Below are 56,840 nucleotides of genomic sequence, written 5' to 3'. Positions count from 1 at the left end.
CCATTGGTGAGTTGATAAACCTCGGCAAAATTGTCTGCCTCGATGGTTGATGACCCTTCCATATCGCCCCCAGCCTGTCGTCCTCAGTTGTATGTTTTTGTTACGCTCTTTTTTGTGGAGCCGGTAGATGCTACTTGGCCGTTTTGTTCACTTTGAATAAAGGGGGTGTCGCCGGCGCCGATGAGCCCGGTTCAGGTTTCTTGTCAGTAACTGGATTGGAGGTCGGCTCATCCCGTAGCTCTTGGGGCGACTTGGCCGGCAGCGGCGTTTCAGCTTCGAGCATATCCTTGGCGCCCAGATCGAGCGCGGCTTCAATCAAGGACGTGTAGCTAGCTTCAGTTAGCCCCGGTGTCTTAGCCTTGTAGTGCTGGCGGATGACGAAGTGCGGGTTGAATATAATGGCCGAGCTCATCGGACCGGATTTTCCCGCCATGATCCCGATAAAGCCCAGTTCTTCCAGCTTTTTCATTCTGCCGGCCCAGGTGTGTTCGCCGCGTTGTCCACCAAACCCCGAGGCGTTTGACAGTTCGGCGGGCTTGTTGATTGAGACGAAGGAATTGTCCCAAGTGGAGCACCATAGCGCCAAGTACGTCGCGCCAACCGGCGCGCCCTTAGTCATCTCGTCCATGATCTTCAAGATCAAAGGCATGGTTTTTGGGATGGTGGTGAAGCCCTTGTTGAGCTTGCGGTTCCACAGCCAGGGTTCAACATTCGGCCACAGATGGTCGCGGAGCGCCAGTTGCTTCTTGGTGATTGCGCTGACTTCTCGTACACTTGCCATGCTCTTCTCCTCAGTTGGGTTGAGCCGGGGTATGGACCCCCGGCTCGTTTCGCAATTGTGATCAACCTGTCCCTGGTGGAGGAGGAAGGTCTGCCGACCACGAAAATCAATATGAGCCGTTTATGCTTATAAATCAAAGCATTAGGCACTTACTTAAAACGGCGAAGTTTGCAGCTACGTCAAACTCCACTATTTTATTTGTAATATCAGATGGCATCTCCGACTCTCACCTGCAATGTCTGTTGCAAGAGAATCGTGAATTTGCGAGTTAATTCAACCTATTGTTTGGGCGCATGCTGTGCTGCATGTGCTCAATGTGCTGAATCCGTGCTGCATGTGCTGCACGTGCTCCCGGATGGTCCGGAAGGGTTGTGGGTAAGGGGGACGTTAGGCGTTTCGTCATGCCGACGAGGCATCAGGCCCCTTCATTTCGGACTCGTCTGCGTCCGATTCTTCTGGAAGCGCGTAAAACTCGGCCCACGGCATTGCCAGGTCTTCTAACGAAATCTCAATAGGCGGTCGGCGCCGTAAGATCCGGGCGGGATTGGTTTTCAGGATATTCTTGGGGCCATTCATGCATTTTCTCCATAGGTCAGCGCGCGGAGAATTCCGCGTGTGAGTTTATGGAGGGCCGTGACCACGAGACTAAGCTATCGTCTCCGCCCGGCGCCGTCAAAGCCCGAATCCGCTCAACTCCAGACTTGGTTGATAATCTGGGCCGCCAGTGAGGACTTATCCTGCGGTACAAACCGTCCGTAATGCCGGGCAACCGTTTCGGCGGTGTCCTGGATGGCATAGGCGGCGTGCTCGTAAGAACCGGTGGCCTTGAGTACATGCGTGGCAAGAACATCTCGAACCGCATGGGGCCCATGGGGCAGCAGGTCTTTAAGCGCGCCCCTCTGCGTATAGGGATTATAAACGCCATAACGGGCGATCGCCTGTCGCCAGAGGTCGTAGAAGGCCGTTTTACTCAGCGTCAGATCGCTTCGAGGACCGCAAGCGGTGGCCACAAAGACGGTGTTAGGATCTGCCGCTCGCCCTACCAGAATAGGCCTATGGCGGCGGACCCACTCAGCGATCAGGGAATAAAGGCCACCAATGTCCGGGAGGGTAACCCGATAAGGCCGACCGGCAAAAAAAGATGAGTTTGAATTCTTAAATGCCACCGCAGGGATCAGCACCTCCCACACATCACCGCTCCAGCGCATCTCGCCGCAACGTAACGCCTCCAGCTTCCGCTCGGATGAGGGCAGTTTCCCTTTGGGGCACAGACGCAGTTCGCGGAGGTTCCGTTGGCGAAGTCCAAGGTGAAGACCTAAGCGCAGCATCAGCAGCGCCCGGACGGCTTCGGCAGCCTCGACCGGATAAACCCTCCAGTCCGGGATACGGCGTTCAATCTCATCACAGATTTTGCGGTATTCACCGACGGGGCTCGGTGCCTCGAGAACGCTGAGAATCGGCTCGAAAGGGTCTCGATGGATGCGGGTAACGCGCCGGATGTCGGTAGTGCGCCCCTGCGTGTAAGTCAGGAAACGGTCACAGGCCGCGGTCCAGTCTGCTCGTATCTCGGCGATATCTTGCCGGCTGACCAGACCTTTGACGACGCGCAGGCGCTGAGCAAGATCAGGAGACTGTCGAAGCCAGCCGGTGCCGGGCCTTACCAACGACAGGGCGAAACGGAGGGCGTCGGCTTCACCCGCCACATAAAATCCGCGCGTCTCTTCACGCCAGCGCAGCCACTGGTCCCAGACCTTTGGCAAAACCAAAAGGCCGAGGGTTAGGGCGTGGGGCTTAATACCGACCGCCTTTAGCACCCCAAACATCTGCGCAAGCTGTGTCCGTTTCTGTTGGGCCGTCTCGGCATTCCACACGCCGGAGCGCTGGAAGCCGATCGGCACAAAGGCCGCTGTTTTGAAGGCGATAAGCGCCTCTATCTCCGCCTGAAGGGAGGTCGGCATATCAAGAGAGCCGCCGTCCGGCCGCAAGGCATAGGGCGTCTCAGAACGTTTCGTGACGTATCGACGATAGGCGGTGCCGCCGGTACCGAAAGTGCTATGCACCCATTCTAGGATCTGTGCCTGCTCCGCGGCTGGGCGTAGGCTAAAATCGCCGGGCAGATGCCAGGCCAACTCACCTCTCAGATGGCGAGAGACTGAACCGAGTGAACCGGTCTCCAACCGGCTCTGGGACGAAAGGCGTTCGACGAGGACATCTGCGGGATAGCCGTATCGCACGGCGATGGCCCGCAGGTGCGGCCAGTGCGCTTGCCCTTTTGGACGCGTGGTTCCTTCGGCCCAATCGCGTAAGGTTTTCCGGTGAAGCGTGAGCCCTTGCTCGCGCAAGGCAGACGAAACCCGCCACGCGCTGTCCCCGTGATCGGCCAGAAGACGCGAGAGCGCCTGATCGAACCGTGGCGGAAGCGGCGGTACGTCATGTTCAGGCGGACGGACCGTCGTCGATTTTGGCGATCGAACCGGTCACGGTACGCGGATGGCAACCGGCTTCATTCGTTGGCGCGCCATGGCGGCCAGTATGGGGACCAAAGCCTTGTTCAATGGGCGGAGATTTTCAACAGCAATGCCGGACCGAAGGCTCAGCTCGGAGAAAGCTATGCGGCCTTTCCTGTAGGGGAGCGGTATGTTTATATTGCGCAAACTCAAAAGGGCCTGCGTGAGTAGGTTGAAGCTGCCGGTGGGGAGGAGCGGTGCGAGCCTTAAATCACAATAGTTACGCACCTGAGTTGGGTTCAATGAGTGGGACATGGGACGCTCCGTCAAGTTATTCGACCCTATCACCTCGTCTGACCTGCGAGGGTGCGACTGTGCCCGCGTTCTGCGCCTTCAACGACCGGCGTCTCACGCTCGCACGGATAACGAGGTGAGATATGTCTTATTGGTTGGCACCCTTTTTTCGTCGTTGGCTTTTTCTTGAGCGCCTCACCGGTTTTTAGTTACAACGAGCCTTGGCAATTAGGGGGCACATTGCTGGGCATTGTTGCGGCCATCTGCTTTCAATCCTGGCGCCTGCTAGGAGTCGTCCTCGCTGCCAGCGCCATTTACGGCATGTGGGTGGGTGACCCGAGCGCAGTCTCCATAGCGGTCTTAAACGCCATCGGATGGGCGTGTATGTCGGTTGTGATGGGGGCACGGTGTCCGCGATGCGAATACACCCTTGCACCTTCGCGCAATCCTTTTGCCGAAGGGCCCGGCCGAAACTGGTGCCCGATGTGCGGTCGCGCCCGAACCCGGGTCTGGCCTTTTCAGTATTTGTTTAAGCCCGAACCCTGGGATGGCTCTTACCACGACGAGGGTGGCGGCCTCGGACCTCAAGATGCTATCCTGCTGTCAAGGGCGGATTCTTCAAAGGCCGCCCCCCCCCCGCAGATCGGGCCGTTCACATTGACGCCCGTCGAATTCTTCGGTGATCCTTCCCGGGTCTAGCTAAGAGCAAGAACGAAGGCTCACGTCCCGCGTGTCCCTATTCCTTTTGCGACACGTTGTGGGCAAATTTCGGACCCTCCTTTACGTTGATGTACAGACTGGACACCCGGCCGACAAAGGCGACTGACAATACCCAGTCCAAGGTATGGCCGCCAGCGCCTTGACGAGCATTAATGTGTTTAGGGTAGTGCATGGGGGAGATAATGAGCGAGTTCTTTCGTTCGGAAGCGGTTGAATTTGCTCGGCAACGCGTTGGGACACCATTTCAAAACTCCAGCGTAAAATACTGGATTGTATTAACTTTCATGGCGGCCGCTTTCGCGTCAGCTGTCGTGTTTGTGTGTTCGGCGCGCTATACGAAAAAGGAAACTGTTCTGGGCGCTGTATTCCCCGCAGAAGGAGTAACGAAAGTGGCGCCTTTGCGCGCTGGTGCTATCAAAGAGGTTTTAATTAGTAGCGGTGAGGTTGTAAAGAAGGGTCAGCCCCTATTCGCCGTTTCGTATGACTTGACACTCGAGACTGGTGAAACACTAGCGGGACGTATCAATGAATCCACCCAGACCCAAATCCAGTCTACAGAGCACCAGGGGCAATTGCGCAAAGCGCAGTTAGAATTCGAGAAAGCCGCTCTTGACGCTCGGGTGGACGGTCTGATGGCGGATGTTTCTCTCTATCAAAAGCAGGAAGCTATCCAGGCTGAACGCGTCACCCTCTTGGAAAACACGGTAGTTTCCTCGCGCGAGCTATACGAGAAAAAATTCATGTCTGCCGTCCAATTGCGACAGCGTGAAGACGCATTGCTTCAGGCCAAGCAAAACCTCGCCCAGATCACGCAGTCTATTCGCCAAGCTCAGAGCCAAATTCAACAGGTCAGCCGCCAAGCAAACGCCATGACGGCTCAAATTGCCGCATCCAGTGCAGAATTGGCGCTAGACCGCGCCCGGATGAAAGAGAAGCAGTTCAACGATCGTTCGACACAAGGGGGGGTCATAGTGGCTTCACGGTCGGGACGTATTGCTAGCCTTCAAGCGCGCGCAGGCGAGGTCATTGCCCCCAATCAAATGTTGGCACTGATTGTTCCGGATGAAAGCGGTTCGACGCAGGTAGTTCATTTATGGGCACCTTCCCGCGCTATCGGCTTTATAAAACAGGGGGCGAAAGTGCGTCTGATGTTCGACGCGTTTCCATATCAGACATTCGGAGTCGGTGGGGGTCGGGTGATGGAAGTGTCCTCGGCTCCCGTTATGCCAAATGAATTGCCACTGCCGATTGAGACAAGTGAGCAGATGTACAAGGTCGTCGTTGCCTTAGACAGAAATAATCTGACCGCATATGGGCGGTCCTGGCCACTTGTGCCTGGAATGCGTCTAACAGCGGATCTGATCCTGGATGAGCGTTCATTGATGGACTGGCTCTTAGACCCTCTCATCGCCATGAGGAAACGGAATAGCGACAAATAAAGTCATAACACTAACGATTGCGCTTTAAGTATGGAGATATATCCCGATGGGTGCTGGCGCGATACTTCCGAGCACTGGCTATTTGGTGCGGACGACAAAAAGGCACGGCCATGGTTCAGTTTCTTCAAACTGAAGCCGCAGAATGTGGACTCGTTTGTATCGCCCACGCGTCTGCGCGGCTTGGCGCGTTTCATGACGTGGCTGAGTTGCGCCGCAGATTTCCGGTTTCCAATCGGGGGCTTAACTTACGCCAAATATCCGAGATTGCGGCGGAACTGGACATTCATGCGCGTGGTGTCAAATGCGAAATCACTGAACTGGGAGACTTGAAGCTCCCGAGCATCCTCCATTGGGGCCTCAATCATTTTGTAGTCCTCGAGAAGGTCTCTAATACGAGTGTCCAAATTCATGATCCGGCTAAGGGCAAGTCCAAGGTTCCCCTTACCGAAGTCAGTAAAAAGTTTACAGGAATGGCTCTTGAATTGTCGGCGTCGCCCCAATTCAAAAAGCGGCGTGAGAAAAGCCCGCTAAGCATTAAATCGTGGATTCGCCTAACACCCGATTTGTTCGGAGGATTAGGTCAAATATTGCTTTTGTCGGCTATGCTGCAGGCCTATGTCGTAGCCTCCCCATTCTATATTCAGTTGGCGGTAGATCAGGCCGCACTTAAAGGCGACAAACAGCTTTTGGTTACGCTCGCCTTGGGGTTTGGTCTCTTCGGGTTATTCAACGTTGGCGCCGGGATTATACGTAGTTTTGCCATGCAGCACGTCTCCGCTCAATTAAGTTGGGACATGAGTCTGCGTTTGTTCCGACACATGGTGAGACTCCCGCTTGGCTGGTTCCAGCGTAGACATCTGGCGGATACAATCTCACGTTTCGAGTCCGTCAATCCTATTCGAGATCAAGTGTCGGGCGCACTCATCACATCAGTCATAGACGGCGTTCTTGCTGTAGTCACGCTAGGGATGATGTTCATTTTCTCATGGCCTCTCGCGATCTGCGTTATCGTGGGGGCAGCGACTTTTATTGCAATTCGACTCGCAACCCTACCCACATCCTTGCGTCTAAGTTCCGAAGGATTGGTGGCGCACATCAAAGAGAATGGAAAGCGCATCGAGACGATGAAAGCAATTCAGACGATTAAGACCATGTCAGCTGAAGCCGTTCAGGAAGGGCAATGGTCAAACAGTTATGCAGATCTACTGAAACGCAATATGGTCTCCGCGCGTTTCAACCTCTCTATTTCCGCATTACAGCAAACCTTCGATGTATTGGTGGGTACCTCGGTCGTCTTTTTAGGTGCTAAATCTATAATTGAAAACCAGATGACTGTGGGATTGCTTTACGCTTTCATGTCCTATCGGGGCCAGTTCACAGGCGCACTCAGCAAAATAGTGGAACAAACAATTCAATGGAAACTCAACGATGTGTACTCCCACAGGCTAGCAGACATTGTAATGACTCCCAAGGAGGAAGGTATTGACCGTGTAGAGACAAGTGAAATCCCGTTGAAGGGCGATATCGAACTTGCAAACATCGGCTTTCGTTATGCGCCGTTCGAGTCTTTTGTTTTCAAGGGACTTAACCTGTCGATTAAGGCCGGCGAGATGATAGCCATCGTCGGCCCCTCGGGTGCAGGCAAGTCGAGTTTACTAAAGGTGATGACGGGACTGTATCAACCAACCACAGGAGAGATACGCATAGATGGCCGCTCCCTGCAGGCCTGGGGTCCGAAGCCCGTTCGTCGCGCGATTTCGGTTGTCATGCAGGACGACGAATTGCTCTCAGGGTCCATCGCCGAAAATGTCGCCTTCTTTGATGACCTGATCGACATGGACAGAGTTTGGGAGGCTTTGGAAGCCGCTTGCCTAAAGGATGAAGTCATGGCCATGCCGATGAAGGCGGAAACCTTTGTGGGCGATATGGGAGGGTCCCTATCCGGTGGTCAGAAACAACGTTTGCTAATTGCGCGCGCCTTATACCGAAAGCCGAAAATCCTGTTTCTCGATGAAGCGACATCGCACTTGGATGTGCAGAACGAGGTTAGGGTTAACGAGAGCTTACGGCGGTTAAAGATAACGCGGGTAGTCATTGCCCATCGTCCTGAGACGATCCGAAGCGCCGATAGGATCTTCGACCTGAATTCGGGCTGCACTTTCGATCTGCCGGTGGCTATGAAGGAAATGGCCGAGGCATAGATAGCTGGCTGTCACTCGTGCCACCCCTTAGTAGCATACTCATGAAGAGGTACGGCCCTTCGTGAACTGAAGCGTACCGCGTCTTTGACACAAAAGCCCACCAATTTTGAACGCAGATACATAAGCGCCCTGAGCGCTTGCAAGAAGAATAATACCGCTTGACTTTTATCTTCCGGCAGGCAAACCTATGATTGCTATTCGAGTATTTATTTGGGCAGAACTTAAAAAACGAGGCAACAATGCAGCTTCAATTACACATAAAATATCGCGAATGTTGTGCGAATTCAAATATTTCGCGATAAATACAATTTATAATTTATTTACGTTTTTTTTAAATGCTTTTTACAAATCATAAATTTGCAATGAATAACTGGACAGAGCAAAATACTCGCAGCGGAGATTAACTTGAGCATTCCATTCGGGGGGACTCTTTCATGGGCACCGTAACATCGACTGTGGGTCACTGACAAATAGTTGCCGACTACAGTCGAGGTCAAAGAGACCCTCAAAACCGATCTGACGACGCCGAACATGAGTGTTCGATTAGCCGCCAGATACTCTCGTCGCCACTAAAAACGGGGGGGATGAGAGGCGCTTCCACACTATATTGGAGATCAAAATGAGAGTTCTATGCCTAGAAGAAATGGATTTTGTTGCTGGCGGAAAAGAAGACATCACCGAGGTGGTGATTACCGCACCTCGACGGGATTTTGAAGTAGCTGAGGAACTTTTCCGGTTCTGGGATATGCAAACACGGTTTAATAGTGACCCTATACAAGCGATTATAGAGCTGTTTAAACCATACAATCAAAATAATGCTGACGAACTGCGCGACGAACAACAAGAAATAGACAAAGCTGAAGATGCATGGAAGAATAAGGTCAATATGGGCGACCCAAATTTACACGAGACACGCGTCGTAGAAGATATCTACGGGTGGGAGCACACTGTAACAGGAAAAGTGTATATCGATCGGGACGGTGATGGCCGCATCGATGGCCAAGTCTTTTACGTGGGAGACCGGGTTACCATTGATACTGATGGTAACGGCACGGCGGACTTGTCCTGGAATTAACCGTAGAAGGGGGCCGCCTTGCGGCCCCCGGATTTAGAACGAGACATGAAAAAATATCTGGTCTTTTTCCTTCTGATTGCGTCCACAATTTGTGCAAACGCAAATGCTCGTCCGGACTCCGACGGCCAAGACTTATGTATGGCGTCAGAGATCAGATTGTCTCCAAGTACTAAATACTATTATTACATAAGAGGCGGCAACGATATATATATCGGAGAAACGGAATGTTTACTCAATGACTGGAAATCGTGCCCGGCAAAAAAAGTCCCAAATCTAAACATGTCAAACTTCTTTTTTGACAAAGAAGAGACCAATCTATTTGTAACCCACGGCCCGCTCAAAGAGCGGAACAGCAGCAGAATTATAGAGGGTGTGTACAAAATCGATTTAGAGAAATTGCTGAAGGGCACACCTTCTTCGGAACATTTAACAGTTTTCAATGGCGTAGGTCAGGCGACGACTGCCGATGCGTACTTTACGGTTGACCCTACCGGATTTGACCAAGCAGACGAAATTGAGTTTATAAAGCACATTAGAGCCATTTCGAGCTCTGCCAATTCCAATTCCAATAAAAACATTGGGATAAACTCTCGAGATATATACGGTGCCATATCTGGCGAAAAATATGTTTACCTATTTCGTGACAATGAATTTAAAATGTACATCGCTGACGACATGAGCCGTGAGCTAAGATTAATTTCAAATAATGGGAATTCTTTTTACAGCCAAAAAGAAAATCTATCATTCAAATTCGACGGCGAAAATTTTATATCGGTAATCTCTGGATCTGTCGTAAAATTCAGATCCGGTAAGATGGAATTCGTAAGTAAACCTGGCGGATCTCGATCAAGCCTTATTCACGGGCGCACACCATTAGAATATACTGGGTACTTTTCTTCGGATGGGTTGCATTTTCTGCGGCCAAACGGGGCCACTCAAGATAGAATCCGCGAGAATCGGAAATACTTTAAAAATGAATATGTGACTTCCATCACTCTAAACGAACAAGCTGACGCTTATGTCGTAAGCAGCTATGGATCGCTGGGTTACGACGGAAGGTATAGGCATCGAATATATGTTAAGAATCGACACGCCGACATTTTTTGCGGTGATAAAGGGATGGGTTATCGCTTTAGTATCACAAATTCTGGCGGAAGCGAAGGCGTCTGGGTAGAACGATACGAAGTATCAGAAAGCGCACCCTCAGTAGTTTATATCCACGGTGGTCCCGTTGAATATCAAGAGGAAATGGAAACCACACAAATAAAGTTTTTTCTGGAAATGGGATTAAACGTTGATGTAATAAATTACGGGGGATCAAATTACAATTACACCCTTTCAAATAAGTTAAAAACCAGAAATGAATTATCCATATTTAATGATTCAAAAAATATAGAAAAATATGTGTTTACAAAGTATAAAGATAGGAATGACTCAATATTATATGCGGAAAGCTTTGGGGGTTTGTTTTATAGACATTTTAGCCCGGTCTTTTTTAATAAATTCAATAAGACAATTTTGTATGCACCATTAGGGTCTGGAAACTTTGATGGTTTTTCATCTGTAAAGTTGGCTTTTGCAAAGTCGACTCTCGGTAAGAGAATATTTAAAAACGAATACGACCGTCCATTTTTCGCGAGCTTAACTGAATGTCATCTGAAAGGCGAAACCTTACTTATAGTTGGCGAGAATGACACAAACGTATCTCCACTGTATGACTTCAGAAACTGTGTCGGAGATAAGAAAATGAGGCTGCGCATGCACGCCGGCGATCATGATCAAAACGCAAATGAGAACTTCGAGTTCATCGCTAAGTATATAAAAGAGTAGATAGCGTTAGCGCAGTGATTGCTTCTGTGGTTGCCGCACATGATGCAAGAAGATTCTGACTAAATTTGCGAGGGATCGAGTGCGGTCTTCTGTAAGACCTTTTGGTGTTGCGCTACAAAGACCGCTGGCCGACATGGTGATCTGCGGGTCGGGTCCAAATCTCACATTCGAGCTGACAGCTCAGAGCAATTAACTGGTTTTCCCGATCCAGATCTGTTCGATCGTTTCGCCCATTCAGGTCGTCGCCTTCTCTCATTCCATTATCCGACTTCAGTTAAGTTCTGTATCATACCGCTTTTACATCAGCCACCTGTGCCGGAACTCGATAATCTTCGTTTTTCGTCAGCATGGCCCAGATAGTCCGAGCCATTTTATTCGCCAAAGCGATAGCGACAAGCATTCTGGGCTTTCTCTCCCTCATCTGTGCCAGCCATGTCCCTCTTGGGATTGCTTTGCAGCCCATCCAGTTCAGGCGAGACATCGCGCCAATGATGAGCAGTTGGCGAATGTCCGACTGCCCAGCCGACGTTGCCCCTCGGAATTGATCAAGTTTAGAGCTCGCTCTGGCCCATAAAAGAGGACCAGAGAATGAAGCGCAGTTGATTGAGCGTAGAGCAGATTACAGCGATCCTGAAGGAGCCCGGGGCCGCCGTTCCACTGATCTGATTTGTTGAAAGATAAATTTTATTCTTCTAACCTCGGTTGCAAAGCGGGAGGTGCGCAAATGAAGCTTGAAAAGGTATCGATTGCCAATCTGAAGGGGCTCAAGCAATCTGAGCTTGAACCAGGGGCCTTTGCCTGCCTGGTGGGGGAAAACAACGCCGGAAAATCCACCGCGCTCCAGGCGATCGTCTATGCCTTAAACAGGCCTGCAACGCTGCCTTTGTCTATGTATTATGACAAGACGTGGCCAGTCGTTATTGAGCTGACGTTTTCTGGAATAGCCGCAAGAGATTTACTTCGACTGAAGGAAGAGCATCGTTCAAGGATTCAGCCACTGATATCTGATGGCCGTCTAGAAATTCAGATTGTTTATAAGCCCGACGAAAGGTGTGAGGTTACAATATCTAAGCGACTGCCAAGGGAGGAAAAATACCTCCCTGATGTGATAACCGACCTCTTGAAAGGCAAGCAGGGAAAGGCCATCCGAAATACCTTGGCAGAGTCCTTTCCGGAGTTCGCGGAGGGACTGCCTGACGCATTGAACATCACTCAGGCGAAGGCATTTCTTGACGGGAAGATTACGCAGTTACCGGAGGATCAGTTTGAATCGAAGCCCGTGCCACTTCCTTCGGGTATTAGTTCATCGATTTCCGCATTGCTGCCAGAGCCGATTTACATTCCTGCGGTGAAGAATTTGGCCGATGACCTAAAGACGACGCAATCAACATCTTTTGGACGCCTACTGGGCCTGCTGCTTGATGATCTAACCCCCGAACTCGACGAGATTAACCAGTCGCTGCGAGAACTGAACGGGCTGCTGAATCGCGTCGTAAATGGTACCGATATCGTCGATGGACGACACACAAAGGTTCAGACGCTGGAACGCGTGATTGAAGGTTTCTTGAAGGAGAACTTTCCCGCCGTAAGAGTGGAGCTGGACATCCCACCTCCAGAGCTGAAAACTATACTGAACTCTGCCCAGATTTACGTCGACGACGGATCGAAAGACCTCGTGGATAACAAGGGCGATGGCATCAAGCGCTCGCTCACATTTGCACTGCTGCAGGCCTATGTTTCCCACATCGGTGGTTCCGATCCCGGAGAAGAAGATAAACCGCTTCCCCGGCCGCTTATATTCCTTTTTGAGGAACCGGAACTTTACCTTCATCCCAAGTCACAACGCGTACTTTTCAGGACATTAGCGCGGATATCTAGCGGGCATCAGGTCATCGTAACGACCCATTCGCCGCTTTTCTTCGAGCCGGGTGTCACCGCTTCTTTTGTACGTGTAGCAAAGCAGGATGCCGATCCGAAGCCAGTTGGAAAGCTGTATCCAGTTCGCTTTGAACTCGACCCAGAGAAGTCTGAATCGTTCAAGATGGCGCGTTTCGAAAATGCGGATGCCGCCTTCTTTAGCCGCCGGGTTGTACTCTTCGAGGGGGAGTCCGATGATGCCTTTTGTCGACATGTCGCGAAAAGTCTCCGTCCGGAATGGGACTTCGATACGAAGAACGTTGCTCTCGTTCGGGTCTCTGGAAAGGGAAACTTTGGCCGCTTCAGGAGGTTCTTCGAGGCGTTCGGAATCGATGTCAGGATCGTTGCCGACCTTGATGCCCTCTTTGACGGATTTCAGCATCTTGGGGCGAATCCTGATGCGACCGGCTTGAGAGAGGCCGCTTTCAGAACCATAGACGACCGAATAGCGGCTCTAGGGATAAAGGCAGAGCCGGCACCCAGGCAGATCAGAGATCGCGTCCATAAGCAGAGCTGGAAGGACCGATACGACGCCGCGAAAACCGCTCTCCGTAAGATGCAGCAGACGAAGGAGATTGATGAAGCTGCTCTGATGGAATTGGAAGAGCTTTTCGTCTGGGAGGAGGGCATAGCCAGATGCCGCGTGTGCCGCGAGGACGAAATCGCGCGAGATGCACTTGTCCCACTTCTCGACAACCTTCGAGCCAGCGGGATCTGCGTTCTTTCGAAGGGGGCTATCGAGGATTACTACCCTCCCCAGACTCCGACATCTGGCGCTAAGCCGGAGAGGGCACTCGAGGCCTGCCGGCTCATCTTGAACCAAGCTTCTGCCGAAGCCCTCTCAGGGCCTATCGCTCAAGATCGGCCACCTGAGTTGGTCCAGATTTTTGATGCCCTTTTGTCGGATTAGGAACCACTGCGAAAGGGCCTTGAGCTGCATGCATGCGCTAAGGGCCAAGGGCAGGGTGACCCTTGCGGGCTCGCGAAAAAAGAGAATAGAGCCAGAAGACTGTCCAAAGTGTTTGATGAAACTCTTAATTACTTCAATGATCGTGATATTTTCCGTCCCAAGGCTCTGGCTTAAACAAAAACTGTAGTGGCCATACGCCTTTGCGCGATCTTCCGCATGTATAACATGTCTCGGAAACTGGAAAATCTTCATGTCGCCATTTTCCCGCCCCCCTGGATATGTGCGTGCGGCACCTGGGGCACAGCGCTATAAAGTTAAATGACAATAATATTATACCTATTGTCGTAATCGCAATTTTTGGGGCAATATCATTTATGTAAAACAAGCCGGTTCCAAACGAAAAAAATCCTATTAAAGTCACTATTATTGGATAATACATTTTCCAGACCCTTTTATATTTGGTGGGCGCTTCCCATTTGAGCGTCCTCGAGGCCACCGATTGGTGCGGCCATATCCGTTAACTATGCCTCCGTTAAGCCGATAAGGCAATGTGGAGGCCAGCCATCGCGATGGCTTAGAGATCGCCCGCTGCGTGTCGACTCGGGCGTCGCGCCTCAATGCCACTAGCGGAGGGCTCGGACGTACCCGGGCTATGCCGAGGCATAACTGGCCAATACCGATAAAACAGCCCAAAGCGCCGCTCCGTTTTTTTGGGCTATGCCCCACCGAAGACTCAGGCCAAGGTCCACAGTGTGCCCCGCCTTATAGGCAGAGGTGCTCCACGTCGTATAAGGCGACACATCCCCCACAAATGTTTGAACCGCCAGTTTGGGAAGAACCCAAAGCTGCTTTTGGACGCCGTGCAGACGGCTATCCCTAAGGGGGCGTTCGTTCAGGATTAGCGACTTTACGAAACGCTCTAATTTCTGAATAGATTCAATGGCCTCAAGTTGGGGTGGTTAAATTGGACGTGTCTTATCCGGATTTTGGTGACTTTTGACGCGTCTTAACCGTCTAAAGTCAGTCCGGTCAAACCGAAGGACTTTGCCAATTTGAATAAAGTCAGTACCTTGGTTGGCGAGCCTTAACCGGCCCGCACACATCGCGCCTATATCAGGCGAGCCTACGTACCAAGGTCACACGAACTCCATCGCTATTGCGAATCTCAGAGCGGGTCGGGGGCCAGCGAATTTGCTTTAGCCTAACTTGCAGATCGTCGATCGGCGCATTGTAGATATCTATGAAAAATGGCCGAGGTCCCATCATGCGTTTCAATCGGCTTCGGATCGACCATCATAATTCGACAATTGAGTGCGCATCTAAGCATTCGAGATGAGGGTCGACCCAGTTCAGAGTATTCAACAAGGCCTTCTTTTCATCCGTCATCTTCCGCCATCCGTAAGGTCAGGCCGCGCTTTACAACGCTCAATGCGACGTTGGTCGTGAAGCGTTTCACGTTTGGGTTATCCTCAACCAAACGTGTCATCAGCTCATCGTAACTGGTCGTATCGGGCGAAGCTATGACCACCACGAAGTCTGTCTCTCCGGTGACATAATAGGCCTGTTGAACTTGCTCCTCTTTCGAAAGCCATCGCCTAAGCTCAGCCAGAAGTTCTGGACGTTCACGCTCGACCTCTAGACCAACAATAAAAATCACAGGCCTGTCAGCCTTTCGCGGATCAAGCACGGCGATTTCTCTTTGGATAATGCCTCCGTCCTTAAGCTTGCGAAGGCGGCGCTGAATGGCCGAAGGGGAGAGAGGCACCTGTTCCGCCAGGCTGTCCGACGTCCTGCCGGCATCCTCTTGTACCAGGTTCAGCAGCAGCCGGTCGAATTTGTCTAGTTCCATACTATATTCTTAAGCGAAATTTTTGCCGAAATTCCGCGTTCGGGCAGGCTCAAACGCGGCGGAGACGAACGGATCACCCTTAGATTTTGCAGGCCGTTTCAACCTCCGGATCGTCCAATGGATTTTGTCGAATTTCAACGCTTTATTGATGCAGAGTGGGCGGGTCCCGCGATGCGGACCCTGCAGGACTACATTGCCATTCCCGTGCAATCACCGGCTTTCGACGATGACTGGGAAACGAACGGTTTTATGGATGAGGCCGTCGGCTTGCTCGCGGGCTGGGCGAGCCGCCAAATCCTAGACATTCCGGGGGCTACCATTGAAATACTTTCGTCGCCCGGCGTGACCCCAGCAATATATATCGACATTCCTGGACGCTTGGTTCAGACAGTTCTCATCTATGGCCACCTCGACAAGCAGCCGCCGATGGACGGATGGACGAACGGCCGCGGACCTTGGTCGCCAGTCGTCGAGGGCGATCGGCTTTACGGTCGGGGGGGCGCTGATGACGGCTACGCAATCTTCTCAGCACTGATCGCTTTGAAAGCCATTCGCGCTCAGGGTCTGGAGCATCCCAGATGCATGATCCTGATCGAGGCATGTGAGGAATCTGGAAGTCTCGATCTCGAAGGCCACCTCGCTTCTGTGTTTCAGCGGACGGAAGATTTGGATCTGATTGTCGCCCTCGACGCCGGCGCCGCGGATTATGATAGTTTGTGGGTTACGACATCGGTGCGCGGTCAGGTAGCGGGGACCCTCACGGTTCAGACGCTGACGGAGACCATCCATTCTGGCGATGGAGCGGGTGTCGTGCCGACAGCGTTCCGGATTGCTTGCCAGTTGCTGGCCAGGTTGGAAGATCCTCAAACGGGCGATGTAGACCCGCAGTTCCTCACTTTCATTCCGGAGTTGCGCCGAGTCCAGGCTGTCGAGGCTGGCCCATCCATTGCAAAAACGCTTTTTGCGGCGCTTCCACTCGCGGGCAGCACCCGCCTTGTCAGCGACGATGCAGCGGAACTGGTCTTGAATAGATCGTGGACGTCGCAACTTACCGTCACGGGTATTGATGGCCTGCCGACCGTTGCGAAGGCTGCCGCAGCCATCCACCCGCAAGTTCAAATGAAACTCAGCCTCCGCCTGCCGCCAACATTGGATGCGGAGTTGGCGGCTTTAGCGCTGAAGAAACTGTTAGAAGCCGATCCACCCTATGGATGCAGCGTGACCTTCGATGCTCAGATGATATCGCAAGGATGGGAAGCGCCGGCTATGGGGGCGGGCCTCACGGCGGCGCTAAACCGAGCGGCCTCTGACGCGTTTGGCGGGCCCGTACGGTATTTTGGCGGCGGCGGCGGCATTCCGTTTCTAGCCAGCCTTAGCGAGCGATTCCCTGGGACGCCATTTCTGGTGACCGGTGTGCTGGGCCCTCAATCCAATGCCCATGGACCAAACGAGTTTCTGCACCTGCCAACCGCACGACGCATCACCGCGGTGTTGGGCAGACTTCTTTCTGACCTAGATTAAGGAAAAGCCATGCAATTGCTTTATCAGACCCATTCTCCCTATGCCCGGAAAGCCCTGGTGTTTGCCCACGAGGTCGGCCTGGCGGACAGGCTCGAGGTCATTCACCACGAGACGAGCCCGACAAATCCGAATGAGGTTGTGTTTGCCGAAAATCCGCTCGGAAAGGTGCCTGTATTGCTACGGCCGGGCGAGAGCGCGCTTTTCGATTCCGATGTCATTTGCGCATACCTGGACACACTACATCCACATCCGAAGCTCATACCTCAATCCGGTGAAGCACGCTGGTCTGCCCTTCTTCTGCAAGCCGCCGCGCAGGGAGTTTGTGATTCAGGGGTAAGCCTTCGCTGGGAAACCCTGCGTCGGCCGGAAGCCCTCCGGTACCCACCCCTTGCAGAAGGTTTCAAGCTGAAGCTCGTGACCACATACGGATGGCTCGACGAGCAAATTCGAAAATCACTTCACATATCTATTGGTCACATCGCTGTTGCCACAGCCCTCAGTTGGATCGAGTTTCGAAACCTGCCATCCTGGCGGGAGCATAAAAACCTTGCGGCCTGGATGGACGAGTTCTCAACGAGACCGTCCATGTTGGCGACGCCTCTCCACGGTGAAGCCGTCGATCATCGATAATCACGAGCGAGCGCAGATGGCGTCACTTGCTGACTGCCTTCCGTCAAAATTGTCAGAACCCTGGATCGTTCGTTGATGCCAAATGTCGCTCTCAGGTTTGGATTGCGACATGCGGCCTTCAATCCTGCGAGCCCGGCCGCGCCAGAGGCGGTCGATGGCACGCCTATCATTTTGGCGATCTTCGATCCGTTACGAAGTTCTGTTTCCGACAAAGTCAGCCCTTGCGCCCGGTGAGCCAACAGGCTTGCCAGCGCGGGGGCTGAGGCAACTCCGCATGACAACATAGTCGCCATCGTCCGAAGATTACCTGGGCACTGCACGGGCCGCCCGGCAATAAGCGCGCGGCTAACGCAGTCTGCCGACTTGGGTTCAACAACGACGATCTTCGGATGCGTACTAAACCGGCTGGCGAAGCCATCCGCAAGTGCCGCCGCCAATCCGCCGACACCTGCCTGTACAAAGATATGGGTAGGCGCTGTCAGCCTGTCGTGGAACTGAACCCCCATCTCGTCCACCATTAATCCATAGCCCGCGACCACCTTTTGAACGGTGGGATCGGAACGATCGTCTGTGGTGTCGGCAACGAGCACGCCGCTGCCATTTTCAGCCCGTCGGCGGGCCTCCATGACCGCGTCATCATAGGTGCCACTCACCTGGACCACCTCGGCACCAAGGGCGCGGATCTTGGCGACCCGGCGCGGACTCACGTGGCGGGGGATTATGATCAGCGCCCGACCGTTGACATGGTGCGCCGCGGCCGCAACCGCCAGACCGTGGTTGCCATCACTTGCGCAGATCAGCGCGGGGATATTATTGCACCTTCCCAGTGCTTCAATCGACCGGGCGCCGGTTCGCTCCATGAGGACTGAAAGCCCCGCAGTCATGCCGCCGAGGGATTTGAAATTGCCGAGAGGGCGAAGCGTCTCATTCTTAACGAAAACCCGAGCGAGCCCAAACCTTGAGGCGAGCCCATCAGCTTCAATGAGCGGCGTGGGGCGGTAGGCGGGCCATATTGAGCGGATCAGCGTTTTGTCGAGTGCGTATGTCATTCCGCATCCTAAGACGCTGGTCGATGCGGCAAGCGGCGTAATACGATCGCTAAACGTCGAATTTATGCATAGTCAGACCGGGAAATGGTTCCCGGCGGAATGACAGGTCAAACACATATCTTGAAAGCTGAAGGTCTAACTCAGCCCCCACGCATTATTATGTCTACGCGGGATAGCGGCCAGTCGCCTTTGCGAAGGTTTCGCCCCAGTCCGCAACAGGGGAGAGGGCGACGTTGAGCTTCTCGCCCATGTCGGTCAGGGAATATTCGACATGAGGTGGAACTTGGGGAAACATATGGCGATTTACCAGTCCGTCGCCTTCGAGCGCACGGAGTTGCTGGATTAGCATTTTTTCACTCGCGCCGGGTATGCGGCGTTTCAACTCGCCGAATCTCAGGTGCCCGTTTCGGAGCTCCCAGAGGATGACAGCCTTCCACTTGCCGCCGATTGCCTCAAACGCCGGGCCGATGCCGCAGGCATAGCTGCTTTTTTCCTTATTTATTTTCTTTGGCATAACAATCTAATGCCCCTTTTGGTAAGTACCTGACTTTTTAGTGGGTACTTGCTCTTCAGAGAGCACCATTCTTACTTCTTGTGTTCCAATCAGCAAGAGGAGAATGAAATGTCAGATGTGACGGTTATCGGGCTTGGCCAAATGGGAACGCGGCTGGTCGAGTTGCTTAGAAACTCCGGGCGCTCGGTGACGGTTTGGAACCGTAATAGTGCGAAAGCGGCGGCGATTGCCAGCGACGCGGTTAGCGTGGCACCGAATCCTGCCGCAGCCATCGCCGCCAGTCCGGTCACCCTGATTATTCTGTCGGATGACGAAGCTGTTCGCAGTGTGTTTGATCACTCCGATATCGGTGAGGCGCTCGCTCAAAAGATCATAATCAATCTGGGTACTACAGGCCCGGATCAGGCCAGGGCCTTCTATGATCGGGTTGCGGACCGCGGCGGCAATTATCTTGACGGCGCCATTCAGGCTGCACCTAGCCAGATGGGGGAACCTTCAACGCCTATTATTCTGTCCGGTTCGACTGAAGCATTTGAGCGTGCAGAGACGCTGCTGCGAATATTGGCGGGCAATCTGATATATCTGGGGCATTCAAAGGACGCTAGCGCGTTCATGGACCTCGCGACGCTATCCTACGTCTATGGTGCCTATGCAGGGTTTCTCCACGGGGTTCGGATTTCGGAAGTCACAGGGATTGATCCAGGCCTGTTCGGCAAGCTGGTTGAATCTATCTCGCCAAGCTTCGGCGCCTTCTTCGCGCATCAATCAGGCGTCATCAAATCAGGTGATTTTGCCATCTCGGAAAGTCCAATGCGGATCTCGATTGCTGCGGTTGATCGTATCGCCAAGACGTCCGCCGCGCTTGGGATTAACGGCGAGGTTCCCGAGCTTGTAAATGGCTGGCTCGTGGAGGCTGAACGTCAGGGATTTGCGGATGAAGAGCTGGCGGCAATAATCAAGGTGCTTCGCTAACGGTTCGCCTGCTGGCGGGAGAGGGCGCGCAACGTAATGATCGCGCGCCCTGGATCGTCACGCACTCAGCGAATGCTGAAGTGTGATCTTGCCGATAGCCGCCCCGGACTGCAGGCGAGAATGGGCGGCATTGGCGCGAGCGACGGGGAACGATGAATCGATATGGGGCATAATTACACCGTTGCCCAAGTCGGCGGATATCTCTTTCAGGATGGCATTGAAGCGCACCTTTTGGCTGCGCCATAAAGTGAATAAGTCTGAAACCCTGATTCCGATGCTTTTGCCAAAATGAGGCATCAGCAGTTCAGCCGCTGAGCCGCTGGGAAGCCCTCCCAGATGGCCAAAGCTCACGATCTGGCCGAAATCGCCAAGAACCTCCGCGTCGTGCAGAATGGTGTCCCCTCCAACGGAGTTTAGGCTCAACGCGATGCCGCTCACGCCGACAGTCCGCTTTATCCTGTCGATAAGGTCTGGAGCTCTTCGATCAATGGCGACGTCAGCTCCCTGTCGCTTCGCATAATCCAGTTTAGCACTACTGGTCAGAGCGATTGTTCGAAAGCCTGCATTCCTTGAAATTTGAAGTATTGCGCTTCCAACCCCGCCCGCCGCCGAATGCACCAGAAGCCAGTCGCCTGAGGCCGGTGCACCATAATTGAATATGATATTTCTGGCGGTCGTGTACGCAACGGGGGCAGATGCCGCTACATTAAAAGGAACGTTTGTGGGAATCTTGACCACGTAGCTGGCGTCAATCGCTGTCAAAGGTCCGTAGCCTCCGGCCCCGATATTGCCCAGCCACATCACTCGGTCACCAATGGCGAATGTCTTGACCTCTGAACCAACAGCCTCAATTGTGCCAGCGCCTTCCACGCCAAGAATGTGAGGCAGCGGCGTTGTCTCCGAAGGGATTACACCTCCTGCCTTTATGAGCAGATCGATATTGTTCAGGCCACACGCCGCATTGCGAACGAGGACCTGGTTGGCACCTGGAAGCGGATCTGGGGCTTCGACCGCAGCTAGATCCGATCCGAAATTTATGACTGCAATTGCCTGCATGGGAATTTCCTGACCACTAGCGACGCCATTGAGAACTGCGACGTCACTCTCCGACAAAAAGTTGCATATCGGTCATAATTCATTCAAATTGATATTTGTGAGGATTTTCATCAATATTGGTGACGGCGTGCAAGACTTCGACGAAGCGGTTCTGCGGAAAATCGACCTTAATCTTCTGGTTGTGTTCGCGATGGTCATGCGTCATCGATCCGTTCAAGCCGCAGCGGCTAGATTGTACCTCGGACCTTCCGGCGTCAGTATGGCGTTGGCCCGCCTTCGAGAACTGACGGGTGACCCCTTATTCAACAGGAGCCGGCTAGGGCTTCAGCCTACGGAATATGCTGAGGTGTTGATTGAAGCCGTGGCACCCGCATTGTCGGTCATTGCCTCGGCTTTGACGCCCTCTGATTTCGATCCGCAGGTTTCCTCTGGAACGCTTCGGATTGCCTTATCGGACGATATCGAAATCGTGCTGTTGTCACGCTTGCGAAAGGCACTTGCCCATCGGGCGCCGGCGATGGAGCTGGTCGCCCGGCATGCCGATTATAGCCGTGTGTCCGAGGTGCTCCAGGACAATCACGCCGATCTTGTCGTCACCGCCCACCCCACCGCGCTAGATCCGCGCCTTGTCGTCGAGGAGTTATATACCGAGCGCTTTTTGGCTCTGACCGATGGCAATCGAACCGAAGCGCTCGATCTCGAAACCTATGTCCGGAAGCCGCATGCGCTGGTTTCGGCGAGAGGTGTCAGGACAGGACTTGTCGACGACGCTCTACGCCGCTTGGGGCGGAGCAGATCAGTGCGGGTCGCTACAGAGAGCTTTGCGGCCTTGCCGTATCTTATCGGCGGTAGTGACCTCGTTGCGACATTGCCGGCGACGGCCGCTACTCTGATCGCAAGGCAGTTTGGACTGAAGCTTCACACTTTGCCGTTTGAAAGTCCGTCTTTTCAAGTCACGCTCGCCTGGCGGTCGCGCGATGACGTCGTTTCTGCGCAAGTCTGGTTGCGGAACATGGTGAAAGATGAAATGCTCGCAGCGGTGCGCACGGCGCGGCGCATTTCGACTTCATCGGCATAACAAGTGCGGTGGATCGGGACGGTTTAATTGCTGGGTTTTCACGTTTACTTCAGTCCCTGCAAACGTCGACTTCTTAAATTGCACTTTATAAACCTTTTTTTGAATAGGCACGAAGAGATACTTCGACAATGAAACTGTGTCATTGCCAATTATCGGGCCACTTTTGGGGAGCGTAACAAGTCGTCAAAGTTAGCCAGAAGTATTTAAGCTAGTCGCCTCACAGGCGGGGCCGGATTGGATGCTGCTTGGTTCAGGACTAGGCCAATCTTTGGAAATTCTGGCAGCCCATCAAGCACACCTAGGTGTGAAGGCCCTCCGGCTCGGGTACGGACAGTGATGCCAAGGCCCCCGTTTACGGCAGCCCAGGCACTACTCAGGCTTAGGGCTCGTAACAGCAACACGCCAAGGTATGCCAGCGTGGTCGAGGGCATTTGTCGCCGCGCTACGCATCAAACACGATGACTCAAATGCGACTAATAGCAAAGGTGTGTTGGAGCTGCCCGCCAGTTGCTCTTAAAGAGTTTTTCGGAAGCTGAAGCCGTTAGCATCGAACCCTTCACGCACATAGAAGCGATGCGCGTCTTCGTGCGTGATCTTGGAAATTGATTCGAAATGCCGGCAGTTGTTGAGCTTGGCTTCTATCCGCAGCCATTCAAGGAGTTTGGCACCGTAGCCAAGCGATCTCGCATCTTTGAAAGTGACGAAATCGTCGACATGAAGGGTCCTACCAGCGAACAACGTATCGACCAGGCGGAAGCCCGCGACGACAGTCGGTGCCGACCCGACATACAAGGAGACCAGCCGATAGCCTTGCACGCCCATTAACTCCCGGATACGCCTCAGATAGTCTGACTGGTCTAAATGAGGATGAAGCTGTGACATCACCTCGAACGTTTTGAGGATCTCTTCGTCCGTCGCAGCTTCGATTATCTCTGGCAATGCAGGTTTCCCAGTGAGTTGGCGTTCCATACGGATCGGCTAGTTAATTTATGTTCTGCGCAGCAGTGAAATTCTGCGTCCTTGCCTGCGTGCATGCGGAAATGCCGCAAAGCGTAACGGCTCATCGTCGCATGGCACCCGCGTTCGTCACTACCCGGCGATAGTCATACTCCACGGCGAGCCAACGCGTTCCCGAGCCATCGGCCCTGGTCCAATATTGTTTCGCCGTTTCGTGGTCAGATCCTAATCCAAAAGCTTCGTAACTTGAACGCAGCATCCAGCCATCGACCTGGTCATCCCACCCGGCAAACGCGACGGGTAGGAATTCCAGGACAAGATGATCGGGCGAACCGGCATCCACGCTGTACGCCGGCATAATTCCGGCGGGAAAGCGAGTATCCATGGATACGTACTGCCATCGGCCCTCTACGCGGTTGTAGTGAAAGTATGAGATCCGCTTGAAGTCAGGCTGTGACGCATCTGCCGGCGAGATCACTTCTTCCAAGAAGGCGCCGACCATTTGACGGCTCACCTTGAGATCCGACCATACGATGGGCGCAGCTGTCGGGTTAGGGTGAATAGTTAGGGTGAGCGTCCACTCGCCCGCGCGCGCAGCCAAAGCCCGAGCCTCGGGCCCGGGCTCGTTCATCGTGGCGATGGCACTTGTCGGCGATTGTGCGAATGCGGATGCGTTCAACGTCATCAACACCATTGCGCCGAGGGCAGCGCCCGCGAATTTTGCAGCAATCATTATTTTGCTCCGTTTGCACAGAACAATAATGGCAATTAGAATTGGAATTTAAATGAGTTTAAATCCAGTTTTCATTGCAATTCTTCCGGCATTCCTTTCCGACGCGCAGCGCCCGGCGCATGACCAACAAGTCGCTTAAACGCACGGCTAAAAGACGCCTCGGATTTGTAGCCAACCTTAAAAGCAAGCGTGTTGATATTCGTCTTACCGGAACGGAGGATTTCGATGGCGGCCGACATGCGGAGCATCGCAAGATACTTGGAGGGCGTCTGGCCGACGGTCGCGGTAAATCTCTCGTAGAAGGCGGATTTCGACATGCCCGACTGACGGGCTAAGGTTTGCGCGCTCCAATCATCTCCAGGATTCTTATGCATCGCGATGAGAGCCTTGCTCAGGCGCCGATCATTGAGAGCTGCTAACCATCCGTTCGAGTAGGCCGGGGCTGTTTCCGCCCAGCTACGGATGATACGCCCGACGACAAGGTCCGCTAATCGCGTCAACATCGTCGCGCTGCCCATACGCTTTTCCCTGATCTCGTTCGCCATGGCGTCGAGCAGGGGAAAGAGGAGAGGGTCGGAGATGTCGTTCGATCCGGCACGCACTATTATACTTTCCGGCATAAGGGCAGTGAGAGATTTCAAGGCCGGCCCGTGATAGGCTACGCTGCAGCAGGTCATCACAGTCCGCTTACCTCGTCCAGGAATTGCGAATTCAAAGACCGTTGGAGCGATCTCGCTGCCAGCCAATTCTTCTATCGGCGTTGACGGCCGGTTTGGCCGATCGGCCAGAATGTGTTCTGGACCGCGGACCAAAAGAGCTAGATCGCCCTTGGCGAGGTGGTCCCAAGCGCCGTCTCCCGACTTTAGCCACGCCTCTCCTTCGACAACCAAGTGCAACCGTGCTGTGGATTGAGGGGTGAACGAGATACTCCAGGGCTTCTGCATTTCGCATTGGCCGTAAGAAACCCCGGTAAAGCGGAAATCCTGAAGTAACGCGTTGATGGCGTCCGTGGAATTTTGGTGTGGCATACACCCGATTATATTACTTTTCTTCCAGGATTTGAAGCGAGTGCCAGCTATCGCTTGCCCATTTCCCCAAACAAAAGCGCACTGAGCGATTGTCGGGAGCAATGGTACAGTGAATTCGTCAGGTGCGGCCGTATGGTTGAGGAATTGTCATAGCGCCTTGCGCATCCGAACTAAGGGAACAGGTGTGCCGCCACGATCATCGCTGACTGTGTCGATTACTTCATATCCGCAAGTCTTGTACAGTGCTGCCCCAGCAAGAGTCGCCATCAATTCTGCACGAATAAACCCTTCTGCCCGTGCGGCGCACTCACACACCGAAAGAACCCGCCTACCGACGCCGCGTCGCTTGAATTCAGGGTTCGTGTACATCGCCCGAATGCGGGCCGGATCTGTCGCAGGATCTAACAGCCCGGGCTCCCGCAGGCTTGTGCTGTGATCTCCACCATAAAGCGTCGCCCGGTGGCTCCACCCACCACAACCGGCGATCACGCCACTCTGCTCTAAAACAAAATATGTTCGATCAGCGATGAGTTGGGTGTCCAGTCCCATAATCGCATGGCTCGCGATTATCTGCTCAGTCGACAGAAAGTCTGACTGAAGACGGTCTATTGCCAGTTTCATCAGATTAAGGAGACTTGGGATGTCGTCTTCAGTGGCGAGGCGAGGGATGAGCATTAAGACAGTCCGTAGATGAGAGCCTGTGCGCAGGGCGTGGCTTTTGATCCAGCGATTCAACTGGTCATGGCGGAAACCATCGGTGCCCACACGCTCCATCTGTTTACAGTAGAGCAAGGGCGGCTGCGTCGGCTACCGCCCATTGTGTTCGCGAACGGTGGCCCGGCGACCATTGGTGTGGAGGGCAAGGGGCCGCCTCCCGAGTAACGCGCCGCACAAGGAAGAAATTGTCACCTTTCCGATGGAACTCCAGCGAGACTAGCGGGCGACCAAGCGTTTGGATCAGGGCAGGGGCGCAGGATGTTCTCCCGGACCGCGCGCGTTCTGGCGAACATGAGTCACCAGAGTCAGCAAAGCCTTGCCGGGTTCATCGGTCGGAATGGTATGAGCCGAATCTTCGAACCAGATCGAAAGCTTGTCGGGAGCTCTGACGTCCCTGACCCACTGATCAACGATGTCGCTGGGCGTGGTATAGTCGTGGCGGCCCAGGAACATGTAGACAGGGACCTTGAGGCTCTTCACGTCCTTGAACGAGACGTCGGCCAGCTTGGGTAGAAGGCGTTCGATGGTGAACGCGCTGCCTTCACCCCACGCCTTGATCGCATCCGAGTCGTAGGCCGGTGAATAGTGATGCATGGCGAAATAGGCGTTGGGATTATCGCGGCCCGCAGTCAGGTAGCCATAGTGGATCGACCACTTGCGTTGCACGGTGATCTTGTCGACATCAAAGGCACCGTTGCCTGGATAGGGTTCGAGGCTTTCCAGTTCGGTGACGGCCTGCGCATTGTTGTCTTCCCGCGCGCGCTTGAGAATTTGCTCGTAACCGATCCGCTCGCCCTCGCGGAAATCGATGATCTGGCCGATGCCGACATAGGCGTGAACGATATCGGGACGCTTGATGGCGGTCATGAGGCCAGGGATGGAGCCCCAGCTGTGGCCGATGACGATGACCTTCCGCTTGCCGTAGCGCTTGATGAGCTGCTCGATCAGGGCGATGGCGTCATCGCGATACTGCTCAATCGTCAGTGTCGGAGCGATGGCGGCGGAGTCGTTGAGCGGCCACGTCTTGCCTGACGCGCGCTGTTCCCACTGCACTACCGTGAAGTATTCCTCCCAAGGCCTTTGGAAGGCCCACGAGATGGGTAGCTCGGGTGCACCCGGTCCCCCGTGGATGAACAGTATGAGGGGGTTGCCTCTATGGTTGCCTCTGACCGAGACGAACTGCTTCGTGCCGTTGATGTCCGCAGTGAAGTTTTCCTCAACGCCATCCGGCGTGGTGATGCGCTGGAAATCACCAATGGTCGACCGAAACTTGGCAATCGGATCGGTGGCCGGGTCTGCGGCGAAGGCGGGTGGGGAATACAGGCAGCTGACGGCTGCGATCAAATAACGAAACTTCATGAAAATGCCTTTTAATGCCCATGATCCTGCGCCAATCTCAGGTCCAAGGGAGAGTAACAACGCCGTTGGGATCATACGAAGGACCCGCGCGGTTTGTCGGCAAAAGCGGGCCTGAAACGCTGCGATGCGGCATTTGAATTGGCCTGAGCCAATGACCCGCAAGTATCGGCGGTCTGATCATCGGCCGGAAACGCGCATTCAATGCGCGGTTCATCCAAAATGACGTTATGCGGTCCAGAGAAGGTCGAATGGTTTCGAAGAAGGTGAGGTCGCCTATGGGGGACTTGAACCCGATCGTATGCACGGGAGACAGGTCGACATGGACGTCTCGGAACCGCCATCGGGACGTACGTCCGGATATGTCGGCGACTGATTCTTTAACATTTGTGCAACTTCGTCCGACGGTGTCGCCGATATCTATTCGGGGAGATGGTGGACGAACTTGGACACCACCTCGATCCAGTAGACGATATGCTGACGAATTCCTCTGGGTCGAAAATCTAATGGAGGTGATTGCCATGCGGACTCGCACGGCCTCCAGTGGTTAGCGTGTTGCTCCTCAAGGCCGCCCGATTGGTCAGCAATACATTTGTATAATGGTCGTAAACCTGATCACGAGCATTTCTGAGAATGCATACAAACAGTTCCAACTATGCTCTGAACGGCACCATGATTTTATCAAAAATTTTGCTCGATTATTACACGTGATAAGGGTTATTATCGCGTGTGATATAGGGTATATAGGCCAAATGGACAATCAAAAACCCAAGCCGCCCACAGCACGTGCCGCCATGGCTTTGGCGAAGTCACAGACCTATCAGGATGCCGCAGACGCGCCAGCGACTTTGCGGGCCTACGCATCAGACGCGAAAGATTTCGAGGCCTGGTGTAAGCGCAGCGGTTTGTCAGCGTTTCCAGCGACGCCGGAGGTTGTTGGCGCATATCTTGCGGCCGCCGGTGAAGGCTACGCCATGCAGACCTTAAGGCGACGTGTTGCCGCCATTGCGCGGGCTTCAGGCATGGCAGGCCATCCTCTCGACACGAAGCACCCTTCAATCAGAGAAACTTTGCGCGGTATCGGCCGAACACATGGCAGTCGTGGGCGACGCGCCGCCGCATTGACTACAAAAGAACTCAAAGCGCTGAGCGAGGCTTGCGACGCCAGCCTTCCGGGAGATCGCGACCGAGCCTTGTTGCTGGTAGGGTTCGCCGGCGCTTTGCGTCGTTCGGAGCTTGTCGCTTTGGACGCCGAAAAGCTGATCTGGTTCGAGGATGGCGTCCGGCTGCTACTCGAGAGGTCTAAGACCGATAAAGAAGGCAGAGGTGCCGAGGTGACGATCGTTTTCGGGCGTAACGAAGCCACCTGCCCCGTGAGAGCCCTCCGGCGATGGCTCGACAATGCTGGTATCCAAATTGGTCCTGTTTACCGAAAGGTTAATAAGGCGGGGCGGGTGGAAAGCCGACGTCTTAGCGAGGATGCTGTTCGCCAAATTTTGCTTCGGCGTGCCGCTGATGCGGGGATAAAAGGTACACTCGCCGAGCCGGTAAGCCCGCATGGTCTACGTGCCGGCTTCGTGACAACCGCCTACAGGAACGGAGTGCCCGACGAAGAAATAATGGGCCACACCCGCCATCGCAGTCTAACAACTATGCGGAGCTATGTCCGCCGAGCGAAGCTGAAGACCTCTGAGCCCGCTGGTAAGCTTGGTCTCTAACAGGCGTGACCGACGGGATATATCACCAGAAAACTTGTATCAAAATTCTTCCTGGCCACATCGATTACGGCGAAGCAAATCGTGATCGACATGCCGAGAGCCGAAATCTGAAAACAAATAGGTCACTGTCAGGATAGACTCGTCTTCTCCTAAACCCGCAAGACCGATAAGGCAGATCTTATCGAAATGCGGGCCTTTGGGGTTTGAGTTTAGTTGTTCATCATCCTCGGTCATTTGGGACGTGCTACAGCATTATTTTGTGTAGATCCACATTTACTCAAAGAAAAGATACCAACGTTCGCACCGTGGCGTTAGGCTGGCAATTGGCCAAGAGGGAATGGAGAATTTGAAACCGGTGGAAAACGATCCGGATCTCGCAGAAATCCTCGCTTCATTAGACGCTGAAATCGACTTGCACCCTGAGAAACTAAAGCCGCTCAGCTCCGATCTGAAAGCGCGGCTCGACGACTTGGTATATGATGTCGAATTCGATCCTGACCAAGAAATTCTGGGCGACGTTGACTGGTAGCATCGGCGCGGCCTTTCGGTGCGCTGCGCTGGCTTAAAAAGCTGCGCGCCTCCCCCGTCTGACTGACATTTCGATCTGGCACAAACCGCGACATTTCTATTCGGCCTAGACAAAATGACGACGTAATTCTGTTATGGGAACCAGCGTCGTTGTGTTACACTAAGTCATTGTATTCACTGGGCATATGGCGATGTGAGGGACCGTTCTCCATCGGGTAGACCCAGCGCGTAACATGGCCCGTTTTTACGAGCTATATGTCCAGCCGAGGCTCTTTGGCGACGTCTCGGTGACCCGGCACTGGGGTCGTATTGGAACTCAAGGCCAATCCAAGCGGCACTGGATTTCTTCAAACGAAGCCGCTGCGGAGTTAGCGACAAAATTTAGGTGCATGAAGCAACGACGCGGGTATGCAATGCCAAGCATCAAGGTCGCTTTCTCAAAGCAGTCCGCGCGCCTGGCAGTGAGCACGCGTAAGAAGGTCGAAATCTGGGCCAAAAAAATAGCTCAGCATTTGGCCAGAATCGCTTACTCACGCAGTTTTCATCCCTCGTTGGCCTTCGAGGTTTGGCCCACCCAAGATATTAAAAGGGAGCCGTGAATCCTCGAGCCTTGAAAAACTGTGTCGCCGGATTGACGTGATTAAGTGGACGGTCAAACGTCTGTACAGTTCACCCAAATTCTGAAGGTAGATCTCTACAGAACTTGGACCCGGATAAGTTTAGGTAGATTCATGGTCGTGCATTCACCCACTATAGCGGGTAACCCTGATCAAGGGATCATCTTTTTCGATCTCGGCCCAGCGATTATCGCTCGTCTAGCTTCAAATCGGCAAAGGCATTGAGGAGCGCCCTCACTTTTGGAGACCGACCGGCTCCCGGAGGGAATAATGCAAGCATGGCGCGCTCAACCGGTCGCCATCCTTTCACATGTGCCGCCTTCACCGAGGGCCCCAGCCGCTCAGCGAGCGACGTTGGCAGGAACCCGACTCCCATTCCACGGCGAACGGCCTCGATCGCCAATTCAGTGTCGTTGACGCTGAAGGCGGGTACCGGCGTGACCGATCGCCGTCGGCCGGACTCGCTCTGGAACCTCCATCGATCCATCGGAGGGGTCACAACGCAAGGTACCTTTCCGAGATCATCCGGGGTCTGGAGGGTGCCTAGCAACGGGTAGCGAACCAGCAGGTCATCGTGAACGGCCAGCATATAAGGAACGTCCCACAGTTTCCGGACGACTAGCCTCGAGTCCGTCTCGATTGGGCCAAGCCGAAATGCAATATCGAACCCCTCTCCGATAACATCGACAGAACGGTTCGAGAGCATCAACTCCACCTTCAGACCGGGGTGATCGGCAGCAAAGGCAGTTACGGTCGGACCGATCCTGTCCCGTCCGGCCATGACTGGGCAAGTGACCCTAACGGTGCCTCGAAGTTTCCCAGCGTGGTTCGACAGCCCGTCCACTGCAGTTGCGATTTCCTCGAAAGGTTCGACCAAGCTCTCGAGCAGATCTATCGCTTCGATCGTCAGTGAACAGCTGCGCGTTGATCTGCGCAGCAATTCCACACCAAGCTGTTGTTCAAGGGATGCCAGTCGCCGGCTAACCGTTGCGGCCGGCACTCCGAGCTGGCGACCCGCCGCGCTTAGGCTGCCCGTCTGCATGATCCCGATCAGAAGAGCGAGATCGCGATAGGGTGGTGGCTTTCTCATTTTTGCATCACTGTTTTAGTAATAACAATGCTTCTCCTGCAGAAATGCAATGATAAAATTTATAGCCGCTAGTCATGAGAGGATGAGATGAGGGCCTTCGAAATTTCCGCGATCGGGGACGCTAACTTACTAACGACAACTGAGCGGCCAATCCCGAAGCCTAGGGAAGGCCAGCTACTGGTGCGCAATGCTGCATCGGGTATCAATTTTCTTGACGTTATGATCCGTGGAGGTCTTTGGCCTGACGCGCCGCCACCGACATTTCCGTATGTGCCGGGCGTCGAGGGAGCAGGCGTTGTCGAGGATGTCGGCACGGGTCAAACAGCGTTTCGAAATGGAGACCGCGTTGCTTGGATGGGTCCGCTTTCAGGTGGCGGCTATGCAGAGTACTCGCTGGTCGACCACGCGCATGTCTACGCATTGCCAGATGGCATCGACATTGCCGTTGCTGCAGGCATACCAATGAATTATCTCACCGCGTGGTCACTGTTGCACGATCTGGCACAGGTAAAGGAAGACGACTTCGTGTTGGTGCACGCCGCGGCCGGGGGAGTCGGACTGGCGTTGATACAGCTGGCGCGATGCGCCGGTGTTCACACAATTGGTGTCGCGAGCGCCGGCAAGCTGGGCGTCGTCCTCACCAATGGCGCGACCGCCGCGATCGATAAAGCCGACAGGGCGGGCCTTTTAGCGGAGGTCCGCCGCCTTGCCGGGAATAAGGGCGTTCGCGCGAGCTTTAATCCAATCGGCGGCGAGACGCTTGCTCAAGACCTCGATTTGCTTTCACCTTACGGCATCGCCGTTGCTTATGGGCTGCTGGAAGGCCTTCCGGGTTCCTCGCTTGCCGCCGCCCTGTTCAGAAATTTCGGTCGCAATGTCGGGGTTCGTGTCTCCGACGTCTATCGCTTCGCCCATGGCCGCCCGATCGAAGCAAAGGCGGCTATGCAGCAGATCTTCAGCTTGGCGGCACTTGGGCGAATTTCGCCAGTAATTCAGACAACGCGGCCCGATGGTCTCGTTAGCGTACATCGTAAGCTTCAGGCCGGAGAGACCAACGGCAAGTTCATCATCGACTGGCAGCATTGATCAACGCGTTCGGAAACAAAGAAACCCTAGTTCGCGGAGTCGAGCGAACAGCGCTGATGTTTTCACAACCAGAAGCCGATCCTAAAGCACCTTTACGGTGGGTCTGGCCGGACATAATCGCTGGGAAAATTTCCCACCGCTTTGGTGCTTGGTCGGTTGTTGATTGTCTTTTTAGCTCTGCGCAAAATGTACTCTAACGGGTCTAAAAATCAATGACCCCGGAAGTCGGTGAGACTAATTGTGCCGGTGAGATTTTTTCACATGTTCGATGAAAGCCTTGACGGCAGGCGGCAGCAATTCTTTCGAGTAATAATAGAGAAACGGGCCGCTGAAGTCAGGTAACCAGTCCGACAATAGATTAACGAGGTCACCTGAAGCTATCTGCCCAGCCACGTAGTCACTAATCGTCAAGTAGCAGCCGAGGCCGTCCAACGCTGCGCTGATTGCCGCATTTACGCTGCCCGTCACGAGCCGTGTACGGGGGATGACGCGCACTATTTCGCCGTCGCGCTCGAATTCCCATTCGAGAAGCTGACCGCTGCTAAATCGGTGCCGAATGCCAGGAAAGTCGGCGATATCAGCCGGAGAAGCGGGCATTTTCACAGTCGCAAGCAGCTTTGGCGAGGCTACAAGTGCATAGCGTTGGCGCTTTCCGAGGGGAAGTGCGATTACATCAGGTGCTAAGTTCTCCTCATATCTAATTCCGACGTCATAGCCGGCGCCGATTACGTCGACGAGCGCGTCATCCGCCGTCAACTCAACGTCGATTCGAGGATGCGAGGCTAAGAAGGAAGAAAGCAGCGGCGGCAGCACCAAATCTGCCGCGGGAGGAGCTGCGTTGATCCTGAGCCTACCGGTCGGCTCACCGCAAGGCACGCACGCCGCTTCAACCGCATAGTCAAGTGAGGCTAGTACCGGCTCCACTCCCCGGAAGAGTGTTAGGCCAGCCTCGGTCAGGGCGACGCTTCGGGTGCTACGGTGAAACAAGCGAACCTGCATCCGCGCCTCAAGGCTGCTGATCCTGTCACTAAGCCGGGACACCGGCATGCCTAAGTGCACCGCCGCCCGCCTAAAGCCGCCGGAGCGGGCAATTTCGGCGAAGATATCCAGATCGGTAGCCACCCGGAGCGGTGTTCGCATTTTCGGACAGCCTGTTTCAAATTGCGTGGATTGTGGGAACAATAATGCCATGCCATTTCGGTCATGTCTATCTCAAGGAACTTCACATGGTCCCTCCGATCTTCGAGAATCCCGAAAGTCTGCCGTCGCCGCTCGGTTACTCCCAGCTTGTCGAGCTAGATGCCGGGAGGCTCGTGCTAATCGCCGGTCAGGTGGCGCTAGACGCTTCAGGAAATCTCGTCGGGTGTGGAGATATTCGTGCTCAAGCTCACCAGGTTTTCTTAAACTTAAGTGCTGCGCTCAAGGCCCGTGATGGCACTTTCGCCGACCTCGTCAAGCTAAACATATTTGTAACTGATATCGCCGACCTCCCAGTCTTGCGCGAGGTAAGAGATGAACACTTTGCCGGTCTCACGCGCTCACCAGTCAGCACGCTGGTCCAGGTGCAGGCGCTCTTCCGGCCGGAATTTCTTATTGAGATCGAGGCCATGTCTTGGCTCGCTCCGCAGCAGAGGAACTGATCATGTCGCTGAGATGGTTTGAACAAGCACTGGCATTGGTGCTGTTCACGATGGCTACCATTTTTCCCTCCGCGCAAGCCGAGACAGTCCCCCCAGAAGCATCCGCAGGACTTCTCTACAGCTACGAGGTGGATCGACAAGCTGAATTCGAGCAGGGCTACAAGTCACATCTGGACTGGCATCGCGCGGCCGGCGACCAGCTCCCTTGGTATGGCTGGATCGTCACCAGCGGCGCCCGTCCCGGCACTTTTGTGGATGGGACTTTCGCGCCGATCGAGGCTCTGGACCGGCGTCCTCGTCTCTCTGAAGACGGAGTGGATTTTGCACGCACCGTTCGTCCCTTCGTCCGCCCAACGCGGCAAGACACACTCGCCCTATGGACCGAAGCGAGCACAACCTTCCTCTTGGAGGCCCGAACACCGACTCCTGAAATGGACGTTTACAAAGTCGAGCCATTGCCCGGCCACGACGCCGACTTCAGGAAGATCTTGATTTCCATCGTTCACAAACGCCGCGCCGGCGGGCTCGGCTGGACATGGTATCGTCAATTAGTCGGCGGTGAGTTACCTAGTTACATTTTGCTCGTCCCCCGGACGAGTTTGAACGATAGGGCGCTCTGCAATGAGGGCAGCCTCATGTCCTTGGTCATGGCGGTCACTGGTGTAAGAGAGGAGCGCGCACGCGCCGTCGATCGTGTCGCAAGGATAACGGTCAGCGAAACGTGGTCCCTACGCCGCGACCTCAGCCTGGGACTGTGACCCAATGCCTCCGGGAATGGCTATTGCATAGCAATAGCCGTGAAGGGCTTCAGGATAGTCTCAAAGGCCTGGGGCCACATTCGTAAGTCCCCTGCTTTTTGCGCACCCGTAACAGTTCACATCATCGGTGGAAGGCCAGAAACCAGCGCTTCTATGGCATGCCTTAAGGGAGCTATTAGGACTATGAACTATTTTCAGGCGGTATTTCTTACTTACCTGTAGGCATACTATGAATGAACGACTTATACGACCACCTGTGCCCAAAATCAGTGGGTAACTTGCGAAAAAGCGGCAGTTACAAGCGTGACGCGGCTGCGCCCGGCCTTCGGTTGCGAGCTCTCCAGTTTAGGCGTCCCTAGCTCTCGAATTCTCCTGTGACGGCAGATTAAACCGCGCATACGAGACTACCTTCTAAGCATGGCCGAAGCCTGAGCGCCACGGCTTGGGAAGTTTCGCCCCGCGCAGCCCACATGAACAAGGTTGCCGTTTACCGCCGCAGACCGGACGATTTTGGGTAAATTTTGACATCTTTTCGCGGGCAATCGGCGCAGGCCTTAGCTTATCTTCCTTATGCCCGCACAAGAAAGCCCTCTGATGTCTTGCCGCCGATTCATAAGTTTGTCGTTTCTCTCCATGATGGCCCTATCCGCATGCGGAGGTGAATCCGGAGGCAGCCAGCCTCCAGTGCCTATGCCTCCGACGCCAGTCCCGACTCCGCCGCGTGAAGTCGACCTTGATTTTGGTTCGACGGCGGTTCCCTGGACAGCAGATTTCGCGGACTTCCCTATCGACGGCGAAGCCGCTGTCGAGTTCGAGGCGGCGTTAGCCAACTTACCTTCGCCTCTGCCTGCACAGAAGGGGTGGCGGTTGAAGAGCCATAATCGACCGGACGATGTCTTCATGTACCTCTACAGGCGCATCGATGGATTTACGCCAAACAAGACCTACAAGGTGGCCTTTTCCTTGCGCATTGCGACAAGCGCCCCGCCGGGCTGCCCCGGTATCGGCGGAGCCGAGGGTGAAGCCGTACTTATCAAAACAGGTGCTCTGGCGCATGTCCCTGGCAAAGTGACCAAATCGAACTGGGCGCGCCCCGACTTCGACATCGGCTCTCAAATGGATGCTGGCGCCAATTCGCTAGTGCTAGGGAACATCGCCAAATCAATCGGCACATGCGGCGCCGCCCCCGTTTTCGAATTCAAATCTCTCTCGAGTGGAACCAATACCCTCCCCGTAACGGCCAACGCTCAGGGCGAAATCTGGCTCTATGCTGGTACGGATTCCGGCTACGAGGGCGTTACAGAAGTCTATTTCACGGACGGCAGCGCCACCTTCACAGCCGTGCCTTGACGCGTGTTGTCTAGCCGCCGTCCAATTACATTGGCTCCGTGGTGGCATGCAGCCGGAGCCATGTCTGCAACTAAAGACACCGTTCCCATGCGTAGAATACCACCATTGTCTTCTCTGCGCGCCTTCGAGGCCGCCGCGCGAGCCGTTAGCTATAAGGGCGAGGCAAGCGAGCAGAATGTCACGCCGACAGCGATCAGTCATCAGGTCCGGCCCTGGAAGATCATACTGGCTTTATCCTGTTCGAGCAGGGTGCGCGGAAGATAGAGCTTACCGAAGCCGGTGCGCGCCTGTTTCCCGTCCTGCAGACAGGCTTCGATGCGATCGAAGCGGCCTTATTCCGTCTGCACGAGTCCCGATGGCGCACCAGCGTGACACTCTCCGCTTCGAATGTGTTCCTGAGCCGATGGCTCGTCCCGAGGCTTGGCGAATTTCACGCCGATCTGCCCCTGGTCGATCTACAGATTTTGTCCAGCGCCGCGGGTGATAACCGACTGAACTCCCCGGTCGATATTTCTATCCGGCTGGAGTTTCTGCCGTCTGCTGACACCTGTCCCGAAGTCATTCTCACCGATGCTTTCGCGCCTGTCGCAGCGCCTGCAATTGCCGGCAGCCTCAGTGGACGGCCGCAGATACACATTCGTTGGAGAGCGCCGCACCCCCTCAACCCGACCTGGGAAAAATGGCAGGCCGAAGCAGGCTCCCAATTTTTGGAGAGCCTGGGTCATTTTGGAGTTCCCGATGAGATTCACGCCACACAAGCAGCCGGAGCCGGCCCAGGCGCCGCTATTCTCAGCCTGAAACTGATTGAAAGCGAATTGACATCCGGCCATCTGGTGCAGGTGTCGCCTTTTACGCTTCGTGGCCACAGCATTAACTGTCGACAGCGCCTGAGCCTCCTGGGCCGTCGGCACTTTCGTCGGTTTCAGACTGGCTGCGCGATAATATCCGGTCGAGACAATTTTGTTTGGAACCAGCGTCAGGTTTCGAGGTCGTCCATTGGCAGGGTGAGGCTTCGCTTGTCGATCCTCAGCGCGACATTGGTGCTGAAGCGTTTCACATTTACATGTTCACCCACAAGGTGCGTCATCAAATCATCGTAGACGGTCGTGTCGGGTGCCGCGATGATCACGACAAAGTCGGCCTCGCCGGTTACGGAATAGGCCTGCTGGACATTGGGTTCCTTTGCCAGCCAACGACGTAGAGCGGCAAAGCATTCCGGCAGTTCCCGCTCAACTTCCAGACTGGCTATGAACAGGACCGGCTTGTAGCCTTTACGGGATCAAGCACAGCGATCTGGCGTTAGATGACGGCCGTTTCTTTGAGACGCCTCAGACGTCGCTGGATGGCGGACGGCGAGAGGGCGATGTCCTCCGCGAGACTGTCGGCTGTGCGGTCCGTACCTTCCTGAACAAGGTTTAGTGGCTGGCGATCGAAGGCATCAAGTTGCATGTCGCGCGTCGTCTAACGGTCTGAAACGCGAAGGCGTCACGTCTGTCTCGTGCCGGCAACCCCTGGACGCTCTCTGTCGGTCTCTCTCCTTAAAAGCAGCCTATCGCCACATGCCGCGATCTCGTCGCCGACATTTGGCGCATTAAAAATTATCGGACGGCTTGACGTACCCAAGCTTCCGCAGAGCCTTGAGCCGGTGTCCATCCAAGCGCCCTCGCCCGCTTAGCGCGCACGCGGCTGTTGGAACCAAGTGCGAAGATCGCCACTTCTCGCCCCCACGCGGATTCCGCCGCTTCGCTGGTCATGCCGGTCGCCTGGCCAAGTCCGAGCGCGTCCGCAATCGCCTGAACCATGTCCGCGAAGGCCGATTCACCGTTCTCGACGAAAGCGAAGAAACCGTCCGGCGCGCGCTCGTAGGCCAAAAAATAAAGGTCTGCGACATCGGCGATATGGACGGTTGACCATCTGTTCAGCCCACGCCCTATGTAGCGTGCGGCGCCGGTGGACTTGGCAAGATCAACCAAACGCGGTAGTTGAACGCTGCGGGCGTCCGGCCCCAGAGCGTCACCGTAGATCAGGCTGTTGCACAGAACGATAGATCGGACCCCTGGCGCGTCGAGGATAGCACGATCAAGAGCGACACGGGCCTCCTTATCGGGCTTGGGGGAACGCGGGGTATCCTCATCGAAAACCGCGTCCGATGGCTCACCGCGCGCCTCGTCGGCGACGATGCTCGACCCGCTGGTATGGATAAGGGTCTTGCCCGACCCCGACAAAGCCCCAATCAGGACGTCGGCCGCTGCCCTATCATCGCTGCTGGCGGCATTGATGACGACGTCGGCGCGTTTCGCTTCCTCCGACAAAAGGGTGGCATCCGACAGTGTACCGATCACCGGATCGATGCCGAAAGCGCGCAGGCTATCCGCCTTTGTGGCATCGCGTATGAGGCCGCGCACGGTGTGGCCGGCTCTGATAAATCGTGTAGCGACCGCGCCGCCGATGAAGCCGCTGGCACCGGTAATGAATACAGTCATAGCAATCTCCTTTGCTGAAATGCAACGATATACATTTTGCGGTGGCCAAAAAGCGCGTGATTAAGCAATTATCTTTGCACTGGAGGCAACGATGACTGACCTGAGCGGACGCAGTGGGGAGCTTGAAGTGTTTGCCGCGATCGTGGCGGCTGGCGGCGTATCGGCGGGCGCACGACGCTTGGGGCTCGTCCCCTCGACGGCATCGCGGATGCTGAAACGGCTTGAAGAACGCATCGGCGCCAGGTTGATCGTTCGGGAAAGCCGGCTCTTCCGTCTGACCCGAGAGGGTGAGACCTGCTATCGCAGTGCGCGCCGTATCCTGGCAGACCTCGACGAGCTGGAGCAGACCCTTGGCGATGGCGTACATCCGCGGGGATTGCTGAAGGTCTCGACCTCGATCGCCTTCGGCCGCTTGCACATACTGCCACTGATCGATGCGTTTAACGCGCTCTATCCCGATGTCACCGTTCAGGTCAGCCTGACAGACAGGGTCGTCGACCTTACGACTGGCGAGGCCGACGTAGCGATCCGCATCGGGAGATTGCCGGACAGCGACCTTAAGGTCAGGAAGCTGGCGGAAAGTGCCCGTCTGATCGTTGGATCTCCAGCCTATCTGGCGCAGTATGGAACGCCTCTCTCGCCGGATGCGCTGGAGCAGCATGTTTGCCTGCGACTTGCAACGTCCGGCCGAACCTTCCCGTGGCCATTTGTCGTCAGCGGATCGCCTGTCGAATGGCTGCCCAACGGTCCGTTTATCGTCGATAACGGAGAGGCACTGGTCCAGCTCGCGATCGCGGGCTTCGGGCTGGCGCGCGTGGGTGCATTCCATATCAGCGGGGAAATCGCCAGGGGAGAGCTTATCCCCGTCCTCGAACTATATCGCTCTACCGAAACAGAGATCATCCAGGCGGTCTTCGCCGGCCAGCCGGCGGTATCCGGACGCGTTCGGGCCTTTGTTGATTTCCTGGCCGACACCCTGGTCGTGTAAAAATGCAGTCCAATCACCCTTGATACGCAAACACGCCTACCGATCGGGTTCAGAAGGCAGGGATCGGCGCTGCGGCGCCGGCATAGGAATATTCCCCGATTTGATGCGGCCATGAAAGCTCGCAAGGGCTAGAGAAAGCGCCTGATCCGACGGCAACTCGGATTGGGACAGCGTGTAAGCCGCGGCGTAATAATATTCGAGGCGCCCAGCCTCTAGGCGTTCGGCCCGTTTCGATCGCTGTGGATCTGGTATCGATTCAGGCGCCGGGGCCGTCGCTCGGCCCTTCGCCTCCACCGCCAGCCTGGCGCGCGACACACCGCGGTGGGGGTTTAATCTAGCCAGACGACTGGTGGCGTTCGCATATATGCCATGGGCTCGCAGATCAGCCGCGAAACCCTCTCGCCATTTTTGGAGATGCGCCTTACGCGGGTTCAGACGACGGCAGAGCGCCCCTCGACCTTTACGCTCAGTTTGATGTGCGGGTGCTCTTGAGGTTCCGGGTCCGGATCTGTTGATGGTGTATGGTAGGCAAAGACATAGGGAGGTCGGAGAATGTTCTTTTCGCAAATGCGCGTAGCGCCCGCTTCAGGCTGACCTCGTCGGTCTCGGCCGGCATGGAAAATACGATATTGAGGGTGCCGCGCCGATCGCTTTTACCCTCCAGAACCTCAATGCCGCCGTCACGCCACTCTTCGACCACGGCTTTGACGTCTTCCCGGCCCATGAGCCGATCGCCGTCTTGGTCCTCGATTTCTAGTTCGCCCCTCCGGCTGATATAATCGATATGGCGTCCGATCTGCTTCAACCTTTTGCAGGACGAATAGATCTTGACCACTACCTCTGACGTTTGCCGCACCGTTCGCTCCAGCCGCTCTCGCACGGCCTGCGGCCGACGGGCCGTGGCCTTTTCATCGGCCGGCTGAGCCTTTGGTTTGCGGACACCGAAGACCTTCGAGGTCTTGGAGCGCCCATTCAGCATGGCAACGCGCGCCTTGTATTCGCCGGCCTCCCACTCAACGAAAAAGCCGTCAACATAGGTCTGAGGCAGGCTCATAGGCTGCACCGAAGTGCTGGTGAAGGAACAGGAAGCTGACGGACGACCCTACCCGCACTGGGTCCCCACGTAGGTCACAGCCCTACTGACCCACCAAGGGCTAACATGCACACGGCTGGCCTCACAGTTTGGAACGCATTATGTGCAAGCTTTACTCCGTCTGCACCAATCAGCAGGCTATCGGGGTCATTACGCGAGCCATTCTCGATCTGGCTGGAAACCTGCCACCTGCCCAACTTACTTAGTGTGCTATTTAGTCATTTGGGTGTCGTAAATGACTTGCAGGTTGCTCCAATAGCCATCGCTCAGGCCGAGGGCGCGGTCGATTGATATGAGAACATCGGGCTCAAGACGATGCTGCCCTTTAATGAAACCGTCGATGAGACATCGATCGTGCCCAATTTGATCTGCAAAAGCCTCGACCGCGATCTTCATGGGCTTGAGAAACTCCGCGAGTAGAATTTCTCCTGGCGTAGCGATTGCACTCTGTGGCGCAGGCTCTCTTTCCATCACTTACCTTTCTTCGTCAAAAAATCGCATTGCGTCGGACGAAACGTAGGCGCTAGCCCTCGGCCACGGCTACGAGCCGGATCCTAACCCCGATCCATATCGAAATTTCAGGCCCCCGGAAGAAGCGGATAGCTGGTGAACTCAGTGCCATTGTCGCTTACAATCATCTTCGGCTTACCTCGCTGGGCAATAATCAGATCGAGTTCACGGGCAACGCGCCCGCCAGACAGGTAGGTGTCGACAACCAAGGCCAGACACTCCCAGGTGCAGTCGTCGACCATGCAGAGTATGCGCAATGGGTGCCGGTCGGTCAGTTGATCCGATACGAAATCCAGAGACTAGCGCTCGTTCGGTGCCGCTGCACGGCAATGACGGCATCGGCGCCGACCAGTGGTTGGGTGTAAGCCGGCCTCGCCCCGAATCAGTCGAACGCGAAAAAGCCATACAAACCGGCGCCGGCTTTGGCCAACAAGGCAAATAAAGCATAGCTAGGTCCGCAGACCAGGTAGCGAACAACTTTCACGCTCCGCTACCCGCTAACTGGCGATCTTTTGAACATAAGCCGAAATGGAATTGAACGCATTCATCCCGTTGCCTGACGAAGGATAGACGTCCGGGAACGATGCAATCTCATAGTTAGCCAACAGCTTTTGGGAGGAGTCGCCGATGTTGGCGGCCGTTACAAGACCGAACATTTGATGGAAATGATAGGGGTCGATGTACAGTCCGGCTCCGACCACCATGCGATCTTCCCGCAGGTCAGTAGCGGCTCCGAGAAGGGCCCGGGCGACGTTCTTGTCCAGTACGCTGGTCTGGGCATGGTTCTTGAGTTCAATACACAGATGGCGCGGCCCGTTGTAAGGCGTGCCTTTGGATCCCTTACGAATGCCATCGACGACGAACTTGGGCATCAGGCTGACGTCCATTTCGTGTGTTTCACCGCTTCCTCCGACGTGGTTGATGCTGAGGTGCAGCTCGAGCGGGAAAGTTTTAGTACTTTCGATCCGGAAGTGACAGGGCTGTTTTCCCTTGGCCGAGGCGCTGACAATATTACCCGGTCCGCCTTTGATCCGAAATACCTGCGCCGGCTTGTCCTTGTGATCGTAGGGTTTGATATCGACCCTCATTTGGCGAACGCGTTCAACGAGCGAGAAAAGAAACCAAGCCTCATACGCCTTCCCATTGCTGCTTAGTAAATCCGGAAGCGTCAGGCTCAGCGCCTTGGCGGCGACCTTGACGGCCTCTTCAAGCGCCGGCGCGACCTTGGGCTTCTTTGTGAGTGTCTTCGTCATATCAGCTGCCCCTCGCGGAAACGACCGATCTGGGATTGCCAGGTCTCGAGGAAAGTCTCGAGTGCTTCGATGCGGCCGGAATCGGTCAGGACATCCACGATCCGCGCGGGCTTCTCGTCGGGACCTGCTTCAATGGTTTCGACCTGCCGGACACCCATCCTAAAGGCACTCTCCCGCAATCCACGACGCAAGCCTATTTCATTTTTAATGACCCGGGTTATAAGCTGATCGGCGACGTAGACCTGGCGCAGTTCTTCGTGAGCCGTCTCCCTGCGACTGGTCTTGGGGAGCGAACGCGGTTCAAGCCGATCGATTTCCGCAGCGACGAGATCAGCGAGTCCGAGTTGCCCTCCGTCGGCCAAACCCCTGATGATAGCGTCAATTGAGGCCGTTCTTCTTGCCATTCTTTACCCTCTGAAAATGGAATCTTCCGAACACTCAATCGCCAGTACCGGTCGCAAAAAGCAAGCCCCGAATTCAATGCACGGCCCGAAGCCCGGAACAGGACGGATACTGAACGCCGCCGTAGAACCTCTTGCCCGAAAAAGCTACCGCACCAGAACCCATTATCGCCGCCACACTCACGTATGTTTATCGTGTTCTCTGTAGTTCTTTTCGGGTTTTTTTGAGTCCAAATAATCGGCGCACCGCTATGCTTTGTGGTTAGCGTCGCGGTGCGCCTTAGTTTCGCGGATACATTAAGAATGGACCTTGTTGCGCATTTCGACGCACAGAACGCAACAAATGTGAACCTGATCTCCGTTCTCATAATCTATATTATGCGTTGTGCGCATTCATGGCGTACAGCTTGACATTTTCCCGCCTACATGTACAATGAGTTAGAATTCCTTTGTGTGGAGCTTCCGATGCCAAGCGTAGCCATTGATGACAATAAGCGAGTGCATTTGAGGGTGTCGCCAGAAGCAAAAGCCAAGCTGATCCGGGCCGCGGCGATTCAAAATACGGACCTCACCAACTTCATCATGCAGACAGCGTTGAAAGAAGCAGATTCAGTGATTGAAGCCGCTGAAGCCGTCGTCCTTTCTAGACGGGACTTCGCTCGGGTCCTTGAGCTGCTCGAAAACCCGCCTAAGCCAAATGCAAAACTGCGGGCCGCTATTGCAGCTTTGCCGTCCGCACTATGATCCTCCCGGACTGGCACGAAGCACCAATTGCCAAGTCGCATGATCGAAAATCATTCAACTGTGGCGACACCCAGATGAACGAATTTCTGCAGCGATTTGCTCGGCAGAGTCATGAGCAAAACGCGTCGAAAACCTTTTGCGCTATCGAAAACGCTAAGTCACAACGGATTCTCGGTTTCTACACGGTAACGCCGTCCGCAATATCGCACGATCAGGTCCCCGCACATCTCGCAAAAGGATTGGCGAGGCACGAGATCGCGGGCTTCAAGTTGGCACGGATAGCGACGGACCTCTCCGTCGCAGGGTTAGGGCTGGGTGGGCAGCTACTAGCGGCCGCAGCCCTTAGATGCTTACGAACTTCAGAACAGGTTGGGGGAACGTTGCTCATCATAGACGCAAAAAACGTGCGTGCTGCGAGTTGGTATGCTGCATACAGCGCCGAACCGCTCAAAAATCTCCCCCTGACATTAGTAATGCCATTGGCCACCTTTTCCCCTAGCTTTCAAGATAGAGGTTTCCTGTAAGCCCCCGAGTTGAGGACTATGTTGAATATTGCCGGTCCACCCCTCCCCGCACTTGTCTCAACTTAAATTTTATTTCCAGAATATATATTATGCGCACCAAAGCGCGCTTGTCGGGATGGCCCACAGGCCATCGCCGAACGGCACAGGATACTCGCCGGAATAGAGCACGATCCCGTTGAAGGATTTGCCTTCAGTCATATTCGCCTTGAACCACTTCAGATGCTTGAAACTGTCCGCATCGATATTTGTTCCGGCTTTGACTTCGATGCCGACGACGGCATCATCGTTTTCAACCTCGTATTCCATCTTCCGATACACGGGCTATGCAACCTTGGCCAACGGACGAATATCAACCTTATCCTCGTGCGCGCGAGCGTTCGCCAATTGATAGGCAGTTTGCATACGCATTAAAGTTTCCGCCTTTACGCCAAACGCCTTTTCGAAACGGATCGCCATTTCCGCAGAGAGGCTGGAGTGGCCATTTAGCAAAGTGCTTAGCGCCTGACGAGTCACCCCAACGTGGTCAGCCAAGGCCTTGATCGTGATACCATAGGGCTCAACAAATTCAGTTCTAAGCCACTCGCCCGCATGGACGGCCAACGCTGCATGCATTTTAATCGCCATGATAATCCTCCAGATCCAAGTTAATTAACGCTCCGTCTTGATCCATCTCAAACGTCAGACGCCAATTTCGAGTGACCGTCATTGACCAAGTGCCCACACGATCTCCCCCAAGTGCATGGAGACCGTAATTGGGAGGCGCGAAGAGTTCGTCCAGATCAGCAGCAGCGTCGATGAACGCGAGCATCTTTCTTAGCCTTGAAACGTCTCCGACAAGGCCTTTAGCGTTTCCAGATTCGAAAAACCTTCGCAGCCCCTTGTGACGGATGGACTCGATAAGCATGCGTCAAGTTATACTTGACGGCCCAAGGCGCGTCAAGTATCGCTTGACACACCTTACATGCAGAAAAGCCGAAAGCCTCTTAAAGCGCTATGGGACACTTACAATAGCCGCTGAGGCGCAATCAGACTAAACGAGGCGTAAGCGTGGTCTGCCGTGCCCGTACGCGTTCCAAATAAATCTAGGCATCGTCACTTAAGTTCGCAGATCTGCGATTATTTCTAGAGACCCGTATGTTCGTGGACGGATCGCAGATCGTGGCATCGTGGCTTACAATCACGCATGTCTGGACAACTACGACCAAATGAGTGTTTCTACTCAACTGATGTCGAACGAATTCGCTTGCTGAGGTTCTTGCCTCGAGCCGTTCTCGCCCTAGCCCGAACCTACGCGCCGCACATACTCGACCGATTTTAAACTGAACTATCGTGGAACTCTAACCGCCCGGAGTGGCAATACCACCCTCTCCGGTCGGTCATAGGTCTGACAATTTCTCATTGCTTCGGGCATATTTGTCATATAATTTTTTGCCTGAGCCCTTCGGTGGGTGAGATTATTCAGGAAAGTCTGCCGGTATGCCCTTTCTCCCCTCGCGTCGCCTGACCCTCTCCGCTGGCATGGCCGCCTCCGTGTCGGCGCTTATGCCGGGCACCCCTGCTGCGGCAAAAGGCCACCATTTTGAGATCGGGCCATCCGACTTTCTGCTCGACGGTCGCCCCATCCAGATTCGATGTGGCGAGATGCATTTCCCCCGCGTGCCTCGTGAGTATTGGCCGCATCGTCTCAAGATGATCAAGGCGATGGGGTTAAATGCCGTATGCGCCTATCTGTTCTGGAATTACCACGAGTGGGATGAGGGCCAGTTTGACTGGGAAGGGCAAAGGGATGCCGCTGCCTTTTGCCGGATGGCCCAGAAAGAAGGTCTTTGGGTCATTCTTCGACCGGGCCCCTATGCCTGTGCCGAATGGGAAATGGGGGGCCTGCCCTGGTGGTTGCTGAAGGCCGAAGGCGATGCCTTTCTGCGTACCCGTGCGGAGGCCTTCACCGGGCCGGCGCACCGCTGGATTGAAGAGGTGGGTCGCCATCTTGGCCCGCTTCAGGTTACCAAAGGCGGCCCCATCCTGATGGTGCAGGTCGAGAACGAGTACGGATTTTTCGGCAACGATCTTGAGTATCTGCAAGGCATGCGCAAGGCCGTTGAGCGGGCCGGGTTTGACGTGCCTCTCTTCCAGTGTAATCCGACCCACGTTGTCGCCAAAACCCATATCCCTGAGCTGTTGTCTGTTGCGAACTTCGGCAATGACCCGGAAGCGGGCTTTAATGCCCTGCGCTCCGTCCAACGCGCGCCATTGATGTGCGGCGAATATTATTCCGGGTGGTTTGATGTGTGGGGCGCCGGTCACCGAACCGGTGGCGTTCAAAGCTCTGTGGCCGACATCAAGTGGATGCTCCAGCAAAACGGCTCGTTCAGCCTCTACATGGCGCACGGCGGCACGAGCTTTGGGCTCTGGGGCGGCTGTGACCGGCCGTTTCAGCCCGACACGACCAGTTACGATTATGATGCGCCGATTAGCGAAGCGGGGCGGATCGGGGAAAAGTTCGAGGCCTACCGCTCGGCCATGCGGCCGTTTTTGAAGACCGGGGAAAGGCTGCCTGCCCCCCCTCCGCAGAAGAACACGATGGCTCTGGCCCCCTTCACTCTTGAAGAATGTGCCCCCGTGAGCGCCGGCTATCCCTCAAACCCCGTTCGGACGCGTGAGCTTCGATCCATCGAAGCCTACGGTATCAGCCGCGGTCTGGTCTCTTACAAGGCCGTCTTGCCGGCCGGGCCTGAAGGCGTGCTCAAGGTGAACAAGGCGCGCGATCTGGCCTGGATTCGGGTCGATGGAAAAGAGGTAGGCACTTTTGATGTGCGCCATCAGCGTACCTCTGTGGCTATCCCCGCCCGATCGCGTGACGCGGTCATTGAAATCCTGCTCTATACCATCGCGCGCGTGAATTTTGGGGTGGAGGTTCATGATCGCAAGGGCCTTCAGGGGCCGGTCACCTTTACCCCCAAAGGCTCGGCGCCCATACCTGTCGAGAACTGGGAACTGCGGGCGATTGATTTCGGTGCCAATGGCGACCTGCCGAAGCTCAACTGGACGCGGGACAAGGCGAGCGGGCCGTCCTTCTATCGCGGCACCTTCACCGCGACGTCGCGCGACGATACGTTCCTGAACCTGTCGAACTGGGGCCTTGGCATCGTGTGGATCAATGGTCGCTGCCTGGGTCGCTACTGGAGCATCGGCCCCACCCAGACCATGTATCTTCCGGGCCCCTGGATTAAGAAGGGGGTGAACGAAATTGTGGTCCTCGATCTTACGGGTCCAGACACGCCGGTCGTGCTCGGGCAAACGACCCCCATACTGGACGAACTGCGGCTCGACAGGGATCTGCCAAAACCCAAATCCAATCGCACCCTGGCCCTCGCAAACACCTCTCCGACGCATTCGGGGGCGTTCCGTCAGGGGTCAAACAGCCAGGACGTGATGTTTGAGACACCCGCAAAAGGCCGACAGTTCTGCCTTGTCTCGCAAAATGCGCATGACCAGAAAGGGTTTGCCGCTGTCGCCGAAATTGCCCTTCTCGATAAGGCGGGACAGCCCATCAACCAGTCGGACTGGTCCGTGGCCTATGTCGATAGTGAGGAGGTCGCGAGCCTGAACGGTGCGGCCGTGAACGCGATCAACGGTCAGGCCGCCGATTTCTGGCACACGGCCGTTCGCTCAGCCGACGTCCGCGATCACCCGCATTATCTGGCAATTGACCTCGGCCGGACGATCGAAGTTGCGGGCTTGCGTTATACACCGAGACAAGGCGGAGACGGCGTAACGGGTCGCATCAAAGACTATCAGGTCTATGTCGGTGACGCGCTTGTGGTCGAACCTTAGTGGCGCGGCCGCTGGGGCGTTTACAGCCGCCGGGCACGCCCAATCACGGGTAAATGCCCGGCCGCAATGCCGCTTTCAGGCGGACCTGACCTGAGCCAGGAAGGCGTGAACCTGGCCCTGGAGCCGTTCGGCCTGTTGCGCCAGTTCGGAGGACGCACTCAGCACCTGAGACGCCCCCTGCCCGGTTTCTTCCGCCATGCGGGCAACGCCGGAAATGTTTGAGGAAACCTCAGAAGCACCGGCAGAGGCGCGCGTCACGGAATGGACGATCTCGTGGGTAGCGCCGCCTTGCTGCTGGACGGCACTGGCGATCGTCGCCGAAGAATCATTGAGGGCCTGAATGGTCGCCGAGATGTTTTCAATGGCGGCGACGGCCTGCGTGGTTGTCGTCTGAATGGCCGCAATCTGCTGATTGATCTCATCGGTCGCCTTGGCCGTCTGTTGAGCCAGCGTCTTGACTTCCGAGGCCACGACCGCAAAGCCGCGTCCGGCCTCGCCCGCGCGCGCGGACTCAATCGTGGCGTTTAGCGCCAGCAGATTGGTTTGCGCGGCGATGCCCGAGATCATATCGACGATGCCGGTGATGCGTCCGGACGCCTCGGAGAGTTCGTGCACAATCGCGCGCGTCGTCTCGGCTTCGGAGACCGCCTCCCGGGCCTTGGCCAGAGAGTGTTCAACCTGCCGGCTGATTTCCGAAACGGATGCGCCCAGTTCTTCGGCCGCGCCCGCCACGGACGTCACGTTGGTCCCGGCCTCCTCGGCGGCCACAGAGACCGATCTGGCTTTAAAGGCGGACTCCTGCGCGGTTGACGTCAGTTGCTGAGCCGTCGCTTGCATTTCCGTGGCGGCCGCCGACACCATTTCGACGATCCCGCCCACCGCGGTCTCAAACTGCGAGGCCAGTTCATTCATGGACTGCTGACGCTGGCGCGTCTGTTCGCTTTGCTGATCGCGCTCCCTTGCCGCCTCGGCTTCGGCCTTAAGCCTCAGGCTTTCGCGGAACGACATCACCGCCTTGCCGATGGCCCCCACTTCATCCGAGCGGCTCGCCTCGCGTACCTGCGCATTGTGATCTCCAGCCGCCATGCGATCTATGACCGATCCCAGGTTTCGCAGGGGCACCCCGACCATCCGACTTATCAGCACGTAGAGCGCACCCAGAGCCGCGACAATGCTAAGCAGTGAGATGAGGATCATATTTCCCAGACTGCGATTGATGTCTGCATTGAGGGTCGCAACCGGAACCTCGACCACAACGGCCCATACGTCACCCGTGGCCCCGGCCTTGATGGGGAGCGCCAGATAGCGCCAGCTTTTTCCGTCTATGCCCTTGCCGTCAAACGCGACCTGCTTACCGCTCTCAATGGCTTGTTTCGCGGCACTTGCGGTGCTGGGGTCAATCTCTGCGAGAGGCTTGCCCAGTGTCCTGGCGTCCGGGTGGCTGACAGCCAGACCCGTGGAAGAGACAAGCGCAACGAAGCCGGTGCCGAAGGGTTTTGCCTTTGCCATCTCGGCATTGAGGCTACCCAGATCAATATCGACACCCGAAATGCCTATGAACTGCCCGTTGACTTGCAGCGGGTGCGTGAACGAGGTCATCAGGACCGGTTTACCCGCCACAGGATAGATGTACGGCTCAATAGCGACCGCACGACCTTCATTTTTGGGGCGCTGATAGTAATCGCCTGCGCCCGGCTTGTCATAATCGGCGAGCACTTCCCGGATGATCGATCCCGATCCCCGGTTCCAGTAGGAGATGAACCGGCCGGAGGCATCCGTACCCTCGGTGCCCGAATATTTGGCGTCCTGCCCATCAAGGGCGTTCGGCTCATAGGCCGTGTAAGCGCCTAAAATCTCCGGATTGCGCTCCAGTACAGATTTCAGAACGGCATCCTGAGTGGTGCGGGAGGTGGCCCCGCTTTCCTTCAGCGCGATGGCCGCAGACCCTATCTCGGCCGCTGCTTTTGCCGCCAGATCAAGCCGACGCGAGACGGCCTCTCCCTGGCTTTTGGCCAGGTTGAGCTGTATCTCTGCGTTTTGTTTGTGCTGAGCGTCCGCGCTCTGGCTGGTGATTACAACCGCGCCGATACCGAAGGCGAGGCACAGGGCAAGCCCGCAATAGGCGGACAGCTTGAGAGGCAGCGACTTTGCAAACATACGAACACCCGATCTACTACTCAAAAATGCGTAGTCGATCATGGTTTCGAAACGCTTAATTTCAACACGGTTACGCGACCTGTGCGCGCAGAGAGGCACACGCCGTCTGTGCCTTGTCTGTGTGCCTTCCTATTTCGCCGGGTTGTGTTTCGCCAGAAAGTCGATCAGGGCTTGCGCGACGCTGAGACGGCTCGCCTGTGTTTGCAATTCGTGACCATTGTCGGGCAATTCGACAAAGGCGACCGGTTTCCCGGCGCGTTGCAAGGCATCGCGCAGGGCGCGCGATTGGCCTGATGGGACCACGGCGTCATTGGGGCTGGCAATGAGCAAAACAGGTTTGCTGATGTCAGCGGCACCAATGACCGGAGGGGGTGTCTGGCCAAACTGCGTCTCGATCAGGGCCGGTGACAGGGCGTCGGCGACGAAGGCTCGCGGGGCCGCGGGATCGGCCTTCAGCGACGCTATGGCATCGGCCGGAGCATTGCTGCGGGCCGTCTTAAGGTAGTCCGCCGGGTCGATAATGCCATTAATAGACGCCGCGCAGCGATAAGGGGTCTGCCCTTGTGCGCCTTTGAGTGCCGCATAACCGCCATAGCCTTCGCCGGCGATGCAGACGCGTTTCGGGTCAATAAGACCCTGCGCCGCCAGATAGGTGACGCCGTCCGCCAGATCACTCAGGCTCTTGCCCGCCCACTGCCCTTTTCCGGCCTCCCGCAGGGCCGCGCCATAGCCATCCGAACCGCGGTAATTGGGTTGCAGGACGACATAACCGCGCGAGGCCAGAACCTGTGCGAGCCAGTCATAGCCGCGTCCCACATGCGCCCGAGGCCCATCATGCGGCAGAACGACCAGGGCGCGCTTTTTGACCTCGCCCTGACGCGGCAGGGTCACAAGGGCCGAAATCGTCAGGCCGTCGGCAGCGGCATAACGCACGGTGCGTTGCGACGCCACCCACTCCGGCGGCACGTCCGGATAGTGGGAGCCGATATCGACGCGCTTGCCTTTGATGAAGTCATAATAGGCCCACGACCCCGGATCATCACCCCCCTGAGCAAACAGGATCATTTTGGCCGGGTCACTGGCCATAGCCGCGACGCGCACAGCCTGACCGGGCGCCGTATCAACCGCATGGCTGTAATAATCGGCAAGGTCAGCGTCGAAGAAGGTGTAGGTGGTGACTTCGCCGTCATGGGCAAAGCCCGCCAGCGCCCCCGTCTGCGGATGGAAGACCGGACGGTCGCGCGCGGCGTCCTCATTAAGCGGTTCCGACACCTTGCCGTCGAGCGACAGTTCGACATAGTGGAAGCGCTTGCCATCGGAGCCAGGCGCTGCATCCAGCAGCAGCAGGGACTGACCGTCGCGCCCGCGGCCCACCAGGAAGGGGGCGAAGGTGTGGGCCTTGGCGTCTATCTTGCGCGTTAGAAGCGGCTTCCACTTACCGTCCTGACGTACCTCGATGGCAAAGGTTTCACCGATATAGGTATATTGCGCACGCACCTGCGGCTGCCCCTTATCATCGGTCAGCCAGTCATCGACATAGCTACCCTCCCGGTCGAGATCACCGCCCTTGTCGTCGATGATCCGCCCGCGTCCCGTCTGCGGATCGACCTTCCACAGATAGACGCGCTGCGCCACCTGCCCGGCGATCGACTTGTCTCGCAGTTCGAGAAACGGACCCACCAGAGTGAGCTTGCCGTCCATCATCACGGGCTTGGGCAGACCGAGCGGCATCTGGTCGTAGTCGCCGCCCATGCGCGCGCCAAGGCTGATGGATTGTCTGGTGCGCAGATCGACAATCGCGGCCGCCTCATGAGCGCGCACCCCGTAACTCCTGCACGGCGGCGGCGTGAGGGCGGTCGAGATCATCGTAGCGATCAGCCAGTCTTCGCTGGCCCCGGAATTGTTCGTGGCACCACTGCCGAAGCCGCCGTCTGTCAGGGCTGAGCGATAATCATCGACCGATTGCGGCGCCTTGAACGCCTTATCCAGCCCCGACGGACAGGTGCTGCGCGACGCGGTCCGTGTGTCCGACAGCACGATAAAATCGTTATCGAGAAAGGTCAGGGCCGAGAGCGGGTCCTCGCTCAGGCGGATGACCTGATTGCTGCCGTCATCGACATTATATACCGTGAGAAGCCGCAACCCTGCCTTGCGCGTAATGAAGGCAAAGCGGCTGCCGTCCGGCGACAGGGCGATCTGCTCGATACGGGGCGGCACAATGAAGTCGCTGATCGGCGGGGGCGCGACCTCCTCGCTCAGGTGCGGCCGGGCGCTCGCCTTGACGATCACCTGAGTGGTTTCGGACGTGTTGGTCTGAGCCCAAACTGGCGCGGCGGCCAGACAGAGACTCAAGGTCGTGCCTATGGTCAGGCCCGAAAGGCGTCTGCGCATTTAATCCCCCTCTTATCTATTTTGTCGCAAATCTCTCACAGGTTGAGACAATTGACAAGCTCGTCAAAAAGGAGGTCTGCGCGGCGGTCAGGCTGGCGCCTGCCAACCCTCAATCCCAGTATAAAGACTATCGCGCAGGCGGCGGATGTCAGCATTCAGTTCGCCCAGCGCCTTAGGGCTTTGCCCGGATGCCTCCAGCAGGGCCTGTGCCAGACACCCGGCCCGGCTCTGCATGGCGCGACCGGCGGGCGTTAAGGTGAGCAGCACCTGACGCTCGCTCTGGGGATTGCGCGCACGGGTGACCAGCCACCGCGCCGACACTTTGTCCGTCCTGGCGCCACAACACATTGAGCACCAGATATTGCGGATAGGTCAGGCCCAGCTCGTCCAGTAACGGCTTATAGATGCGCTGAATGGCGATCCCGGCCGAATAGATGGCGTAGCACAGCTGCGCTTCCAGAGGCGGCGGCGCCTCGTTGTGGATGTCTGGCATGTTTGGCTCCTTTTTCTTTCTGTAACTTAAAATATCGCAAAAAACAATATCGCGATAATTTTTCACTTGACGGAGAGGCGTCGGCCCTCTAATTCATAACTTATCGCGATAACATTTATTCCGAAAACATATGGAGATGACGATGACAAACATGAACTCTGTGGCCCTCGCGGCCGCCTTCGCTCTGATGACGATTTCGCCGGCTTCGGCAAAAGACGCGATCCCGCAAACTCAAACCGTCCGAAATGTCGTGCTGGTTCACGGTGCTTTTGCCGACGGCAGCGGCTGGCGCGCCGTCTATGACCGGCTGACCCAGCGCGGTTATCGCGTGACCATCGTGCAAAACCCGCTGACCTCTCTGGCCGATGATGTGGCGGCCACAAAACGCGCTCTGGATCAACAGGACGGTCCGACCCTTCTCGTCGGTCACTCGTGGGGCGGAACGGTCATCACCGAGGCGGGTGATGACCCTAAAGTCGCGGGTCTGGTGTACGTCTCAGCCCTGGCACCCGACGCAGGTGAAACGACCGCTCAGCAATATGAGGGCTTCGCACCCGCTTCGGCGTTTGTCCTCGATACACGAACTGATGGCTTTGCCTATGTCGCGCGTGACAAATTCAAGTCCGGGTTCGCCCACGACATCAATGACGCCGAGGCCGGCTTTATGGCTGACTCTCAGGTGCCTATCAACCTGTCGGCTTTTGGCACCAAACTGACCCATGCCGCTTGGCGGACCCGCCCGAGTTGGGCTGTTATTGCCACCGAGGATAAGGCATTTGATCAGGCCATGCTGCTGCACATGGCGCACCGCATAAACGCCAAAATCACCAAGGTGTCGGCTAGCCATGCCCTTTTCCTGTCACAGGCGCAGGTCGTAGCCAACACAATCGACACGGCGGCGCAAACCCTGTCCAAAGAGCAATGACCCGCCCGCCCGGTCTAGCTTCCGGAGCGGCAGCCTCTCGGGCGCTGTCGCTTCGGGTTGCTTTCTGGCCGCTAGGCAGGCATCGGATGAATCGCGACCACCCTTGCCCTTCGCACCAAAGAGATTCACCCATGCGGCCCCCTCAACGACTGACGCTGCGCAGCCCTGCCCTCTGGGGCCTTTTGATTGGCTTGTCTCTGATAGCCCCGTTGGCGTCTCCGTCACCCGCCGCGGCACAGCTCTTTCAACCCGGTGGCCTGGCCGCAGCACTTAAAGCGCGAGTGGGTCCACCGCATCCGGACACAATCGCTGCCTATACGCAGGCCGGGGCCAGCCGGACACAGGGACATGAGCTGACCGAACACGAATGGGCTCTGGTCGAACAGGCTATCCAGAGCGTGCCGCCCCTTCATCAACGCATCCTTGAAAGCCACCTCGCGCGCCTCAGCTTCATCGAGGCCCCGTCGAGCTCGGGCACGGCGCTTACCCGAATGTACGATGGGCCGGATGGCCAGCCGCGCTTCGACATAACCCTGCGCGCCGATGTACTCGATCAATCCCTGTCAACGTTTCTGACCCGCAAGGAACAGTCGCTGTTCAGCGATGACGGCTCCGGTCTGAGCGTGCAGGTGAGCGCCGGAGACGCCCGGGCCCTGCCCTACCTGTTGCTTCACGAAGCCAGCCACGTGGTGGACCGGACCCTCGGCCTGATGCAATCCGGGGCTGGCATCGCCGACATTTGGAAAGACTATCGAACGCTGACAGAGCCCTACGCCGGCAGCCTTCTGGCGCAATCGGTCTATCGTCGCGCCCCTCAACTCCCTGCTGCCAAGGGCCCGGCGCTTTATCAGGCTCTCTCCCGCTCTCCTTTCGTGAGCCTCCATGCCACGGCTTCGGCGGGTGAAGATTTCGCAGAGCTTGTCACCTGGGAAACGCTGTCACGCCGAGACAAGACGCCTCTGGCCTTTGAGGTGCGTGACCGCGACGGTCAGGTGATCGCGCGGGTCGAGCCCCTTAAGCAGCCCGGGGTACAGGCCCGGCTTCAAGCCGTTGCGGCCCAGTTGGCCGGGTACTGAAGCCGCAGTTCAACGAAGTTCTGAAAGGTTCACGGATATGGCGATCCGCCTTCCTCCCCTGCCCTCATGGTCGGCTGCTGGCATCGCGACTTTTGTCGGCTTCGGTGGAACGATCCCACTGGTCATACAGGCTCTTACGAACGTCGGTGCCACCGTCGAGCAAGCGGGCTCTGGCGTCACGGTCCTGTGTCTGGGCATTGCGCTTGCGGGAGCGGCTCTTTCGTTTCGCTATCGCATACCTGTTGTTCTGGCCTGGTCTACGCCAGGAGCCGCCCTATTAGCCGCCAGCACAACGCATCTCTCGTGGGCGGCGGCGACAGCCGTCTTCGCCGCTGCCGGCATCATGATGATAGTCGTCGGTGTAACGCCCTTATTCGGTCGACTGATCGCGCGTCTGCCTGCCGCGGTGGCCTCGGCCATGCTGGCCGGAGTTCTGCTTCCGTTTTGCCTGAACCTGTTCCGTCTGAGTGCGACCCATCCCGTACTGATTGGCGGTTTGCTCGTCGTCTTTCTGGCAGCCCGCCGAAAGGTCCCGCTCTATTCGCTAATTCTGGTCCTGGGCACCGCCATCGCCTGGACCGGCCTGCGCGGCGAACTTCACGCGCCGCCACCCGGTGCGATCTTCGGCACGCTTTTGCCTGAAATGCCCCGAGCCGACATCTCAACCCTGATCAGCTTAAGTCTGCCTCTGTTCCTTGTAACGCTCGTGTCGCAAAACCTGCCTGGTCTGGTCGTCCTGCGCTCAGCCGGCTATGAACCCCCTGCAGGGCCACTGATTGCCACCACGGGCCTCGCAACGCTGCTGGCCGCGCCGTTCGGTGCGCACGGCGTCAACCTCGCGGCCATTACGGCCAGCCTCTGCACCAGTCAGGACGCTCATCCAGATGCCGGTCGCCGATGGCTCGTCGCCGTCATCTACGCAGGCCTCTATCTGGCTCTCGCTCTGTTCGCGCCCGCGCTGGTGCGCATGTTCGTTTCGCTGCCGCCTGCCGTCATAGCCGCCGTTACGGGGCTGGCCCTGATTGCGCCGCTCATCAGCGCGCTTGAAACCAGCCTGAGCACACCGGATGAACGTGACGCCGCTATCGTCACCTTTCTTGCCACAGGCTCAGGCGTCGTCTTTCTGGGCCTTGGCAGTGCTTTCTGGGGTTTGGTAGCCGGAGGTGTCGCCCTGACGATGAAGCGGCTCTTGCCGAGGCCTGCATCCTGAACGCTCAGGTGCTCTCTCTGGCGCGCAACTGAAACCCCAGATCTATCACCTTGCGCGGCACAGTTTCGCCTTCGATCAGAGCCAGAAGCATTCGCGCCGCCTCGACCCCGACCTCATAGCGCGGCGTCTTGATGGTCGTCAAAGACGGCACCGTACATTCGGAAATCGCCAGATCGTTGAACCCGGCAACGGCCAGCCGGTTGGGGACCGCGATGCCCTGCCGCAGACATTCGAACAGGGCCCCCTGCGCCAGGTCGTCGTTACAGAAGAAGATGGCGTCCGTGTCAGGGGCCTGTTCCAGCAGGCGTTTGAGGAGGACCGCCCCTAAGGCCACCGACGACTGATCCGGCACCAGCAGTTCGCGGTGAGACTCATAGAGCCCGGCCCGGATAATCGCGTCGCGATACCCCCGATTCCGCGCCAAAGTCCGCGGATCGAGTTGCGAGGCGACAAAGGCGATGCGCTGACGCCCCCGCGACAGAAGATGCTCGGTCATGGCCTGAGCCGCCGCTTCCTGCGAAAAACCAACGCTGTAGGCCCCTTCGCGATCGGACAGCTCCATCATATGGACGATAGGAATTCCGGCCTGTTCCAGGAGCCTGCGCGTGGAATCACGGTGATTGAAACCGGTCAGCAACATACCGTCAGGCGCAAAGGCCAGATAGGCGCGCACCAGCGCTTCCTCCTCTTCGGCCGAATAGTGGTTGACCCCCATCAGCATCTGATAGCCGTGCTCGCGGAAGACCTTTTCGATGCCGGTGACGGTTTCGACAAACACAGAATTGCTGAGTGATGGGACCAGAACGGCAATATTCATCGAGCGGTTCGAGGCCAGCGCACTTGCGGCGCGATTGCGCACATAGCCGATATCGTCGGCCGCCTGCTGGATGCGGCGAC

At 56.1% G+C, this 56,840-nt stretch carries 49 protein-coding genes and 4 pseudogenes (2 of these 53 cut by a window edge); 23 read left to right on the top strand and 30 right to left on the bottom strand.

Translation table 11 applies throughout. From position 1 onward, the window contains the following. From PQU94_RS08125 to PQU94_RS08115, 3 genes are all read right to left on the bottom strand, one after another. A protein-coding gene (locus tag PQU94_RS08125) for a TrlF family AAA-like ATPase (protein ID WP_272740963.1) crosses the window boundary here: on the bottom strand, window positions 1-62 show its start. Its footprint begins 2,638 nt before the window's first position; 62 of the gene's 2,700 nt are visible here — the first part of the coding sequence; it begins with the start codon at window positions 60-62; its stop codon lies off the left edge, out of view. Window positions 63-130: 68 nt separating this feature from the next. Then, window positions 131-781, bottom strand: coding sequence for a hypothetical protein (locus PQU94_RS08120; RefSeq protein ID WP_272740962.1), 651 nt, complete (start codon window positions 779-781; stop codon window positions 131-133). Between the two features lie 689 nt (window positions 782-1,470). Further along, window positions 1,471-2,910, bottom strand: coding sequence for a hypothetical protein (locus PQU94_RS08115; RefSeq protein ID WP_272740961.1), 1,440 nt, complete (start codon window positions 2,908-2,910; stop codon window positions 1,471-1,473). A 1,514-nt stretch (window positions 2,911-4,424) separates the two neighbouring features. Here PQU94_RS08115 and PQU94_RS08110 point away from each other — a divergent pair. The 4 genes from PQU94_RS08110 (at window position 4,425) to PQU94_RS08095 (ending at window position 10,787) form a co-directional block, all read left to right on the top strand. Beyond that, entirely contained in the window at window positions 4,425-5,681 is a 1,257-nt protein-coding gene (locus PQU94_RS08110) for an HlyD family secretion protein (protein WP_272740960.1), read from the top strand. Window positions 5,682-5,791: 110 nt separating this feature from the next. Further along, the gene (locus PQU94_RS08105) at window positions 5,792-7,882 is read left to right on the top strand and encodes a peptidase domain-containing ABC transporter (RefSeq protein WP_272740959.1); all 2,091 of its coding nucleotides are present in this window, start codon (window positions 5,792-5,794) and stop codon (window positions 7,880-7,882) included. A gap of 619 nt (window positions 7,883-8,501) precedes the next feature. Continuing rightward, window positions 8,502-8,957 carry a hypothetical protein gene (locus PQU94_RS08100; RefSeq protein ID WP_272740958.1) on the top strand — a complete coding sequence of 152 codons (456 nt, stop codon included), beginning with the start codon at window positions 8,502-8,504 and terminating at the stop codon, window positions 8,955-8,957. Window positions 8,958-9,002: 45 nt separating this feature from the next. Next, the gene (locus PQU94_RS08095; RefSeq protein ID WP_272740957.1) at window positions 9,003-10,787 is read left to right on the top strand and encodes a hypothetical protein; all 1,785 of its coding nucleotides are present in this window, start codon (window positions 9,003-9,005) and stop codon (window positions 10,785-10,787) included. A 286-nt stretch (window positions 10,788-11,073) separates the two neighbouring features. On the opposite strand, the pseudogene PQU94_RS08090 reads toward PQU94_RS08095, so the two are convergent. Continuing rightward, a pseudogene (locus tag PQU94_RS08090) lies at window positions 11,074-11,307 on the bottom strand (IS110 family transposase); the annotation flags it as partial. 204 nt (window positions 11,308-11,511) lie between these two features. Here PQU94_RS08090 and PQU94_RS08085 point away from each other — a divergent pair. Next, entirely contained in the window at window positions 11,512-13,614 is a 2,103-nt protein-coding gene (locus PQU94_RS08085) for an AAA family ATPase (protein WP_272740956.1), read from the top strand. A gap of 1,375 nt (window positions 13,615-14,989) precedes the next feature. On the opposite strand, the gene PQU94_RS08080 is transcribed toward PQU94_RS08085, so the two are convergent. After that, window positions 14,990-15,463 (bottom strand): Lrp/AsnC family transcriptional regulator, encoded by a 474-nt coding sequence (locus PQU94_RS08080; protein WP_272740955.1) that lies wholly within the window; start codon window positions 15,461-15,463, stop codon window positions 14,990-14,992. 117 nt (window positions 15,464-15,580) lie between these two features. On the opposite strand from PQU94_RS08080, the gene PQU94_RS08075 reads away from it, so the two are divergent. Then, on the top strand, window positions 15,581-16,984 hold the full coding sequence (locus PQU94_RS08075) for a M20/M25/M40 family metallo-hydrolase (RefSeq protein WP_272740954.1): 1,404 nt from the start codon (window positions 15,581-15,583) through the stop codon (window positions 16,982-16,984). Between the two features lie 9 nt (window positions 16,985-16,993). Next, entirely contained in the window at window positions 16,994-17,614 is a 621-nt protein-coding gene (locus PQU94_RS08070) for a glutathione S-transferase family protein (RefSeq protein ID WP_272740953.1), read from the top strand. On the opposite strand, the gene PQU94_RS08065 is transcribed toward PQU94_RS08070, so the two are convergent. Together PQU94_RS08065 and PQU94_RS08060 are read right to left on the bottom strand one after the other, a co-directional pair. Then, entirely contained in the window at window positions 17,605-18,663 is a 1,059-nt protein-coding gene (locus PQU94_RS08065; RefSeq protein WP_272740952.1) for a pyridoxal-phosphate dependent enzyme, read from the bottom strand. The two genes, PQU94_RS08070 and PQU94_RS08065, sit on opposite strands and share 10 nt — an antisense overlap. A 163-nt stretch (window positions 18,664-18,826) precedes the next feature. Further along, complete coding sequence (locus PQU94_RS08060; protein ID WP_272740951.1) at window positions 18,827-19,177, bottom strand: winged helix-turn-helix transcriptional regulator; 351 nt, start codon at window positions 19,175-19,177, stop codon at window positions 18,827-18,829. Between the two features lie 48 nt (window positions 19,178-19,225). Between PQU94_RS08060 and PQU94_RS08055 the strand changes: the two genes are divergently transcribed. After that, window positions 19,226-20,149 carry an NAD(P)-dependent oxidoreductase gene (locus PQU94_RS08055; RefSeq protein ID WP_368407066.1) on the top strand — a complete coding sequence of 308 codons (924 nt, stop codon included), beginning with the start codon at window positions 19,226-19,228 and terminating at the stop codon, window positions 20,147-20,149. 57 nt (window positions 20,150-20,206) lie between these two features. Here PQU94_RS08055 and PQU94_RS08050 read toward each other — a convergent pair whose 3' ends face one another. Then, the gene (locus PQU94_RS08050; protein ID WP_272740949.1) at window positions 20,207-21,205 is read right to left on the bottom strand and encodes a quinone oxidoreductase family protein; all 999 of its coding nucleotides are present in this window, start codon (window positions 21,203-21,205) and stop codon (window positions 20,207-20,209) included. A gap of 28 nt (window positions 21,206-21,233) precedes the next feature. Here PQU94_RS08050 and PQU94_RS08045 point away from each other — a divergent pair, with 28 nt between their 5' ends. Further along, a complete protein-coding gene (locus PQU94_RS08045; protein WP_272740948.1) occupies window positions 21,234-22,283 on the top strand; it encodes a LysR family transcriptional regulator in 1,050 nt (349 codons plus the stop codon). A gap of 513 nt (window positions 22,284-22,796) precedes the next feature. On the opposite strand, the gene PQU94_RS08040 is transcribed toward PQU94_RS08045, so the two are convergent. The 5 genes from PQU94_RS08040 to PQU94_RS08020 form a co-directional block, all read right to left on the bottom strand. Next, window positions 22,797-23,252, bottom strand: coding sequence for a GNAT family N-acetyltransferase (locus tag PQU94_RS08040; protein WP_272740947.1), 456 nt, complete (start codon window positions 23,250-23,252; stop codon window positions 22,797-22,799). A 91-nt stretch (window positions 23,253-23,343) separates the two neighbouring features. Next, a complete protein-coding gene (locus PQU94_RS08035; RefSeq protein ID WP_272740946.1) occupies window positions 23,344-23,973 on the bottom strand; it encodes a hypothetical protein in 630 nt (209 codons plus the stop codon). Between the two features lie 71 nt (window positions 23,974-24,044). Next, window positions 24,045-25,001 (bottom strand): AraC family transcriptional regulator, encoded by a 957-nt coding sequence (locus PQU94_RS08030; RefSeq protein ID WP_272740945.1) that lies wholly within the window; start codon window positions 24,999-25,001, stop codon window positions 24,045-24,047. A gap of 147 nt (window positions 25,002-25,148) precedes the next feature. Then, window positions 25,149-25,676, bottom strand: a complete 528-nt coding sequence (locus PQU94_RS08025) for a GNAT family N-acetyltransferase (RefSeq protein ID WP_272740944.1) — start codon at window positions 25,674-25,676, stop codon at window positions 25,149-25,151. A 282-nt stretch (window positions 25,677-25,958) separates the two neighbouring features. Further along, window positions 25,959-27,077 carry an alpha/beta hydrolase gene (locus PQU94_RS08020; protein ID WP_272740943.1) on the bottom strand — a complete coding sequence of 373 codons (1,119 nt, stop codon included), beginning with the start codon at window positions 27,075-27,077 and terminating at the stop codon, window positions 25,959-25,961. Window positions 27,078-27,673: 596 nt separating this feature from the next. Between PQU94_RS08020 and PQU94_RS08015 the strand changes: the two genes are divergently transcribed. The 3 genes and pseudogenes from PQU94_RS08015 to PQU94_RS08005 all read left to right on the top strand — a co-directional run. After that, the gene (locus PQU94_RS08015; protein ID WP_272740942.1) at window positions 27,674-28,792 is read left to right on the top strand and encodes a site-specific integrase; all 1,119 of its coding nucleotides are present in this window, start codon (window positions 27,674-27,676) and stop codon (window positions 28,790-28,792) included. 337 nt (window positions 28,793-29,129) lie between these two features. Further along, window positions 29,130-29,321: a type II toxin-antitoxin system PrlF family antitoxin gene (locus PQU94_RS08010; RefSeq protein WP_438263737.1), complete on the top strand. Its 192-nt coding sequence runs from the start codon at window positions 29,130-29,132 to the stop codon at window positions 29,319-29,321. Between the two features lie 214 nt (window positions 29,322-29,535). Further along, window positions 29,536-29,919, top strand: a pseudogene (locus PQU94_RS08005) (WGR domain-containing protein); the annotation flags it as partial. A gap of 205 nt (window positions 29,920-30,124) precedes the next feature. On the opposite strand, the gene PQU94_RS08000 reads toward PQU94_RS08005, so the two are convergent. Then, on the bottom strand, window positions 30,125-31,027 hold the full coding sequence (locus PQU94_RS08000) for a LysR family transcriptional regulator (protein ID WP_272740940.1): 903 nt from the start codon (window positions 31,025-31,027) through the stop codon (window positions 30,125-30,127). Between the two features lie 87 nt (window positions 31,028-31,114). Here PQU94_RS08000 and PQU94_RS07995 point away from each other — a divergent pair, with 87 nt between their 5' ends. Further along, window positions 31,115-32,113, top strand: coding sequence for a quinone oxidoreductase family protein (locus PQU94_RS07995; RefSeq protein ID WP_272740939.1), 999 nt, complete (start codon window positions 31,115-31,117; stop codon window positions 32,111-32,113). A 234-nt stretch (window positions 32,114-32,347) separates the two neighbouring features. On the opposite strand, the gene PQU94_RS07990 is transcribed toward PQU94_RS07995, so the two are convergent. Further along, complete coding sequence (locus PQU94_RS07990; protein WP_272740938.1) at window positions 32,348-33,304, bottom strand: LysR family transcriptional regulator; 957 nt, start codon at window positions 33,302-33,304, stop codon at window positions 32,348-32,350. A gap of 35 nt (window positions 33,305-33,339) precedes the next feature. Between PQU94_RS07990 and PQU94_RS07985 the strand changes: the two genes are divergently transcribed. From PQU94_RS07985 to PQU94_RS07970, 4 genes and pseudogenes are all read left to right on the top strand, one after another. Next, a complete protein-coding gene (locus PQU94_RS07985; RefSeq protein ID WP_272740937.1) occupies window positions 33,340-33,753 on the top strand; it encodes a RidA family protein in 414 nt (137 codons plus the stop codon). Window positions 33,754-33,755: 2 nt separating this feature from the next. Continuing rightward, complete coding sequence (locus tag PQU94_RS07980) at window positions 33,756-34,511, top strand: hypothetical protein (RefSeq protein ID WP_272740936.1); 756 nt, start codon at window positions 33,756-33,758, stop codon at window positions 34,509-34,511. An 867-nt stretch (window positions 34,512-35,378) separates the two neighbouring features. Next, window positions 35,379-35,861: a hypothetical protein gene (locus PQU94_RS07975; protein ID WP_272740935.1), complete on the top strand. Its 483-nt coding sequence runs from the start codon at window positions 35,379-35,381 to the stop codon at window positions 35,859-35,861. A 368-nt stretch (window positions 35,862-36,229) separates the two neighbouring features. Beyond that, a pseudogene (locus PQU94_RS07970) lies at window positions 36,230-36,691 on the top strand (LysR substrate-binding domain-containing protein); the annotation flags it as partial. Window positions 36,692-36,837: 146 nt separating this feature from the next. Here PQU94_RS07970 and PQU94_RS07965 read toward each other — a convergent pair. The 3 genes from PQU94_RS07965 to PQU94_RS07955 form a co-directional block, all read right to left on the bottom strand. Further along, window positions 36,838-37,050, bottom strand: coding sequence for an Lrp/AsnC ligand binding domain-containing protein (locus tag PQU94_RS07965; protein WP_272741196.1), 213 nt, complete (start codon window positions 37,048-37,050; stop codon window positions 36,838-36,840). A gap of 110 nt (window positions 37,051-37,160) precedes the next feature. Further along, on the bottom strand, window positions 37,161-37,310 hold the full coding sequence (locus tag PQU94_RS07960) for an AsnC family transcriptional regulator (RefSeq protein ID WP_272740934.1): 150 nt from the start codon (window positions 37,308-37,310) through the stop codon (window positions 37,161-37,163). Between the two features lie 149 nt (window positions 37,311-37,459). Beyond that, window positions 37,460-38,344 carry an NAD-dependent epimerase/dehydratase family protein gene (locus PQU94_RS07955; RefSeq protein ID WP_272740933.1) on the bottom strand — a complete coding sequence of 295 codons (885 nt, stop codon included), beginning with the start codon at window positions 38,342-38,344 and terminating at the stop codon, window positions 37,460-37,462. Window positions 38,345-38,435: 91 nt separating this feature from the next. On the opposite strand from PQU94_RS07955, the gene PQU94_RS07950 reads away from it, so the two are divergent. Further along, the gene (locus PQU94_RS07950; RefSeq protein ID WP_272740932.1) at window positions 38,436-39,332 is read left to right on the top strand and encodes a LysR family transcriptional regulator; all 897 of its coding nucleotides are present in this window, start codon (window positions 38,436-38,438) and stop codon (window positions 39,330-39,332) included. Between the two features lie 466 nt (window positions 39,333-39,798). On the opposite strand, the gene PQU94_RS07945 is transcribed toward PQU94_RS07950, so the two are convergent. The 5 genes and pseudogenes from PQU94_RS07945 to PQU94_RS07925 form a co-directional block, all read right to left on the bottom strand. Beyond that, window positions 39,799-40,386, bottom strand: coding sequence for a hypothetical protein (locus PQU94_RS07945; RefSeq protein WP_272740931.1), 588 nt, complete (start codon window positions 40,384-40,386; stop codon window positions 39,799-39,801). 249 nt (window positions 40,387-40,635) lie between these two features. After that, a complete protein-coding gene (locus PQU94_RS07940; protein ID WP_272741195.1) occupies window positions 40,636-40,896 on the bottom strand; it encodes a HigA family addiction module antitoxin in 261 nt (86 codons plus the stop codon). Between the two features lie 110 nt (window positions 40,897-41,006). Then, window positions 41,007-41,285 (bottom strand): annotated as a pseudogene (locus PQU94_RS07935) (DDE-type integrase/transposase/recombinase); the annotation flags it as partial. Between the two features lie 147 nt (window positions 41,286-41,432). After that, complete coding sequence (locus PQU94_RS07930) at window positions 41,433-42,188, bottom strand: hypothetical protein (RefSeq protein WP_272740930.1); 756 nt, start codon at window positions 42,186-42,188, stop codon at window positions 41,433-41,435. Further along, on the bottom strand, window positions 42,185-42,592 hold the full coding sequence (locus tag PQU94_RS07925) for a hypothetical protein (protein WP_272740929.1): 408 nt from the start codon (window positions 42,590-42,592) through the stop codon (window positions 42,185-42,187). Before PQU94_RS07925 ends, PQU94_RS07930 begins: the two co-directional genes overlap by 4 nt. 462 nt (window positions 42,593-43,054) lie before the next feature. On the opposite strand from PQU94_RS07925, the gene PQU94_RS07920 reads away from it, so the two are divergent. Further along, window positions 43,055-43,333 (top strand): type II toxin-antitoxin system TacA family antitoxin, encoded by a 279-nt coding sequence (locus PQU94_RS07920; protein WP_272740928.1) that lies wholly within the window; start codon window positions 43,055-43,057, stop codon window positions 43,331-43,333. A gap of 611 nt (window positions 43,334-43,944) precedes the next feature. Here PQU94_RS07920 and PQU94_RS07915 read toward each other — a convergent pair. Genes PQU94_RS07915 through PQU94_RS07905 form a run of 3 tightly spaced genes read right to left on the bottom strand, consistent with a single transcriptional unit; the run spans window position 43,945 to window position 44,761 of the window. Then, on the bottom strand, window positions 43,945-44,163 hold the full coding sequence (locus PQU94_RS07915; protein ID WP_272740927.1) for a DUF4143 domain-containing protein: 219 nt from the start codon (window positions 44,161-44,163) through the stop codon (window positions 43,945-43,947). A gap of 15 nt (window positions 44,164-44,178) precedes the next feature. Beyond that, window positions 44,179-44,481 carry a HigA family addiction module antitoxin gene (locus PQU94_RS07910; RefSeq protein ID WP_272740926.1) on the bottom strand — a complete coding sequence of 101 codons (303 nt, stop codon included), beginning with the start codon at window positions 44,479-44,481 and terminating at the stop codon, window positions 44,179-44,181. Beyond that, the gene (locus PQU94_RS07905) at window positions 44,471-44,761 is read right to left on the bottom strand and encodes a type II toxin-antitoxin system RelE/ParE family toxin (protein ID WP_272740925.1); all 291 of its coding nucleotides are present in this window, start codon (window positions 44,759-44,761) and stop codon (window positions 44,471-44,473) included. The genes PQU94_RS07910 and PQU94_RS07905 overlap by 11 nt, the downstream gene beginning before the upstream one ends. Before the next feature lie 572 nt (window positions 44,762-45,333). Between PQU94_RS07905 and PQU94_RS07900 the strand changes: the two genes are divergently transcribed. Next, window positions 45,334-47,691: a beta-galactosidase gene (locus PQU94_RS07900; RefSeq protein ID WP_272740924.1), complete on the top strand. Its 2,358-nt coding sequence runs from the start codon at window positions 45,334-45,336 to the stop codon at window positions 47,689-47,691. A gap of 75 nt (window positions 47,692-47,766) precedes the next feature. On the opposite strand, the gene PQU94_RS07895 is transcribed toward PQU94_RS07900, so the two are convergent. From PQU94_RS07895 to PQU94_RS07885, 3 genes are all read right to left on the bottom strand, one after another. Further along, complete coding sequence (locus PQU94_RS07895; protein ID WP_272740923.1) at window positions 47,767-49,848, bottom strand: methyl-accepting chemotaxis protein; 2,082 nt, start codon at window positions 49,846-49,848, stop codon at window positions 47,767-47,769. A gap of 129 nt (window positions 49,849-49,977) precedes the next feature. Continuing rightward, window positions 49,978-52,239 (bottom strand): alpha/beta hydrolase family protein, encoded by a 2,262-nt coding sequence (locus tag PQU94_RS07890; protein ID WP_272740922.1) that lies wholly within the window; start codon window positions 52,237-52,239, stop codon window positions 49,978-49,980. A 172-nt stretch (window positions 52,240-52,411) separates the two neighbouring features. Continuing rightward, window positions 52,412-52,732, bottom strand: a complete 321-nt coding sequence (locus PQU94_RS07885) for a MarR family winged helix-turn-helix transcriptional regulator (protein ID WP_368407065.1) — start codon at window positions 52,730-52,732, stop codon at window positions 52,412-52,414. A 142-nt stretch (window positions 52,733-52,874) separates the two neighbouring features. Between PQU94_RS07885 and PQU94_RS07880 the strand changes: the two genes are divergently transcribed. The 3 genes from PQU94_RS07880 (at window position 52,875) to PQU94_RS07870 (ending at window position 55,943) form a co-directional block, all read left to right on the top strand. Beyond that, entirely contained in the window at window positions 52,875-53,657 is a 783-nt protein-coding gene (locus PQU94_RS07880; protein ID WP_272740921.1) for an alpha/beta fold hydrolase, read from the top strand. Window positions 53,658-53,938: 281 nt separating this feature from the next. Beyond that, on the top strand, window positions 53,939-54,733 hold the full coding sequence (locus tag PQU94_RS07875; protein ID WP_272740920.1) for a hypothetical protein: 795 nt from the start codon (window positions 53,939-53,941) through the stop codon (window positions 54,731-54,733). A 37-nt stretch (window positions 54,734-54,770) separates the two neighbouring features. Next, window positions 54,771-55,943 carry a benzoate/H(+) symporter BenE family transporter gene (locus tag PQU94_RS07870; protein ID WP_272740919.1) on the top strand — a complete coding sequence of 391 codons (1,173 nt, stop codon included), beginning with the start codon at window positions 54,771-54,773 and terminating at the stop codon, window positions 55,941-55,943. Window positions 55,944-55,947: 4 nt separating this feature from the next. Here the strand turns inward: PQU94_RS07870 and gntR are convergent, their stop codons facing one another. Continuing rightward, window positions 55,948-56,840, bottom strand: the 3' portion of a protein-coding gene (gene gntR, locus PQU94_RS07865; protein WP_272740918.1) for an HTH-type transcriptional regulator GntR. 124 nt of this gene lie beyond the right edge of the window; the window shows 893 of its 1,017 coding nt (coding positions 125-1,017); its start codon lies off the right edge, out of view; the stop codon is at window positions 55,948-55,950.

Source organism: Asticcacaulis currens, assembly GCF_028550395.1.
In the GTDB taxonomy this organism is placed as follows: domain Bacteria; phylum Pseudomonadota; class Alphaproteobacteria; order Caulobacterales; family Caulobacteraceae; genus Asticcacaulis; species Asticcacaulis currens.
The sequence above is the reverse complement of the archived record's forward strand: the minus strand, read 5'-3'. Positions and strand labels throughout refer to the sequence as shown.

What these genes read in the sequence shown, in the direction of transcription:
- PQU94_RS07925 (WP_272740929.1), bottom strand. Translation starts at nt 42,592, where the DNA reads ATGGCAAGAAGAACGGCCTCAATTGACGCTATCATCAGGGGTTTGGCC.
- PQU94_RS07895 (WP_272740923.1), bottom strand. Translation starts at nt 49,848, where the DNA reads ATGTTTGCAAAGTCGCTGCCTCTCAAGCTGTCCGCCTATTGCGGGCTT.
- PQU94_RS08040 (WP_272740947.1), bottom strand. Translation starts at nt 23,252, where the DNA reads ATGGAACGCCAACTCACTGGGAAACCTGCATTGCCAGAGATAATCGAA.
- PQU94_RS07915 (WP_272740927.1), bottom strand. Translation starts at nt 44,163, where the DNA reads ATGGAATACGAGGTTGAAAACGATGATGCCGTCGTCGGCATCGAAGTC.
- PQU94_RS08105 (WP_272740959.1), top strand. Translation starts at nt 5,792, where the DNA reads ATGGTTCAGTTTCTTCAAACTGAAGCCGCAGAATGTGGACTCGTTTGT.
- PQU94_RS08025 (WP_272740944.1), bottom strand. Translation starts at nt 25,676, where the DNA reads ATGCTCATCCCTCGCCTCGCCACTGAAGACGACATCCCAAGTCTCCTT.
- PQU94_RS07950 (WP_272740932.1), top strand. Translation starts at nt 38,436, where the DNA reads ATGACTGACCTGAGCGGACGCAGTGGGGAGCTTGAAGTGTTTGCCGCG.
- PQU94_RS08030 (WP_272740945.1), bottom strand. Translation starts at nt 25,001, where the DNA reads ATGCCACACCAAAATTCCACGGACGCCATCAACGCGTTACTTCAGGAT.
- PQU94_RS08095 (WP_272740957.1), top strand. Translation starts at nt 9,003, where the DNA reads ATGAAAAAATATCTGGTCTTTTTCCTTCTGATTGCGTCCACAATTTGT.
- PQU94_RS08060 (WP_272740951.1), bottom strand. Translation starts at nt 19,177, where the DNA reads ATGCCAAAGAAAATAAATAAGGAAAAAAGCAGCTATGCCTGCGGCATC.
- PQU94_RS08065 (WP_272740952.1), bottom strand. Translation starts at nt 18,663, where the DNA reads ATGACATACGCACTCGACAAAACGCTGATCCGCTCAATATGGCCCGCC.
- PQU94_RS07945 (WP_272740931.1), bottom strand. Translation starts at nt 40,386, where the DNA reads ATGAGCCTGCCTCAGACCTATGTTGACGGCTTTTTCGTTGAGTGGGAG.
- PQU94_RS08120 (WP_272740962.1), bottom strand. Translation starts at nt 781, where the DNA reads ATGGCAAGTGTACGAGAAGTCAGCGCAATCACCAAGAAGCAACTGGCG.
- PQU94_RS07955 (WP_272740933.1), bottom strand. Translation starts at nt 38,344, where the DNA reads ATGACTGTATTCATTACCGGTGCCAGCGGCTTCATCGGCGGCGCGGTC.
- PQU94_RS07980 (WP_272740936.1), top strand. Translation starts at nt 33,756, where the DNA reads ATGTCGCTGAGATGGTTTGAACAAGCACTGGCATTGGTGCTGTTCACG.
- PQU94_RS07885 (WP_368407065.1), bottom strand. Translation starts at nt 52,732, where the DNA reads ATGCCAGACATCCACAACGAGGCGCCGCCGCCTCTGGAAGCGCAGCTG.
- PQU94_RS07985 (WP_272740937.1), top strand. Translation starts at nt 33,340, where the DNA reads ATGGTCCCTCCGATCTTCGAGAATCCCGAAAGTCTGCCGTCGCCGCTC.
- PQU94_RS07880 (WP_272740921.1), top strand. Translation starts at nt 52,875, where the DNA reads ATGACAAACATGAACTCTGTGGCCCTCGCGGCCGCCTTCGCTCTGATG.
- PQU94_RS08110 (WP_272740960.1), top strand. Translation starts at nt 4,425, where the DNA reads ATGAGCGAGTTCTTTCGTTCGGAAGCGGTTGAATTTGCTCGGCAACGC.
- PQU94_RS07905 (WP_272740925.1), bottom strand. Translation starts at nt 44,761, where the DNA reads ATGCTTATCGAGTCCATCCGTCACAAGGGGCTGCGAAGGTTTTTCGAA.
- PQU94_RS08010 (WP_438263737.1), top strand. Translation starts at nt 29,130, where the DNA reads ATGGAGAATTTGAAACCGGTGGAAAACGATCCGGATCTCGCAGAAATC.
- PQU94_RS08000 (WP_272740940.1), bottom strand. Translation starts at nt 31,027, where the DNA reads ATGAGAAAGCCACCACCCTATCGCGATCTCGCTCTTCTGATCGGGATC.
- PQU94_RS07920 (WP_272740928.1), top strand. Translation starts at nt 43,055, where the DNA reads ATGCCAAGCGTAGCCATTGATGACAATAAGCGAGTGCATTTGAGGGTG.
- PQU94_RS07940 (WP_272741195.1), bottom strand. Translation starts at nt 40,896, where the DNA reads ATGGAAAGAGAGCCTGCGCCACAGAGTGCAATCGCTACGCCAGGAGAA.
- PQU94_RS08070 (WP_272740953.1), top strand. Translation starts at nt 16,994, where the DNA reads ATGCAATTGCTTTATCAGACCCATTCTCCCTATGCCCGGAAAGCCCTG.
- PQU94_RS07930 (WP_272740930.1), bottom strand. Translation starts at nt 42,188, where the DNA reads ATGACGAAGACACTCACAAAGAAGCCCAAGGTCGCGCCGGCGCTTGAA.
- PQU94_RS08035 (WP_272740946.1), bottom strand. Translation starts at nt 23,973, where the DNA reads ATGATTGCTGCAAAATTCGCGGGCGCTGCCCTCGGCGCAATGGTGTTG.
- PQU94_RS07960 (WP_272740934.1), bottom strand. Translation starts at nt 37,310, where the DNA reads ATGCAACTTGATGCCTTCGATCGCCAGCCACTAAACCTTGTTCAGGAA.
- PQU94_RS07870 (WP_272740919.1), top strand. Translation starts at nt 54,771, where the DNA reads ATGGCGATCCGCCTTCCTCCCCTGCCCTCATGGTCGGCTGCTGGCATC.
- PQU94_RS08080 (WP_272740955.1), bottom strand. Translation starts at nt 15,463, where the DNA reads ATGGAACTAGACAAATTCGACCGGCTGCTGCTGAACCTGGTACAAGAG.
- PQU94_RS07995 (WP_272740939.1), top strand. Translation starts at nt 31,115, where the DNA reads ATGAGGGCCTTCGAAATTTCCGCGATCGGGGACGCTAACTTACTAACG.
- PQU94_RS08015 (WP_272740942.1), top strand. Translation starts at nt 27,674, where the DNA reads ATGGTCGTAAACCTGATCACGAGCATTTCTGAGAATGCATACAAACAG.
- PQU94_RS08100 (WP_272740958.1), top strand. Translation starts at nt 8,502, where the DNA reads ATGAGAGTTCTATGCCTAGAAGAAATGGATTTTGTTGCTGGCGGAAAA.
- PQU94_RS07900 (WP_272740924.1), top strand. Translation starts at nt 45,334, where the DNA reads ATGCCCTTTCTCCCCTCGCGTCGCCTGACCCTCTCCGCTGGCATGGCC.
- PQU94_RS08020 (WP_272740943.1), bottom strand. Translation starts at nt 27,077, where the DNA reads ATGAAGTTTCGTTATTTGATCGCAGCCGTCAGCTGCCTGTATTCCCCA.
- PQU94_RS07990 (WP_272740938.1), bottom strand. Translation starts at nt 33,304, where the DNA reads ATGGCATTATTGTTCCCACAATCCACGCAATTTGAAACAGGCTGTCCG.
- PQU94_RS08075 (WP_272740954.1), top strand. Translation starts at nt 15,581, where the DNA reads ATGGATTTTGTCGAATTTCAACGCTTTATTGATGCAGAGTGGGCGGGT.
- PQU94_RS08050 (WP_272740949.1), bottom strand. Translation starts at nt 21,205, where the DNA reads ATGCAGGCAATTGCAGTCATAAATTTCGGATCGGATCTAGCTGCGGTC.
- PQU94_RS07910 (WP_272740926.1), bottom strand. Translation starts at nt 44,481, where the DNA reads ATGGCGATTAAAATGCATGCAGCGTTGGCCGTCCATGCGGGCGAGTGG.
- PQU94_RS08085 (WP_272740956.1), top strand. Translation starts at nt 11,512, where the DNA reads ATGAAGCTTGAAAAGGTATCGATTGCCAATCTGAAGGGGCTCAAGCAA.
- PQU94_RS07890 (WP_272740922.1), bottom strand. Translation starts at nt 52,239, where the DNA reads ATGCGCAGACGCCTTTCGGGCCTGACCATAGGCACGACCTTGAGTCTC.